The 49249-nt window shown below is 68.7% G+C and carries 52 protein-coding genes, 2 tRNA genes and 2 pseudogenes; 26 read left to right on the forward strand and 30 right to left on the reverse strand.

All coding sequences use genetic code 11. From position 1 onward, the window contains the following. From DT074_RS28715 to DT074_RS19650, 5 genes and pseudogenes are all read left to right on the forward strand, one after another. Positions 1-136, forward strand: a pseudogene (locus tag DT074_RS28715) (cobalamin biosynthesis protein); the annotation flags it as partial. After that, entirely contained in the window at positions 133-894 is a 762-nt protein-coding gene (gene cobM / locus DT074_RS19635; protein ID WP_119421566.1) for a precorrin-4 C(11)-methyltransferase, read from the forward strand. The pseudogene DT074_RS28715 and the gene cobM, both read left to right, overlap by 4 nt. Positions 895-907: 13 nt before the next feature. Continuing rightward, complete coding sequence (locus DT074_RS19640) at positions 908-2218, forward strand: cobyrinic acid a,c-diamide synthase CobB (protein WP_119421614.1); 1311 nt, start codon at positions 908-910, stop codon at positions 2216-2218. A 60-nt stretch (positions 2219-2278) separates the two neighbouring features. Further along, entirely contained in the window at positions 2279-3121 is an 843-nt protein-coding gene (locus tag DT074_RS19645; protein WP_119421567.1) for a methyltransferase, read from the forward strand. Next, a complete protein-coding gene (locus tag DT074_RS19650) occupies positions 3093-3938 on the forward strand; it encodes a hypothetical protein (RefSeq protein WP_119421568.1) in 846 nt (281 codons plus the stop codon). Before DT074_RS19645 ends, DT074_RS19650 begins: the two co-directional genes overlap by 29 nt. Before the next feature lie 116 nt (positions 3939-4054). On the opposite strand, the gene DT074_RS19655 is transcribed toward DT074_RS19650, so the two are convergent. Next, positions 4055-4144, reverse strand: a tRNA-Ser gene (locus tag DT074_RS19655). Between the two features lie 145 nt (positions 4145-4289). Between DT074_RS19655 and DT074_RS19660 the strand changes: the two genes are divergently transcribed. Further along, complete coding sequence (locus DT074_RS19660) at positions 4290-4790, forward strand: universal stress protein (RefSeq protein WP_119421569.1); 501 nt, start codon at positions 4290-4292, stop codon at positions 4788-4790. A gap of 58 nt (positions 4791-4848) precedes the next feature. On the opposite strand, the gene DT074_RS19665 is transcribed toward DT074_RS19660, so the two are convergent. Beyond that, positions 4849-5997, reverse strand: a complete 1149-nt coding sequence (locus DT074_RS19665) for a ferritin-like domain-containing protein (RefSeq protein ID WP_119421570.1) — start codon at positions 5995-5997, stop codon at positions 4849-4851. Positions 5998-6305: 308 nt separating this feature from the next. On the opposite strand from DT074_RS19665, the gene DT074_RS19670 reads away from it, so the two are divergent. The 6 genes from DT074_RS19670 (at position 6306) to DT074_RS19695 (ending at position 12231) form a co-directional block, all read left to right on the forward strand. Next, positions 6306-7829, forward strand: coding sequence for an acyl--CoA ligase (locus DT074_RS19670; RefSeq protein ID WP_119421571.1), 1524 nt, complete (start codon positions 6306-6308; stop codon positions 7827-7829). Beyond that, positions 7826-8806 carry a 2-dehydropantoate 2-reductase gene (locus tag DT074_RS19675; RefSeq protein ID WP_119421572.1) on the forward strand — a complete coding sequence of 327 codons (981 nt, stop codon included), beginning with the start codon at positions 7826-7828 and terminating at the stop codon, positions 8804-8806. The genes DT074_RS19670 and DT074_RS19675 overlap by 4 nt, the downstream gene beginning before the upstream one ends. Continuing rightward, positions 8803-10056: a Zn-dependent hydrolase gene (locus tag DT074_RS19680; protein WP_119421573.1), complete on the forward strand. Its 1254-nt coding sequence runs from the start codon at positions 8803-8805 to the stop codon at positions 10054-10056. The genes DT074_RS19675 and DT074_RS19680 overlap by 4 nt, the downstream gene beginning before the upstream one ends. Continuing rightward, complete coding sequence (locus DT074_RS19685) at positions 10053-11228, forward strand: M20 family metallopeptidase (RefSeq protein ID WP_119421574.1); 1176 nt, start codon at positions 10053-10055, stop codon at positions 11226-11228. The genes DT074_RS19680 and DT074_RS19685 overlap by 4 nt, the downstream gene beginning before the upstream one ends. Before the next feature lie 12 nt (positions 11229-11240). Continuing rightward, a complete protein-coding gene (locus DT074_RS19690) occupies positions 11241-12059 on the forward strand; it encodes a phosphodiesterase (protein WP_119421575.1) in 819 nt (272 codons plus the stop codon). Positions 12060-12155: 96 nt separating this feature from the next. Then, positions 12156-12231: transfer RNA gene (locus DT074_RS19695), tRNA-Ile, on the forward strand. Between the two features lie 11 nt (positions 12232-12242). Here DT074_RS19695 and DT074_RS19700 read toward each other — a convergent pair. From DT074_RS19700 to rpiB, 12 genes are all read right to left on the reverse strand, one after another. Further along, the gene (locus tag DT074_RS19700) at positions 12243-12935 is read right to left on the reverse strand and encodes a VOC family protein (RefSeq protein ID WP_119421576.1); all 693 of its coding nucleotides are present in this window, start codon (positions 12933-12935) and stop codon (positions 12243-12245) included. Between the two features lie 63 nt (positions 12936-12998). Next, entirely contained in the window at positions 12999-13442 is a 444-nt protein-coding gene (locus DT074_RS19705; protein WP_119421577.1) for a flagellar basal body-associated FliL family protein, read from the reverse strand. Between the two features lie 27 nt (positions 13443-13469). Next, positions 13470-14003 (reverse strand): DUF4865 family protein, encoded by a 534-nt coding sequence (locus DT074_RS19710; protein WP_119421578.1) that lies wholly within the window; start codon positions 14001-14003, stop codon positions 13470-13472. A 112-nt stretch (positions 14004-14115) separates the two neighbouring features. Continuing rightward, complete coding sequence (thiL, locus tag DT074_RS19715; RefSeq protein WP_119421579.1) at positions 14116-15105, reverse strand: thiamine-phosphate kinase; 990 nt, start codon at positions 15103-15105, stop codon at positions 14116-14118. After that, positions 15102-15593 carry a transcription antitermination factor NusB gene (gene nusB, locus DT074_RS19720; protein WP_162915028.1) on the reverse strand — a complete coding sequence of 164 codons (492 nt, stop codon included), beginning with the start codon at positions 15591-15593 and terminating at the stop codon, positions 15102-15104. Before nusB ends, thiL begins: the two co-directional genes overlap by 4 nt. Beyond that, positions 15590-16036 carry a 6,7-dimethyl-8-ribityllumazine synthase gene (ribH, locus tag DT074_RS19725; protein WP_119421580.1) on the reverse strand — a complete coding sequence of 149 codons (447 nt, stop codon included), beginning with the start codon at positions 16034-16036 and terminating at the stop codon, positions 15590-15592. The genes nusB and ribH overlap by 4 nt, the downstream gene beginning before the upstream one ends. A 3-nt stretch (positions 16037-16039) precedes the next feature. Further along, positions 16040-17173, reverse strand: coding sequence for a 3,4-dihydroxy-2-butanone-4-phosphate synthase (gene ribB / locus DT074_RS19730; protein WP_368744789.1), 1134 nt, complete (start codon positions 17171-17173; stop codon positions 16040-16042). A 35-nt stretch (positions 17174-17208) separates the two neighbouring features. Continuing rightward, positions 17209-17805 (reverse strand): riboflavin synthase, encoded by a 597-nt coding sequence (locus DT074_RS19735; protein WP_119421582.1) that lies wholly within the window; start codon positions 17803-17805, stop codon positions 17209-17211. Between the two features lie 71 nt (positions 17806-17876). Further along, on the reverse strand, positions 17877-18992 hold the full coding sequence (ribD, locus tag DT074_RS19740; RefSeq protein WP_368744786.1) for a bifunctional diaminohydroxyphosphoribosylaminopyrimidine deaminase/5-amino-6-(5-phosphoribosylamino)uracil reductase RibD: 1116 nt from the start codon (positions 18990-18992) through the stop codon (positions 17877-17879). Then, the gene (gene nrdR, locus DT074_RS19745; RefSeq protein ID WP_119421583.1) at positions 18979-19443 is read right to left on the reverse strand and encodes a transcriptional regulator NrdR; all 465 of its coding nucleotides are present in this window, start codon (positions 19441-19443) and stop codon (positions 18979-18981) included. Before nrdR ends, ribD begins: the two co-directional genes overlap by 14 nt. 34 nt (positions 19444-19477) lie before the next feature. Continuing rightward, on the reverse strand, positions 19478-20785 hold the full coding sequence (gene glyA / locus DT074_RS19750) for a serine hydroxymethyltransferase (RefSeq protein WP_119421584.1): 1308 nt from the start codon (positions 20783-20785) through the stop codon (positions 19478-19480). 11 nt (positions 20786-20796) lie between these two features. Beyond that, positions 20797-21276, reverse strand: coding sequence for a ribose 5-phosphate isomerase B (rpiB, locus tag DT074_RS19755; RefSeq protein WP_119421585.1), 480 nt, complete (start codon positions 21274-21276; stop codon positions 20797-20799). A 568-nt stretch (positions 21277-21844) separates the two neighbouring features. Here rpiB and DT074_RS19760 point away from each other — a divergent pair. Together DT074_RS19760 and DT074_RS19765 are read left to right on the forward strand one after the other, a co-directional pair. Further along, positions 21845-22153, forward strand: a complete 309-nt coding sequence (locus DT074_RS19760; protein WP_119421586.1) for a hypothetical protein — start codon at positions 21845-21847, stop codon at positions 22151-22153. 254 nt (positions 22154-22407) lie between these two features. Next, positions 22408-22854 carry a hypothetical protein gene (locus tag DT074_RS19765; protein WP_119421587.1) on the forward strand — a complete coding sequence of 149 codons (447 nt, stop codon included), beginning with the start codon at positions 22408-22410 and terminating at the stop codon, positions 22852-22854. Between the two features lie 64 nt (positions 22855-22918). Here DT074_RS19765 and DT074_RS19770 read toward each other — a convergent pair whose 3' ends face one another. Further along, a complete protein-coding gene (locus DT074_RS19770; RefSeq protein ID WP_119421588.1) occupies positions 22919-23989 on the reverse strand; it encodes an alkene reductase in 1071 nt (356 codons plus the stop codon). A gap of 89 nt (positions 23990-24078) precedes the next feature. Here DT074_RS19770 and DT074_RS19775 point away from each other — a divergent pair, with 89 nt between their 5' ends. Continuing rightward, the gene (locus tag DT074_RS19775; RefSeq protein WP_119421589.1) at positions 24079-24393 is read left to right on the forward strand and encodes an ArsR/SmtB family transcription factor; all 315 of its coding nucleotides are present in this window, start codon (positions 24079-24081) and stop codon (positions 24391-24393) included. A gap of 7 nt (positions 24394-24400) precedes the next feature. Here DT074_RS19775 and DT074_RS19780 read toward each other — a convergent pair whose 3' ends face one another. Both DT074_RS19780 and DT074_RS19785 read right to left on the reverse strand, forming a co-directional pair. After that, on the reverse strand, positions 24401-24769 hold the full coding sequence (locus DT074_RS19780; RefSeq protein WP_119421590.1) for a type II toxin-antitoxin system prevent-host-death family antitoxin: 369 nt from the start codon (positions 24767-24769) through the stop codon (positions 24401-24403). Continuing rightward, complete coding sequence (locus DT074_RS19785; RefSeq protein ID WP_119421591.1) at positions 24766-25023, reverse strand: type II toxin-antitoxin system RelE family toxin; 258 nt, start codon at positions 25021-25023, stop codon at positions 24766-24768. The genes DT074_RS19780 and DT074_RS19785 overlap by 4 nt, the downstream gene beginning before the upstream one ends. 166 nt (positions 25024-25189) lie before the next feature. Here DT074_RS19785 and DT074_RS19790 point away from each other — a divergent pair, with 166 nt between their 5' ends. After that, positions 25190-27250, forward strand: a complete 2061-nt coding sequence (locus DT074_RS19790; RefSeq protein WP_119421592.1) for a YgiQ family radical SAM protein — start codon at positions 25190-25192, stop codon at positions 27248-27250. Positions 27251-27257: 7 nt separating this feature from the next. Here DT074_RS19790 and DT074_RS19795 read toward each other — a convergent pair whose 3' ends face one another. Beyond that, on the reverse strand, positions 27258-27791 hold the full coding sequence (locus DT074_RS19795) for a methylated-DNA--[protein]-cysteine S-methyltransferase (protein ID WP_119421593.1): 534 nt from the start codon (positions 27789-27791) through the stop codon (positions 27258-27260). After that, a complete protein-coding gene (locus DT074_RS19800; RefSeq protein WP_162915029.1) occupies positions 27791-28393 on the reverse strand; it encodes a hypothetical protein in 603 nt (200 codons plus the stop codon). Before DT074_RS19800 ends, DT074_RS19795 begins: the two co-directional genes overlap by 1 nt. 129 nt (positions 28394-28522) lie before the next feature. Here DT074_RS19800 and DT074_RS19805 point away from each other — a divergent pair, with 129 nt between their 5' ends. From DT074_RS19805 to DT074_RS19820, 4 genes are all read left to right on the forward strand, one after another. After that, complete coding sequence (locus tag DT074_RS19805; RefSeq protein WP_119421595.1) at positions 28523-28768, forward strand: ParB N-terminal domain-containing protein; 246 nt, start codon at positions 28523-28525, stop codon at positions 28766-28768. A gap of 129 nt (positions 28769-28897) precedes the next feature. Beyond that, on the forward strand, positions 28898-29122 hold the full coding sequence (locus DT074_RS19810) for a hypothetical protein (protein ID WP_119421596.1): 225 nt from the start codon (positions 28898-28900) through the stop codon (positions 29120-29122). Positions 29123-29206: 84 nt separating this feature from the next. After that, a complete protein-coding gene (locus tag DT074_RS19815; protein WP_119421597.1) occupies positions 29207-30163 on the forward strand; it encodes a hypothetical protein in 957 nt (318 codons plus the stop codon). 89 nt (positions 30164-30252) lie between these two features. Then, the gene (locus DT074_RS19820) at positions 30253-31620 is read left to right on the forward strand and encodes a glutamine synthetase family protein (RefSeq protein WP_119421598.1); all 1368 of its coding nucleotides are present in this window, start codon (positions 30253-30255) and stop codon (positions 31618-31620) included. Positions 31621-31624: 4 nt separating this feature from the next. Here the strand turns inward: DT074_RS19820 and DT074_RS19825 are convergent, their stop codons facing one another. From DT074_RS19825 to DT074_RS19850, 6 genes are all read right to left on the reverse strand, one after another. Further along, complete coding sequence (locus DT074_RS19825) at positions 31625-32635, reverse strand: FAD:protein FMN transferase (protein WP_119421599.1); 1011 nt, start codon at positions 32633-32635, stop codon at positions 31625-31627. A 2-nt stretch (positions 32636-32637) separates the two neighbouring features. After that, positions 32638-33459, reverse strand: coding sequence for a DUF4198 domain-containing protein (locus DT074_RS19830; protein WP_119421600.1), 822 nt, complete (start codon positions 33457-33459; stop codon positions 32638-32640). Between the two features lie 23 nt (positions 33460-33482). Beyond that, positions 33483-33998, reverse strand: coding sequence for a DUF2271 domain-containing protein (locus tag DT074_RS19835; RefSeq protein ID WP_119421601.1), 516 nt, complete (start codon positions 33996-33998; stop codon positions 33483-33485). 10 nt (positions 33999-34008) lie between these two features. Next, positions 34009-34629 carry a PepSY-associated TM helix domain-containing protein gene (locus tag DT074_RS19840; protein WP_119421617.1) on the reverse strand — a complete coding sequence of 207 codons (621 nt, stop codon included), beginning with the start codon at positions 34627-34629 and terminating at the stop codon, positions 34009-34011. Beyond that, on the reverse strand, positions 34626-36911 hold the full coding sequence (locus DT074_RS19845; protein WP_119421602.1) for a TonB-dependent receptor: 2286 nt from the start codon (positions 36909-36911) through the stop codon (positions 34626-34628). Before DT074_RS19845 ends, DT074_RS19840 begins: the two co-directional genes overlap by 4 nt. A 268-nt stretch (positions 36912-37179) precedes the next feature. Further along, a complete protein-coding gene (locus tag DT074_RS19850) occupies positions 37180-37863 on the reverse strand; it encodes a Fe2+-dependent dioxygenase (RefSeq protein ID WP_119421603.1) in 684 nt (227 codons plus the stop codon). Positions 37864-38004: 141 nt separating this feature from the next. Between DT074_RS19850 and DT074_RS19855 the strand changes: the two genes are divergently transcribed. The 4 genes from DT074_RS19855 to DT074_RS19870 all read left to right on the forward strand — a co-directional run bounded on the left by DT074_RS19855 (position 38005) and on the right by DT074_RS19870 (position 41445). Next, a complete protein-coding gene (locus DT074_RS19855; RefSeq protein WP_119421604.1) occupies positions 38005-39171 on the forward strand; it encodes an iron-containing alcohol dehydrogenase in 1167 nt (388 codons plus the stop codon). Between the two features lie 171 nt (positions 39172-39342). Then, positions 39343-39708, forward strand: coding sequence for a response regulator (locus tag DT074_RS19860; RefSeq protein WP_162915030.1), 366 nt, complete (start codon positions 39343-39345; stop codon positions 39706-39708). Further along, the gene (locus DT074_RS19865) at positions 39705-41054 is read left to right on the forward strand and encodes a sensor histidine kinase (RefSeq protein ID WP_119421606.1); all 1350 of its coding nucleotides are present in this window, start codon (positions 39705-39707) and stop codon (positions 41052-41054) included. The genes DT074_RS19860 and DT074_RS19865 overlap by 4 nt, the downstream gene beginning before the upstream one ends. 10 nt (positions 41055-41064) lie before the next feature. Continuing rightward, positions 41065-41445: a response regulator gene (locus DT074_RS19870; protein ID WP_119421607.1), complete on the forward strand. Its 381-nt coding sequence runs from the start codon at positions 41065-41067 to the stop codon at positions 41443-41445. A gap of 52 nt (positions 41446-41497) precedes the next feature. Here the strand turns inward: DT074_RS19870 and DT074_RS19875 are convergent, their stop codons facing one another. Next, a complete protein-coding gene (locus DT074_RS19875) occupies positions 41498-41773 on the reverse strand; it encodes a metal-sensitive transcriptional regulator (RefSeq protein WP_119421608.1) in 276 nt (91 codons plus the stop codon). 91 nt (positions 41774-41864) lie between these two features. Here DT074_RS19875 and DT074_RS19880 point away from each other — a divergent pair, with 91 nt between their 5' ends. Continuing rightward, positions 41865-44228, forward strand: coding sequence for a heavy metal translocating P-type ATPase (locus tag DT074_RS19880; RefSeq protein ID WP_119421609.1), 2364 nt, complete (start codon positions 41865-41867; stop codon positions 44226-44228). Here DT074_RS19880 and DT074_RS19885 read toward each other — a convergent pair. Continuing rightward, complete coding sequence (locus tag DT074_RS19885) at positions 44225-45385, reverse strand: MFS transporter (protein WP_119421610.1); 1161 nt, start codon at positions 45383-45385, stop codon at positions 44225-44227. The two genes, DT074_RS19880 and DT074_RS19885, sit on opposite strands and share 4 nt — an antisense overlap. Then, entirely contained in the window at positions 45382-45966 is a 585-nt protein-coding gene (locus tag DT074_RS19890; protein WP_368744788.1) for a GNAT family N-acetyltransferase, read from the reverse strand. Before DT074_RS19890 ends, DT074_RS19885 begins: the two co-directional genes overlap by 4 nt. Positions 45967-46071: 105 nt before the next feature. Here DT074_RS19890 and DT074_RS19895 point away from each other — a divergent pair, with 105 nt between their 5' ends. Then, on the forward strand, positions 46072-46983 hold the full coding sequence (locus DT074_RS19895) for a LysR family transcriptional regulator (protein WP_119421612.1): 912 nt from the start codon (positions 46072-46074) through the stop codon (positions 46981-46983). A 17-nt stretch (positions 46984-47000) separates the two neighbouring features. Here the strand turns inward: DT074_RS19895 and DT074_RS19900 are convergent, their stop codons facing one another. Continuing rightward, entirely contained in the window at positions 47001-48767 is a 1767-nt protein-coding gene (locus DT074_RS19900) for a sensor histidine kinase (RefSeq protein WP_162915031.1), read from the reverse strand. A 120-nt stretch (positions 48768-48887) separates the two neighbouring features. Continuing rightward, positions 48888-49249: pseudogene (locus DT074_RS19905) on the reverse strand (methyl-accepting chemotaxis protein); the annotation flags it as partial.

Here is a 49249-nt window from a genome sequence, read left to right on the forward strand (position 1 = left end):
CGCGCGCGCCGTGGGCCATGCCAGTGTGGCCGAGGCGGCAGCACTTGCCGCCGCCGGCCGCAACGCGCGGCTCAGGCTCGCCCGCCTGGCCGGCGCCGGCGCGACCTGCGCGCTGGCGGAGGGCGACGGCGCATGACCGTGCATTTCATCGGCGCCGGCCCCGGTGCGCCGGACCTGATCACGCTGCGCGGCCGCGACCTGATCGCCCGCGCGCCCATCTGCCTCTATGCCGGATCGCTGGTGCATCCGGGCATCCTGTCGCATTGCCCGGCCGGGGCGCGCATCGTCGATACCGCGCCGATGAGCCTGGACGAGATCGTCGCCGAGATGCAGGCGGCGCATGCGGGGGGCCTGGATGTCGCCCGGCTGCATTCCGGCGACCTTTCCATCTGGAGCGCCATGGGTGAGCAGCTGCGCCGGCTCGACGCGCTCGGGATTCCCTATACGGTGACGCCGGGCGTGCCCGCCTTTGCCGCCGCGGCGGCGGCGTTGGGCCGCGAACTCACCCTGCCCGAGCTTGCGCAGACCGTGGTTCTGACCCGCACGCCCGGCCGCGCCTCCGCCATGCCCGCAGCCGAGCGGCTGGACAGCTATGCCGCGACCGGTGCCACGCTGGCGCTGCACCTCTCGGTGCACCGGCTGGCCGAGCTGGTCGAGCGGCTGGTGCCCCATTACGGCGCTGATTGCCCGGTCGCCGTGGTGTTCCGGGTGACCTGGCCGGAGCAGCGCATCGTGCAGGGCACGCTTGCCGACATTCTCGCCAAGGTCGGGCCGACGGAGAAGGAGCGCACCGGCCTGATCCTGGTCGGCCGCGTGCTGGCGGCGGAAGGGTTCCGCGACAGTGCGCTCTACGATCCGGCCTATCGGCGCCGGTATCGCGGCGGCGAGGGCTGACGCCGTGCCCGGCCTGCCGCCCGGTCTCGTCATCGCGGCGCCGCGCTCCAGCGGCGGCAAGACGACGGTGGCACTCGGCCTGATGCGGGCGTTTCAGCGCGGCGGCGTGGCGGTGCAGCCGTTCAAGAACGGGCCCGACTACATCGACCCGGCCTTCCACGCGCGCGCCTGCGGCCGCGCGAGCTTCAACCTCGACAGCTGGGCCATGCCGGCCGGTTTGATCTCGTCCCTGCTGGCGCACGCCAGCGATGCCGATCTCGCCTTGGTCGAAGGCTCGATGGGCCTATTCGATGGCGGTGCGCGGCGCGGCGAGGCCGGCATCGGCGCGACCGCCGATATCGCGGCCCTGACCGGCTGGCCCGTCCTGCTCGTTCTCGATGTCTCGGGCCAGGCGCAGTCCGCCGCGGCGATCGCGCTCGGCTGCACAACCCTGCGGGCGGATGTGGTCGTCGCCGGCGTCGTGCTCAACCGCGTGGCCAGTGACCGGCACCAGCAGCTCGCCGTCAGCGCCATCGAGGGTGCCGGCATTCCGGTCGTCGGCTGCATTCGCCGCAACGACGACCTGGCCTTGGCCGAGCGTCATCTCGGCCTGGTCCCGCCGGGCGAGGTGACGCAGCTCGATACGCAGATCGACTTGCTGGCCGATGTCGTAGCTTCGCAATGCGATTTGCCAAAAATTCGCGCGCTGGCGCAGGCCGGCCGGGCATCTGCGACGAACGAGCCCGCCATGCCGCCGCCGGCCCAGCGCATCGCGATTGCCCAGGACGCCGCCTTCGTCTTCACCTATCCGCACCTGATGTCGGCGTGGCGGGCGGCAGGCGCGGAGCTGACGATCTTCTCGCCGCTTGCCGACCAAGGCCCCGACCCGTCGACGGAGCTCGCCTGGCTGCCGGGTGGGTATCCCGAGCTGCATGGCGGCCGGCTCGCCGGCAATGCCGTCTTCCAGGAAGGATTGCGCCGCTTTGCCAGCACACGCCCGGTGCATGGCGAATGCGGCGGCTACATGGTGCTGGGCCAGGGCCTGGTTGATGCCGCCGGCATACGCCACGCGATGGTCGGCCTGCTCGGCCTGGAGACCGATTTTTCCAAGCGCAAGCTGCATCTCGGCTACCGTGCCGCGCGGCTGCTCGGGCCCTCCCCTTTGGGAAGCCCCGGCGCGCGCGTCACCGGCCACGAATTCCACTATGCGCGGGTGACGGCGATGGGCAACGACGAACCGCTGCTCGAAGCCGTGGATGCCTCCAGCCAGCCGGTCTCCGACCTGGCCAGCCGCCGCGGCCTGGTCAGCGGCACCTTCTTCCATCTGATCGCACGCACGGAGTAACGCCTTCGAACGGGACCGACTGTCATTAATTCGTCCCCATGATGCCGCATATCGGCATTCATGCTGCGGGAAGCTTGGCGCCGCCATGGTGTGACTGCGATCGGCGACCGCAAAGCGGGCGTCGAGCCATCGGCATCGACCATCGCCAGCGCCGTCTTCGTCCTCGCGATCGGCGGCCTGGCCTTCGCCGCCGATGAGCTGGCGCTTGCGGTCTATGCCCTGAGCTGGTGGCACTACCTGCTCTACTTCCTGGCCTATTGGTTCGGTGCGATCCGGCTTGCCGTGTTCCGGCGCGACGCCGTGCTGATGAAGGCCGCGGCGCTGGCGGTGCTGGCGGCGGCCTATCTCAGAGCGCCGGCGGAACCGGTCTCGCTTGCCGTCGTGCTGGCGGGCTTCGGGCTGAACATCGCCGCGGCGGCGGCCCTCGGCGTGGACCGCACGTATTACGGCCGTGAGCTGGATGGCCTGCCGGAGCGACGTGTCGCAGCCTTCCCCTACTCCGTCACCGCGCATCCGATGCTGTTCGGCAATATCGCCGCCTATGCCGGCCTGCTGATCAACAGCGAGTTCCGCGCGACATGGTGGCCGCTCGCCACCATGCATGTGGTGCTCAATCTCGGCCTGCTGGCGATGGAAACGCGTCTGGCACCCGGTCGCGGCCCGGCCGATCGTCAGCGGCGGCGGCGCGGCGCGGCTCTCGCCACTGCCGCCGCCGCCGGCTCGGCCATCGGAACGCTCGCGGCCGCCGGGGCCGCGCTCCCTATCGCGGCTGCGGCCGGTACCGCGATTTCGCTTTACGCATGGCTGTTGTTCGGATGCTACGCACCGCCGGCAGCGCCCACCCCAACCCGCAGGGCAGGAGAGGCCACACCCGATGAGCGAGGCACTGCGTCTCAGCGTTGAGGACCAGCATCCGGCGCGCGCCAGGTCCGTCCGTCGCTTTCCGGCCACCATCGGCCGCTTCGACGAACCGGAATCCCGCCGCATCATCGACGACCTGGTCAGGTGGATCGAGGATCGCTATCGCGCGGATCTCGCGCAGCGGCCGTCCAAACACGTCTACATTCGCGCGCTGCCGCCGGATGTGATTGCGGCGATCGACCGGCTGCGCGACAGCCCGGCGATCACCGGGGCGATCCTGCGCCGTTTCGCCGCCGGCCACGCGCTTACACCGATGAAGCGGACCGACGAGGTCTACATCTCGCACTACAACAAGGACAAGGGCGGCGACCAGGGCCTGTTCAGCAGGCATTACGACGGCAATCTGCGTTTCCTGCCCTATGGCGCTGTGGTGCGGGCCCTGATCTACCTGCAATCCGATGCCACCTATCGCGTCGTGTTCCATGACAGCGGCGTGACGCAGGCGTTTGCGTCCTACGAATTCGGCCTGCTCGACTTTCACCGCGAGCTGCACTGGGTCGAGGGCACGTACAATCCCGGCGACCGGCAGCGCATCCTGCTCAAATGCAACTACCTCGTGGCCCCGCGCTCTGGCGGGTGGCTGACGCGCGCCGTGCTGGCGGCAAATGGCGGCGTCTTCGCCGTCGTCAAGGCGGCGATGGAATATTCCAAGAGCCCGAAGACGTTGCCGCAGCATGCCGTGGGGCTGTTGTGCAATCTGTTCCGGCTGCTCAACAACCTGCACCCGCTGGTGCCGCTTGCCTTCGTCGCGGCCCTTGCCGTTTCGGTCGGCCGGGGCCTCTACCGATTGCTGAGCTGAATGATTGGATGCGCTTCGGCACCTGCGCGGACGACTGAGGCGGCAGAGGGCCGGAGTTTTGCTCCGGCTCCGGCCTCGTCGAATTCAACAATGCCTTCTACGTCAATAAGTTAGTTTGGCGGAGAGGGTGGGATTCGAACCCACGGTACCCGTGAGGGTACAACGGTTTTCGAGACCGCCCCGATCGACCACTCTGGCACCTCTCCGCAGGGGCTTGCGCCCGTGTTCCGGCCGGTCGGAAGGGCCGGATGACTAACCCAGGACGCTCGCCAGGGCAACTACAGAAGCGTCGGGCCCGGCGCCGACACCGCGCCGCTTGCCGGGCGCCGCGGCAACAGGCACCATGACCGCATGCCGTTCGACGAAAGCCGGCGCGGCCGGCGCAACAAATTCCTCGTTGTCGTCGATTCAACCCCCGAATGCCGGGTTGCGCTGCGCTTCGCCTCGCACCGCGCCAAGAAGATCGGCGGCGGCGTGATCATGCTGCACGTGATCCAGGAGCCCGAGGGCGCGACCGAGGCGGCGCACTGGATTTCCGTGGCCGAGCAGCTGAAGGCGGAGCAGCGCGAGGCCGCCGAGCAGCTGATGCAGGATCTCGCCGCCGAGGTGATGCAGGACAGCGGCACCATGCCGGAATTCGTCATCCGCGAAGGCCGCACCCAGGACGAGGTGCTGTCGCTGATCGGCGACGAGCCGCATATCCTGGCGCTGGTGCTGGGCGCCTCGCCCGGCAAGGAAGGCCCGGGCCCGCTGGTCAGCCAGCTTGCCGGCAAGCTTTCGGGCAGCTTCCGCACGCCGATCCTGCTGATCCCCGGCACGCTCTCCGACGAGATGATCGCCGAGCTCACCTGAACGCGAAGACGCCCCGGCATCGCTGCCGGGGCGCCTGTAATGGGCGGTGGCCGATCGGTCAGGCCGCGGCGAGCGGCTTCTGCCCGATCACCTTGCGATTGCGGTTGACGCCGCGCAGGAACTCGATGCCTTCAGCGGCGATGGCGTCACCCACCATCTCGTCGCTCTCGGCCGCCAGCCCTTTCATGTCGATCCAGACGCCGTAAACGTGGCTGGTGCGGTCGGTGATGATGCCGCATTTCAGCAGCGTCTTCACCAGCACGCGGAACACGCTGTTGTTCTCCTTCAGGTCCTTGCGGCGCTGCTCGTCGCTATAGACCTCGCGGATCGCATCGCGCACCCACTCCCAGTCGAGCCCGAACTGGGCGTAGATGTGCCGGCGCTGGCGAACGTTGGAAAGATTGAACAGCAACGTCTCGAAGGAATAGGCAGCCCAGTCCTCGACCCGGATGTGCTCTTCCGCGGTCAGCTTGGGCATGGTCCGGTCGGCCCAGATCTTGCCGAACTTGTGGTGGAAGGCCTCGTCGGTCATGACGAGCTGTACCAGCCGCTTCAGCAGCGGGTCGCGAGTATGCGCATGCAGGTTGGCGAAGGCGCCCATGGCGAGGCCTTCGAGTAGCATCTGCATGCCGACCAGCTTCTTGTAGACCACCGGCGACAGCACGATCTCGTTCAGGAACCGGCCCAGCTCCTCGCCGACCGGGAGAGGCTTGCCCCAGCGCACGGCGACGTACTTGCCGAAGCCGGCGACATGGCGCGCCTCTTCGCGCGCCTGGTTCGAGGCGTATTCCTGCGCGCCCGGATCATGCAGGATGTCGCAGAGCGAGGCGGAAAGCGATAAGGCCCCCTGCTCGCCATGCAGGATGTTGGAGAGGTTCCAGCGCATCAGCTCGTTAGCCAGGCGCGGATGGTGCCGCTTGTCGAGCTTGTCGGCCACGGCCGAGCGGAACTCGGCGAAGCGCTCCGGCGGCATCAGGAATTCGTTGTCGAGATCCCAGGGCTGGCCGTAATCGAGATAGGCGGGGTTGTTCGGGTCCCAGAAATGATCGTGGGTCTGGGAAATGATCTCGTCGAAGGCGTCGGAGCGCTGGGCATAGCGATCCACCTCGATCATCGCCGGGAAATCGTCCGGCTGGACCACCCGATAGGCGGGGTCATAGGTGATGTGGTCGTCGCGCCCGGAATTGTGGCTCGGCACGTCGTTCATAAGCTCCCTCCGCGTTGGCCCGCGCCCTGCTTTACGTTTACGTAAAGGTAAGCCTGTCGCCGCCCGCCTGTCAACCGCCGATACCGCCTGCCCTCAGGTCCGGCCGCGGGCGGCGCCACGCCGGTCGATCCTATCGCCCTACGACGACCATGGCATGCAGCGCGACGCCAAATCCGCCGCGCCTCGCCGCGGAAGCTTCCGCGGTTCCAGCGACGACGCAGTGTCGCGCGACAGCGGCGGCGCGGCCGGCGTGTGGCGACGCCGCAGGCCCATTGCTATGGTGCCGAGAGGCTCGGAAGCGAGGCACGATGTCGGTCGACGATACGGTTCACGGCTTGCTGGAACGCGGCGCAGCGGATGCCCCTGCCATCGGCGCACCGGAGCGCGCGCCGCTGACTTTCGCAGCCCTGCGCAAACAGGTGCGCGCGACGGTCGAGGCGATGAACGGCTTCGGCTTCGGCCGCGAGGATGCGATCGCCATCGTGCTGCCGAACGGCCCGGAAATGGCGTCGAGCTTCCTGTGCCTCGCCGCCGGCTTCACCACGGCGCCGCTCAACCCGGCCTATCGCGCCGAAGAATTCGACTTCTACCTCGGCGATCTCGAGGCCAAGGCGCTGGTGGTGGAAGCCGGCTCGACCTCGACGGCGATCGCCGTTGCCAGGGACCGCGGCATTCCGATCATCGAGCTGGCGATCGACCCGAAGGCGCCGGCCGGAGCCTTCACGCTGAACAGCGACCTTAAGGGGGAACCGGCACGGCCGGGACTGGCGGAGGCGGACGACGTCGCCCTGGTCCTGCACACGTCGGGCACCACGTCGCGGCCGAAGATCGTTCCGCTCAGCCATCGCAACGTCACCGCCTCGGCGCGGCATATCCGCGCGACCATCGCGCTGACCGCGGCCGATCGCTGCCTCAACATCATGCCGCTGTTCCACATCCACGGCCTGATCGCGGCGACGCTGTCCTCGGTCGGCGCCGGCGGCTCGGTCTGGTGCGCGCCGGGATTCAATGCGCTGCGCTTCTTCGCGCAGGTGCAGGAGGCGAGGCCCAGCTGGTACACGGCGGTGCCGACCATGCATCAGGCGATCCTCGCCCGCGCCGAACGCAACCAGGAGATCATCAAGGCCCATCCGCTGCGGCTGATCCGCTCTTCATCCGCCTCGCTGCCGCCGCAGGTGATGGCGGAGCTGGAGAAGGTGTTCGGCTGTCCGGTGATCGAAAGCTACGGCATGACCGAGGCGGCGCATCAGATGGCCTCGAACCCGCTGCCGCCGCGCGCCCGCAAGCCGGGCTCGGTCGGCATCGCCGCCGGGCCGGATGTCGGCATCATGGATGGCGACGGCAAGATTTTGCACGCCGGCTCGATCGGCGAGGTGGTGATCCGCGGTCCCAACGTCACCCGCGGCTACCGCAACAACGACAAAGCCAATGCCGAAGCCTTCACCGCCGGCTGGTTCCGCACTGGCGACCAGGGCGTGCTGGATCCAGAAGGGTATCTCACCATCACCGGCCGCCTGAAAGAGATCATCAACCGCGGCGGCGAGAAGGTCTCGCCGAAGGAGGTAGACGAGGTGCTGATGGACCATCCGGCCGTCGCCCAGGTCGTCACCTTCGCCATCCCGCACGACAAGCTGGGCGAGGAGGTCGGCGCCGCCGTGGTGCTGCGCGAAGGCTTCAGCGCGACGGAGCGCGAGATCCGCGACTTCGCGGCGACGCATCTCGCCGATTTCAAGGTGCCGCGCAAGGTGCTGTTCCTGCCCGAGATCCCGAAAGGCGCCACCGGCAAGCTGCAGCGCATCGGCCTCGCGAAGGTGCTCGGTATCGCGCCATGAAGATCTGCATCTACGGTGCCGGCGCCATGGGGGCGCATATCGGCGCGCTGCTGCACCGGAACGGCGTCGAGGTCACCCTGGTCGCGCGCGGCCCGCATCTCGCGGCCATGCAGCAGAACGGCCTGAAGGTGATCGAGGAGGGCGGCGAGGAATTCACCGTCCGTCCGCGCGTGACTGCCGATCCGCGCGAGGCCGGGCCGCAGGACTACGTCATCATCGCGCTGAAGGCGCATTCCGTGCCGGGGATCGTTCCGCAGCTCGCGCCCCTGCTCGGTCCCGAGACTGCGGTGATGACGGCGCAGAACGGCGTGCCCTGGTGGTATTTCCACAAGCTGCAGGGCCCCTGGGAGGGCACGCGCCTCGAATCGGTCGATCCCGGCGGCGTGCAATGGAGCGGCATCGGGCCTGACCGCGCCATCGGCACCGTGCTATGGGGCGCCTGCGAGCTGGTGGCGCCGGGCGTGGTCAAGCATCAGCATGGCGACCGCATGCCGGTCGGCGAACCGGACGGCAGCCGCAGCCCACGCGTCGAGGCGCTGAGCAAGGCGCTGATCGCCGCCGGATTCAAGTCGCCGGTCCGGCCGAAGATCCGCGACGAGATCTGGATGAAGCTGTGGGGCAACCTGTCGTTCAACCCGGTCAGCGCGCTGGTGCACGGCACGCTCGCCTGGATGGCGCGCGACCGGGATTGCCACGCGGTCTTACGGCCGATGATGGAGGAGGCCAAGGCGATCGCCGAGAAACTCGGTGTGCGCTTCGCCATGACCATCGACGCGCGCATCAAGACGGCGGAAGATGTCGGCGAGCACAAGACCTCGATGCTGCAGGATCTGGAAGCGAACCGTCCGATGGAGATCGACGCGCTGGTCACCGTGGTGAGCGAGCTCGGCCGCCTGGTCGGCGTGCCGACGCCGACCATCGACGTGGTGCAGCACCTGGTGGCCGCGCGGGCGCGCGTCGCGGGAGTCTTTGCATGAGCTCCGAGATTGCGCTGAAGGTTGCGCAAGCCGTCGACGAGAACCGGCTGTGGCAGCGGCTGATGACGATGGCGCGCCACGGGGCGACGCCGAAGGGCGGCGTCAACCGCCAGGCCCTGTCGGCCGAAGATCGGGCCGCCCGAGCCGAGCTGACGGCCTGGGCGACAAAGCTCGGCTTCGCCGTGGCGCAGGACGATGCGGCCAATCTCTATGTCCGACGCGCCGGCACCGAGGCGGAGGCACCGCCCGTGGTCACCGGCAGTCATCTCGACAGCCAGCCGACCGGCGGCAAGTTCGACGGCGCCTATGGCGTGCTGGCGGGCTTCGAGGTGCTGGAGGCGCTGGAGCGCGCCGGCATCAAGACGAAGCGCCCGATCGAGGTGGTGGCCTGGACCAACGAGGAGGGCAGCCGCTTCCAGCCCGGCGCCATGGGCTCCGCCATCTATGCCGGCAAGTACCGGCTGCCCGACCATCTGAATTCCGTCGACCGCGACGGCGTAGCGCTCGGGCCCGAGCTCGCCGCAACCTTGAAGGCGCTCGACGTGCCACGCCGGCCGATCGGCGGTGCGGTCACCGCCTATGTGGAGGCGCATATCGAGCAGGGCCCGATCCTGGAGAGCCAGCAGCTGCAGATCGGCGCCGTCACCCTGGTGCAGGGCTCGCGCCGCTACACAATCGAGGTGACCGGCGAGGAGGCGCATGCCGGCACCACGCCACTGAAGCTGCGCAAGGATGCCATGAAGGCCGCCGCCGCCATCGTGCTGGCTCTGGAGCAGGCCTTTGACGACCCGACCGACACCGTGCGCTACACGGTCGGCCGGTTCGACGTCTTCCCCGGCTCGGCCAACACCGTGCCCGGCCGTGTCTTCTTCACCATCGACTTCCGCCATCCCGACCGCGCGACGCTGACGACCTTGACCGACAAGATCGAAGGCATCGCCAAGGCCAACGCGCGCGGCTGCGAGGTGAAGGTTACGCGGATCAGCGACGTCTCGCCGACACCCTTCGATCCCGCCGTGATCGGCCTGGTGCGCGCCAGCGCCGCGGCGCTGAACATGCCGAGCATGGAGATGATCTCCGGCGCCGGTCACGACGCCATGCACATCGCCCATCTCTGTCCGACCGGCATGGTCTTCGTGCCCTGCGCCCGCGGCATCAGCCATAATGAGGTCGAGAGCGCGACGCCCGCCGATCTCGCCGCCGGCGCGCGCGTGCTCGCCGCAACCCTGGTCGAGCTCGCCAACCGATGACATCCCAAAAAGCCTCTACGACCACCGCCGACGGTCTGGTCGCGATCCTGTCCGAGCTGATCGCCCGGCCCTCGCACTATCCGCCCGGCGACACCCGCGAGATCTGCGCCTACGCGGCAGAGCGCTTGAACAAGGCCGGCTATGCCGTCGAAACCCTGAGCCGCACCGACACCTGGGACAATGTCGTCGCCAGGCTCGGCAAGGGCCAGCCCTCGCTCGTCTTCAACGCCCATGCCGACACGGTCGGGGTCGGCGAGCGCGAGAAGTGGAAGACGGATCCGTTCAAGGCACATGTCGAGGACGGCAAGGTGTTCGGCCTCGGCGCCGGCAATTGCAAGGGCTCGATGGCGGTGCAGATCTGGCTCGCCGAGGAGGTCGCCCGCCGCGGCGGCCCGGCCAAGGGCGAGGTGGTCTTCACCTTCGTCGCCGACGAGGAGCATCTCGGCCCGGACGGCATGTTCTATCTGCGCGAGACCGGGAAGGTGAAGCCGACCTGGCTGGTGCTGGGCGCGCAGACCGAGAACCAGATGATCACCGAGGAGCGTGGCATCCTGTGGGCCCGAATCACCACGCATGGCCGCGCCGCCCATGCCGGCAAGCCGGATGCAGGCGACAACGCCATCCTGCGCATGATGCGCGTGCTGGACGCGCTGCACCGCGACCTCTCCCCCAAGCTCGCAGGCCGCGTCGCCGGCGACAAGAAATCGACCATCAATCTCGGCCGCATCCAGGGCGGGCACAACACCAACGTGGTGCCGAGCCATTGCTTCGCCGAGATCGACCGGCGGCTGCTGCCGGAAGAGAAGGTCGGCGAGGCCTTCGCCGAGATGAAGGAAATCCTGCTCGCTCTGGACGAGCCGACCGGCACGGTCGAGATCGAATTCCTGACTGGCACCAACGGCTTCACCGCGCCGAAGGATGGCGAGGGCGTGAAGGCCTTCGCCGCCGCCATCGAATCCGTGACCGGGAAGCCGGCGCGATTTCTGAATGCAACCGGCGTGTCGGACGGACGCTATTTCGCCGATGACGGGATCGAGATTCTCAATCTCGGCCCCGGCTCCGGCGCCGAAGGCCATGCCGCCAACGAGAGCGTGCCGATCGCCGAGATGGTGGAATCGGCGCGCATCCAGCTGATGGCGGTGGAAAAGCTGCTGGGGCTCAAGCGCAGCTGAAAGGCAGAGCTGATGTTCGTCATCGCCCAGATCTCGGACACGCATATCAAGCCGGAAGGCAGGCTCGCTTACGACCGCGTGGATACCGCGGCGGCACTCGCGACCTGCGTCGCCGCCATCAACAGGCTCGACCCGAAGCCGGACCTGGTCCTCGCGACCGGCGACCTGGTCGATGCCGGCCGGCGCGACGAATACGATCGGCTGCGCAGCCTGCTCGCGCCGCTCGACATGCCGGTCTACCTGATCCCCGGCAACCACGACGACCGCGACGCCATGCGTGCCGTCTTCCCCGACCACCGCTATCTCGGCAGCGAGGGCTTCATCCAGTACGCGGTGGAGAACCTGCCGATCCGCCTCCTCGCCCTCGACACGCTGATCCCGGGCAAAGGCGGCGGCGAGCTGTGCGACGAGCGCCTCGCCTGGCTCGACCGCACGCTCTCGGCGGCACCGGAGCGCCCCACCATCGTGTTCCTGCACCATCCCCCGTTCCGCAGCCACATCCCCGGCATGGACCAGTTCGGCCTCGCCGGCACCGTAGGGCTCAACGCCGTGATCCGCCGGCATGCCCAGGTGGAGCGTCTGCTCTGCGGCCATCTGCACCGGCCGATCGAGGTGCGCTTCGCCGGCACCATCGCCTCGACCTGCCCGAGCCCGGCGCACCAGATCAACCTGGACCTGCGGCCCGAAGGCCTGTTCGGCTACATCCTGGAGCCGCCGGGCTTCCAGCTGCATGTCCATGTGGAGGGCCACCCGCTGGTGACCCACACCGTGCCGATCGGCGACTGGCCCGGCCCCTACCCCTTCAGCTTCAAGCGCCCGCAGGCGAGCTGATTAAGCGTCTTCGTCGTGGCCGGGACAAGCCCGGGCACGACGAGACAGATCTGGCAGAGTTGAGCAATATGGCCAGAACCGCTATGCGGTTCGCGGGGGCCTGTAGTTCAGCGGTTAGAACTCGCCGCTCATAACGGCGTTGTCGCAGGTTCGAATCCTGCCGGGCCCACCATCGCCCCCCGCTCAGCTCGCGAGCTTCACCGGTGGCTCGGTTTGGCTGCGCCGGGCAAGAATATCGGCATCGCTCGCCTGCATCATCGCCTTGTAGACGTGCGGCGGATAGACCATGTGCGGCTTGGTCGGATCATGGGCCGGCTGTGGTATCGGACGCGCCGGGCGGGCGAACTTCGCCGGCGACTTGAATCGCTTGAGCTCTTCCGCCGAGATGCCGGCAAGCGCCACGACTTCAGGATCGATCCACGCCTCCGCGTCGATGGCTTTGCCTTCCGAGGTCGACACTTCGAGGGTCAGGTTTTCCGGCCCGGCAAAGTAGATCGACTTGCAGAAGCCGTGGTCGATATGGCCCGCCACCTCCACGCCGCGCGAGCGGATGCGGTCGCGCATGGTGAGCAGCGCCGCTTCCGTGTCGACGTTGAAGGCGATGTGCTGCAGCGTCCCCGGTGCGCAGGGCGCGCCGGGATTGCCGGAATGCGTCTTGCCGATCTCGACAGGGATCTTGGCGATATCGGGCGTCTGCACGAAGGCGATCGAGCATTGGCCGTTCAGCTTGACGAAGCCGTGCCAGGCGCCCTGGACGCCGTGCATCCAGTAGAGCGCGACCAGCTCCATGCCCAGCACATCGGTGAAGAAGGCGATCTGCGCCTTGATGTCGGCGGTGCAGATGGCGAAGTGGTGAATGCCGTTCGGCTTCGTCATGACGACCCTCCCGTCTGGTCCCGTGCCGGGCCGGTTGTTCACGCCGGGTTTCGGCCTGCCAGTCTAGCCCGCCCCGCGCGCCGTACGCACGATCAGAACGTCGGTGGCAAGCGGTTCGCCCATCACCTTCTCGGTCATCTGCAGTATGCGCGTCTTGAGCAGGTCGAGGTCGAGCTCGCCCGACCCGTCGTTGCGGCCGACCGGATTGGCGTTGAGGTCGCGCAGCCAGGCATCGCGCAGGCGTGGCATCATCTCGACCAGCTTCGGCTTGTTCGCCTCGGTCGTCTGCAGGGTCAGCGTGACGAAGTGGTAGAGCGGCGGCTTGTCCGGGCGCGGCAGCGGCACGGAAAGCGGGTCCAGCGGAATGAAGACCGGTGGCGCCGGTACCTTCGCCACCTCCGCTTCGGGCTCATGCTTGCCGGCGAACAGGAAGAAATAGGCGGCACCACCGCCGCCGCCCAGCAACAGCACCACTGCCACGATGATGATCAGAAGCTTCTTCGACAAGGCGAGCCGCCCGGCCTTATGCCACGGTCAAGGCGCGTAGCCGATCACGTCGAAGCTCAAGGTGCAATCGGCATTGCTTTCGATCTCGCCCCGGCGGGACCAGAAGCTGAAATGGGTGATCTCCCATCGATCGGGATCCAGGCCGACCAGCCGGGCGAACAGCCCTGGCTTCTTTGCCATCTCCAGGTTCTCGGCCTCTTCCTTCTTGGCAAGGGCTCTGAGATCGTCCTTCGGCCCGACCTTGTCGATCTCGACACAGGCCCAGACCGGGTCCGCCTCCGCGGCGCCACGGACAAAGGACAGCACCATCCAGGAGCGCACCCGCGGCCGGCCAAGCGTGCCGATGACCTCGGCGAAAAGCGGGTCGAGCAGGAATTTCTGCGCCGCCTCGTGGTCCTGCCAGAGATAGATCGGCGCGTAGATGTTCTCGGCCGAGTCGTAGAGATAGAACTTGTGGTCGAGGCCGGGACGGCCGGTGAATTTCGGATTTCGCGCCTGTACCCGGGCCTTGGCGGCCTCAAGCCCGGCAGGAAAGCGCATTGCGTATTGCATCGCGATCATGGATGGACCGGCCGCTTCCTCGCCATTACATGGCCCCTTGTCTCGAAGAAGGCTGCAATAAAGGGGGCCGACCTGCCAGTGTCAACGCTGCATGCGTGCCATGCGCCCGCCGTCAGAAGTGACGGAACCCGGTGCGGGGGAGCGGTAGCGCATGGCCGTCGGCCGCGAGAACGCGCACGCCGCCGCCGGCGACGATGCGGCCGATGCGCGTGCAGGCGATCTCCGTGCTGGCGGTATCCGGCGCAGGGGCTCCGGCCGGCAAGGTGAAACAGAGCTCGTAGTCGTCGCCGCCGGTCAACAGATCGGCAAGCCCGGCCTTGCCCGAAGCGAGGGCCGCGCGAGCGGCGGCGGAGATCGGCACGAGCTCCCCCTCGACCTCGGCACCCGCGCCGGAGGCGTCGCAGATATGACCGAGATCCGCGATCAACCCGTCGGAGACGTCGATCGCCGCGCAGGCCGGCCCGCCCCAGCCCCGAGCTGCCAAGATCCGACCCAGCGCTAGGCGCGGCGTCGGCAATTGGTGCCGTGCCAGCAGGCCGGCCGAAGCGGCGGCATCGAGCTCCAGGGTCTCGCCGCGCCGCAACCGCAGGCCCAGGGCCGCGTCGCCGATGGTGCCGGAGACCCAGATCTCGTCGCCCGGGCGGGCGGCGTTGCGCCGCAGCGCCCGCCCCGCCTCGACCTCGCCGACGGCGGTCAGGGTGAGAGCGACCGGCCCGTCCGTCGCAGTGGTATCGCCGCCGAGCAGAAGCGCGCCGAACAGCTTCTGGTCCTCGGCCAGGCCCGATGCAAAACGGGCGATCCAGGCATCCTCCGTATCGCGTCGCCAGGCGCTGGCCAGCAGATAGCCGCGCGGGCGGGCGCCCATGGCCGCAAGGTCGGAAAGGTTCACGCGGAGCAGCTTGCGCGCGATCAGGTCGGGCGGATCATCGGGGAAAAAATGCACGCCGCCGATCATGGTGTCGGTGGTCAGCACGATCTCGCAGCCGGGCGTGGGCGCAAGAACCGCGGCGTCGTCGGTGAGGCCGAGCGCCTCCGGTGCGGCGAGCGGGGCGAAGAAGGTCGCGATCCGCTCGAATTCGCCGAGCGATCTGGCGCCGCTCACGTGTCCTTGCCGATATCGGCGCCGCGCACCTTGTGGGCTACGCGGTCGAGTACCGCGTTCACCAGATTCGGTTCGCCGCCGAAGAAGAAGGCGTGCGCCACGTCGATATATTCGCTGATCACCACGCGCGCCGGCACGTCGCGCCGCTCCGCCAGCTCGAAGACGCCGGCGCGCAGCACGGCACGTAGAACGGCTTCGAGCTTGTCGACCTCGCGCTCCTTTTGCAGTGCGTCCTGGATCAGCAGGTCGAGCTGCGCGCGGCACTTCTCCACGCCGCTCACCACGTCGCCGAACCACGACTTGTCGCTCGCCGGATCCTTCGGCGCGTCGGTATCGCGCGGAAAGCCGTCGCGCTCGTAGTCTTCGATCACCCGGCTGGCGCGCCGGCCGCCGACCTCCATCTCGTAGATCGCCTGCACGGCGGCGAGCCGCGCGGCCGAACGGCGCGCGCTGGAGAAGGGGCGTGGCCTAGCGGGAAGCGGCGTCACGATCGCGCGGTCTCCATGCTCCGCTTGATTTCCAGCATGCGCAGCGCGGCCTTGGCCGCGCCACCGCCCTTGTCGAGATCGTCGGGCTTGGCCCGCGCCCAGGCCTGGTCCTCGTCCTCGACGGTGATGATGCCGTTGCCGATCGGCACGGCGTGGTCGAGGGTCAGCTGCATCAGGCCGCGGGCGCTCTCGTTGGAAACGATGTCGTAATGCGTGGTCTCGCCGCGGATGACGCAGCCGAGCGCAACGAATGCATCGAAACGGCCGAGCGCCATGCGGATGGCGCCCGGGATCTCCAGTGCACCTGGCACCGTGAGCCGTTCGAACTGCGCGCCTGCCTGTTCCAGCGCCGCCATGGCACCGGTCGCCAACGCATCCGAGATATCCTCGTAGTAGCGCGCTTCGACGAGGAGGACTTTCGGCCCCGAGAGATTCTGGGCCATCGTTCAGCAATCCTCGGGCAGCGGGATTGCTCGTTGCTCGACGATATTGAGGCCGTAACCCTCGATGCCGACGACGGTGCGCTGATGGTTGGACAGCAGCACCATGTTCTGCACGCCGAGATCGAGCAGGATCTGCGCGCCGATGCCGTAATCGCGCAGCTCGCCGGACTGGTCCACCGGCTCGCCGAGGCGGCGGCGGACGCGGTTCGACAGCGCCTGCGGCCTGGGCTCGCGGATCAGCACGACGACACCCCGGCCCTGTTCCGCGATGAGCCGCATGGATGACTCGAGCGTGCCGCCGCGGCCATGCCGGTCGCCCAGCACGTCCTCCAGCACGTTCAGCGCGTGCACGCGCACCATGACCGGATCGGTACCGGCGACGTCGCCCTTCACCAGCGCGATATGCTCCGCATATTCCACCTTGTTGCGGTACACCATCATGCGGAAGGTGCCGCCATAGCGGCTCTCCAGCTCGGTCTCGACCATGCGCTCGATCAGGCTGTCGTTGCGCCGGCGATAGGCGATCAGGTCGGCGATGGTGCCGACCTTGAGCCCGTGCAGCTGGGCGAAGCTGATCAGGTCCGGCAGACGCGCCATGCTGCCGTCGTCGTTCATGATCTCGCAGATCACGCCCGAGGGATTGAGGCCGGCGAGCCGCGCGATGTCGACCGAGGCCTCGGTATGGCCGGCGCGCACCAGAGTGCCGCCGTCGCGGGCGAGCAGCGGGAAGACGTGGCCCGGCGTCACGATGTCGCTCGCGGCCTTGGCAGGATCGATCGCCACCTTGACGGTGTGCGCGCGGTCATAGGCCGAGATGCCGGTGGTGATCCCCTCGGCCGCTTCGATCGACACGGTGAAGGCGGTCTGGTGCCGGGTCCCGTTATTGGCCGCCATCAAGCGGAGGCCGAGCTGCTTCACCCGCTCGCCGGTCATGGCGAGGCAGATCAGGCCGCGGCCGTGCTTGGCCATGAAGTTGATGACCTCCGGCGTCGCCTTCTCGGCCGGGATGACGAGGTCGCCCTCGTTCTCCCGGTCCTCGTCGTCGACCAGGATCACCATCTTGCCCTGGCGGGCATCCTCGATGATCTCCTCGATCGAGGAGAGGGCGGGGTGCTGTTGCTGCTGACGCTCTTCCATCGCACGGCGCACTTCGGACAAGCTGACGGTCTTGCTCATCGGGCGTTCCTCGCATCGGTAAGCCGGGCGACATAGCGCGCGATCAGGTCGACCTCGATATTGACCGGATCGCCGGCGGACAGCCCACCGAGCGTCGTCACCTTCTGGGTATGGGGAATGATATTGACGCCGAAGCGATCGCCTGTGACCTCGTTCACGGTCAGCGAGACGCCGTCGACGGCAACCGAGCCCTTTTCGGCAATGTAGCCGGCGAGCGCGGCTGGTACCTTGAAGTCGATCCGCACGGACAGGCCGTCGGGCCTCGACCCGACGCATTCGCCGACGCCGTCGACATGGCCGGTGACGATGTGGCCGCCGAGCTCGTCGCCGACCTTAAGCGAGCGCTCCAGGTTCACCGGGCTGTCCATGCGCCAGCGGCCGAGCGTGGTGCGGGAGAAGGTCTCGGCCGAGGCTTGCACGGCGAACCAGTCGGCCTGCTTGTCGACCACGGTCAGGCAGCAGCCGGAACAGGCGATGGAGGCGCCGATCTCGATCCCGCCCACGTCATAGCGGGTGCGGATGCGGATCCGGGGGTCGGGCCCCTGGCCGATCGACAGGACGCGGCCGAGATCGGTGACGATGCCGGTGAACATGGCAGCAGATTTAGCGTTTGGCGGCCCGCCTGACCAGCGCAGAGCCGGCGGACCAGCCCGGCGCGGCGTGGTTACTCCGGCACGCGGCTGTACATCTCCAGGCTGTCGGCGCCGCAGGTCTCCGCCGAAACCCGCTGGAATCGATGCGCAGCCGCAAGATCGGCGAGGCCGAGGGCCGCAATACCGGCCGTGCCGTCGCCGCCGATCACCTGGGGCGCGCGGAACCAGGCCAGGCGGTCGACCAGATCGGCCTTGAGCAGGCTGGCCGCCACCTCGCCCCCACCCTCGACCAGCAGCCGGGTAATGCCCTGGGCGCCGAGCACGGTCAGCGCCGATTTCAGATCCGGCCGGCCGCGCGCATCGGCGGCGCAGGGCAGGATCTTGGCGCCGGCCTTTTCCGCCCATTCCCGCACATGCGCGAGCGGCTGTTCGGCGGTCATGATCCAGAGCGGCACCTGACGCGCGGAAGCGAGCATCCGGAGCTTGAGCAGCGGCTCGATCCGGCTGGCCAGCACCGCGCGGACCGGCGAGCGGCCTTCCAGCCCGGGCAGTCGGCAGGTCAGCTCCGGATCGTCGCGCCGGGCGGTCGCGGCGCCGACCGCGATGGCATCGTTTTGGCTCCGTAACAGATGGCCGCGCGACCGCGCCGCCGGGCCGGTTATCCACTTGCTCTCGCCGTTCGCGAGCGCGATGCGGCCGTCCAGGCTGGTGGCGAGCTTGAGCGTGACCAGCGGCCGGCCGGTGGCGAGCCGGTGCAGGAATCCGGCATTGACCTCGCGCGCCTCCGCCTCGCGGCAACCGACGCTGACCTGCACCCGCGCCGTTTCCAAGCGGCTGATGCCGCCGCCGGCGGTGCGCGGATCGGGGTCCACCATGGCGACGACCACGCGGTGGATCCGCGCCTCGATCAACCGGTCGACACAGCGCGGCCCGCGTTCGCTTAGATGCGCGCAGGGCTCGAGCGTGACATAGGCGGTGGCGCCGCGCGCGGCCGCACCGGCCTGGTCCAGGGCAACTGCCTCGGCATGCGGCCGGCCGCCCTTCCGGGTGACGCCGCGGCCGATCACGGCGCCGTTCTTCACCAGGACGCAACCGACGGCAGGATTGGGCCAGACATTGCCGAGCCCGCGGCGGGCCAGCGCGAGCGCGCCGCCCATCAGGGCATGATCGACCTCAGTCGTCGGCACCGGCCGCGCCGAGCCGCCCGACGAAATCCTCGAAATCCTTCGCCTCGCGGAAATTGCGGTAGACCGAGGCGAAGCGGACATAGGCGACCGGGTCGAGCGTCGCCAGCGCCTCCATTACCATCTCGCCGATCTGGTCGGACTTGATCTCAGGCTCGCCCATGCTTTCCAGGCGGCGGACGATGCCGTTGATCATGCGCTCGATCCGGTCTGCCTCGACCGGCCGCTTGCGGGTCGCGATCATGATCGAGCGGGCGAGCTTGTCGCGGTCGAACGGCGCGCGCTGGCCGTTCTTCTTGATCACCGTCAGCTCGCGCAGCTGCACCCGCTCGAAGGTGGTGAAGCGGGCGCCGCAACCGGGGCAGAAGCGCCGCCGGCGGATCGCGGTATTGTCTTCCGTCGGCCGCGAATCCTTGACCTGCGTCTCCTCGTGACCACAGAACGGACACCGCATCTAGATCCCCCTGCCCCTGTTGTCGCGGCGCCTATCAGCGCCCCCCCTGATAGATCGGAAACCGCCGGCACAGCGCGATCGCCTTCTCCCGCGCCGCCGCCTCGGCCTTGGCCGGATCGCCGTTCGAGCCCGCCGCATGCGCATCCAGCACGTCGGCGATCAGGTCGCCGACCTGGCGGAACTCGGCCGGGCCGAAGCCCCGCGTGGTGCCGGCCGGCGAGCCGAGCCGCACGCCCGAGGTCACCATCGGCTTCTCCGGATCGAACGGAATGCCGTTCTTGTTGGCCGTCATGTGGGCGCGCTCGAGCGCGTGCTCGGCGAGGTTGCCCTTCAGGCCCTTGGTCCGAAGATCCAGCAGCATGAGGTGCGTGTCGGTGCCGCCGGTGGTGATGGCGTAGCCGCGCTCGACCAGCGTCGCCGCCAGCACCTTGGCATTTTCCACCACCGCGCGGGCATAGTCGCGGAACGAGGGCTGCAACGCCTCCTTGAACGACACCGCCTTGGCGGCGATCACATGCATCAGCGGGCCGCCCTGCAGGCCGGGGAACACCGCCGAGTTGATCTTCTTGCCGAGCTCGGCATCGGCCGAGAGGATCATGCCGCCGCGGGGCCCGCGCAGGGTCTTGTGCGTCGTCGTGGTGACGACATGGGCGTGCGGGATCGGCGAGGGATGTGCGCCGCCGGCCACAAGGCCGGCGAAATGCGCCATGTCGACCATCAGGTAGGCCCCGACCTTGTCGGCGATGGCGCGGAAACGGGCGAAGTCGATGACACGGGGATAAGCCGAGCCGCCGGCCAGGATCAGCTTCGGCTTGTGCCCTTTCGCCAGCGCCTCGACCTCGTCCATGTCGATGCGCTGGTCGTCGCGGCGCACATTGTAGGCGACCGGCTTGAACCACTTGCCCGACATGTTGACCGGCGAGCCGTGGGTCAGATGCCCGCCGGCGGCGAGGTTGAGGCCGAGGAACGTGTCGCCCGGCTGCAGCAGGGCGAAGAACACGGCCTGGTTCGCCTGGGCGCCGGAATGCGGCTGCACATTGGCGAAGGCGCAGCCGAACAGCTGCTTGGCCCGCTCGATGGCGAGCGTCTCCGCCTCGTCCACCACCTCGCAGCCGCCGTAATAGCGTTTGCCCGGCAGGCCCTCGGCATACTTGTTGGTCAGCACCGAGCCCTGCGCCGCCAGCACGGCCGGGCTGACGATGTTCTCGGAGGCGATCAGCTCGATCTGGTCCTGCTGGCGCGCCAGTTCGCGGCGGATGGTGGAGAAGATCTCGGGGTCGTCGCGCTCCAGTTCGGCGGCGAAAAAGGAAGCCTGGTTCGCGTTGGCGGCAGCTTGGCTCATGGACAGGTCTTTCAGGCGATGGCTTTCAAATTGGGCTTGGTCTCGGACGGCGTGAGCTTGCCGACGCGCCCCGCATGGCGGCCGCCGGCGAAAGCCGTGGTCAGGAACGATCTCAGCGCATCGCGGGCCACTTCGGCGCCGATGACGCGGGCGCCGAAGGCGATCACGTTGGCGTCGTTGTGCTCGCGCGCGAGCTTCGCGGTGGTGACGTCATGGCAGAGCGCGCAGCGCACCTTCGGCTCGCGGTTGGCGGCGATGGAGATGCCGATGCCGGTGCCGCACACGACGACGCCGCGCGTCGCCTGTCCGCCGGCGATCGCCCGCGCCAGCGCGGCGCCGAAATCGGGATAATCGACCGAGGTGGTGCCGTCGGCGGTGCCGAGATCCATCACCTGATGGCCGGCGGCGAGCAGGTCTTCCTTCAGCACCTCTTTCAAGGCGAAGCCGGCATGATCCGCCGCAATGGCGATGATGTCCGCAGCCGGAGGCATGGCGCACGATCTGTTGGGAATCCGGAGGCAGCTTGATACCAGATGTGGCCGGGCTAGGCGAGTCTTGTGGCATCGCGCGACAGCAACACAAGTGAGCGGCGTGGGCCCAGGAGCGGTGGCCAATGGCTGCCTATGGACGCCTATGGCGGCCTATGGGAGCCAATGGAGGCCTATGATTGCCTATGGCGTCCTATGATCGCCAATGATTGCCAATGGCAGCCAAGTCGTTTCATGCAGTCTCGCGTCGCAACATATTGAGATAGTTGGTCTATTTTGAAGGGGCAGAAATCGGGGAGCGATCCCCGGCGCCGCGGGAGAGCGGTGGGTCGTTTCGGGTCCGACTTGTCAAAGAGCGAGGCCTCGGCTCATCGCCTGACCCTGCTGCCTATATAGTTGCGCACCATGCGAATTTCAAGGCCGGGGCGCGCCGCGGCGTGCCGCCGCCATGTGAATAGAAATGTCTCACAATTGACCGAATGGCCTAGTTCTCGTGCATCGCTGGGCGCGCTACGCTATACATTGTGAATAGAGTCGTTGTCACGGACAGGTCTGCGGAGAGGATCGCTCCATGACCTCGTACGTCGAGCTGAGGCCGCCCGCCGAATCCGGTCACCCGGGTCTGCGGGTCGATTTGCCGGTCGAGATCGTACGCGACCTTGCGACCATGCCGCGGCCGGATTGGCTGGAGCGCACCATCGAGGCGATCCATCGCCAGGCGCCGCAGCGCGAGGCCGCGATGCGCGCCGCGCTCAGTGCCGCGATGCCGCAATCGGTCATGCTGTTCGTCACCGATGCGGAAGAACCGGGGAAGACGCGCATTGATGCGTTGCGCTGGGTGGACCGTCGCGAGCCCGCAAGCGACCCGCCGCCGGCTTAAGCCGGCCGCATAGCGGCCCGGCAGGATATCTTTCGTCGACCGCCGCTGCGCGCAGCCCCTCGCTTGCGATCGATGCTTCCGGCGTCGCTCCGGCAGCGGTAATATGAAGGTGGCTGGCTGGATCCCGGCCGCTCCGAAATATTTTGCCCCTGCGGCCTCCATTCTGCCGGCTCGAGCGTTGCCTCGATGCCACGAGAGCGCTCGTGCTCCCGCGCACCTGCCAGGCAGGATCATTTCAAGCTGCGGAGGACGTCATGAAGTACCGCACATTCGAAGACATGTTGCGCGTCGCCGATCTCGCGCATGCCGGGCCGGCCAGGATGTCCCGGCGCGAACGGCTGGAACGCTGGGCCGATCTGCTGATGCAGGAGCCGGACCGCCGCTTGCGGCCGCTCTATCGGCTGGAATTCATGCCGCTGCGCGAGCGCGTCGGCATGCGCGACGACGACACGCCGCTGGCGGTTGCCTACCAGGATCCGATGCTGCGCCGCGACGGCCTGGCCGGCGACCGCGTCGGCGACGCGATGCAGTTCTTCGACCTGTCGTCGCGCGACGTGCATTTCCTGGTCTGCGATTGCTACTACCAGGGATCGATGACCGCTTCGATGGTGGCCGCGCAGGTGCGGATGATCGCGCGGCGGGCGACCATGCGCGAGATCTGGCAGCGGGCCTTCGGCTGGTTCGCCCCGGCACGTGCCTGAACTCGCCCGATATAGGTGAGAGCGGCGGCGCGGTGCGCGGACCGCCGCCGCTCCGCCGGAAAAGTCAGGCGATCTTTGCCGCCGGCGCCAGGAACGGATAGTCGGTGTATCCGGTCGTGCCCGGCGCATAGAAGGTCGCCGTGTTCGGCTCGTTGAGCGGCGCGCGCGCGGCGAAGCGCTCCACAAGGTCAGGGTTGGCAATGTAGAGCTTGCCGAAGGCGGCGGCATCCGCCTCGCCGCGCGCCAGCAGGCCCTCGGCGTCCTCGCGCGTCAGCCCCTCGTTGGCGATGAAGACGCCGCCGAAGGCGCGCCTGATCGCCGGCGCCAGGCGCGGCTCGGCCTGCGATTCCCGGCCGACGATGAAGGCGAGCCGGCGGCGGCCGAGTTCGCTCGCCACGTAGCCGAACAGCGAGGCCGGATCGGAATCGCTGACCGAGTGCGAGCTGGAGCGCAGATTCAGATGCATGCCGACGCGGTCGGCGCCCCAGACGGATATCGCTGCATCGGTGACCTCGAGCAGCAGCCGCGCGCGGTTCTCGATCGATCCGCCATAGCGGTCGGTCCGCTGGTTGGTGCCGTCGTGCAGGAACTGGTCGAGCAGGTAGCCATTGGCGCCGTGGATCTCGACGCCGTCGAAGCCGGCGGCCAGCGCATTGGCGGCGCCGCGATGGAACTCGGCGACGATTCCGGGGATCTCCTCCGTCTCGAGCGCGCGCGGCACCGGATAGGGCCGCTGGGGGCGCAGCAGGCTGACATGGCCGGACGCCGCGATAGCGCTCGGCGCCACCGGCAGCGCGCCGTCGAGATGCGAAGGATCGGAGATCCGGCCGACATGCCAGAGCTGCAGCATGATGCGCCCGCCGGCGGCATGCACCGCGCCGGTCACCTGCTTCCAGCCCTCCACCTGGTCCGGCGACCAGATGCCCGGCGTGTCCGGGTAGCCAACGCCCATCGGCGAGACCGAGGTCGCCTCCGACAAGATCAGCCCCGCCGAGGCGCGCTGGACGTAATAGTCGCGCATCAGCGCGTTCGGCACCCGGCCCGCGCTCGCCCGCGTGCGGGTGAGCGGCGCCATCACGATGCGGTTCGGCAAGGTGAGCGCGCCGAGCTTGAGGGGGTCGTGCAGGGTCGGCATTCGGAGCATCCTCGGCGGGTTGAATTCCACGGCTTGGCGCGGTACATCATTCGATGTTCGACGAAGATCGAATGTAGGGACGCGACGCCGTGAGGCAACACCCGCAACCACCGATTTCGACCATTGTCCTGACCGACGTGCTGGCCGCGCTGAGCGATCCCGTGCGGCTCGACATCGTCGCCGCGCTGAAGCAGGACGGCGAACGCGGCTCGACCGAGTTCGGCTGCAAGGTCTCGAGCTCCACGCTCAGCCACCACATCCGCCAGCTCTGCGAGGCCGGCTTGCTCCAGCACCGGAAGGAAGGCACCCGCTGCTTCGTGTCGCTCCGGCCGGAGCTGGAACAAAAATTCCCCGGCCTGATCGATTCCGTGCTGCGCTTCGCGCCGAAGGAGATAGCGGCGTAGGATCCCTTCAGGGCCGCAGCAGCTCGATATCGACTCGTAGCGCGGCGGCAAGCTTCCCGAGCAGCTTGCGGCCGGCAGCGCGGGCGCCGCGCTCGATCTGCGACAGATAGACGGGGCTGGTCCCGATCTGGCGGGCAAGCGCGGCCTGGGTCAGGCCGCGATACTCCCGCAGCACCTTCACCGGATTGGTGCGATCCACCGCCAGGGCGCGCACCACTTCCTCGGGCAGCGCCTCCTGCGATGGATTCGCCCAATATTCTCGCACCGCGGCAGCATCGGCGCGGTCTTCCAGGATGCGCTCGATGCGCTGCCATTCGTCGATCGGTACGACGACGAAGGCGGGCTTGCCGTTCTGGGTGATGATCTGCCGGCTCATTCGTAGATGCTCCCGCGGGGCCCGATGCGGACCACAGTGACCACCAGGACACCGTGGTCGAGTGTGTAGATGACGCGCCAGTCCCCGACGCGCAGGCGGTACCCGTTCACGCCTTGCAGCTTCGCCGCGTTGTTGTTCGGCGCATGCGGATCCCGGGCAAGCTCGGAAACCCTGGCCATGATCCGGCCTGCCGTTTTCGGGTCCAGGCGCCGCAAAGCCTTCGCCGCCTGCGGGAGGTAGACGACCTTCCACATCGCCGGTTAATGTAGCCGCTACATAGATTTCGATAAAGCAAAAAAGATAATCTCAACGGCGATCTGTCGGACCGGCACGCAGCGACCTTCCCGAGCGGGCCTGCCAGACCCGGACCCGGAAGCCACCCATTGACCCGCCGCCCCATCGCGCAGATATCTCCCGCCGATGGAAGCCGCTCGCCCTCTCTTCTCCTATCGCCAGCACTGGGCGCACCGGTTCGGCACGGCGCCGTTCCTGCCGATGTCGCGCGCCGAGATGGATGAGCTCGGCTGGGACCAGTGCGACGTCATCTTGGTGACCGGCGACGCCTATATCGACCACCCCTCCTTCGGCATGGCCATCATCGGCCGACTGCTGGAGGCGCAGGGCTTCCGCGTCGGCATCATCGCCCAGCCGGACTGGCAGAGCGCGGAGCCGTTCAAGGCGCTGGGCCGGCCGGCGCTCTATTTCGGCGTCACCGGCGGCAACATGGATTCGATGGTGAACCGCTACACCGCGGATCGCCGCCTGCGCCACAACGACAGCTACACGCCCGGCGGCGAGGGCGGCAAGCGGCCGGACCGCTCCGTCCTGGTCTATGCCGCGCGCTGCCGCGAGGCGTACCGCGACGTGCCGATCGTGCTGGGCGGCATCGAGGCCTCGCTGCGCCGCATCGCGCATTACGACTACTGGTCGGACAAGGTGCGCCGGTCGGTCCTGGTCGACGCCAAGGCGGACATCCTGCTCTACGGCAACGCCGAGCGCGCGGTGGTCGAGGTGACGCACCGCATCGCCAAGGGCGCCAAGCCATCCGAGCTCGACGACATCCGCGGCATCGCGGTGATGAAGAGCGCGGTGCCCGAGGGCTGGACCGAGGCGCATGCCGACGATATCGACAGCGCCGACGAGGGCGCGAAGCAGAGCCACGAGAAGATTGTGGTGCGCCTGCCCGCCTTCGAGCAGGTGGAGCAGGACCCGGAGACATATGCGCGTGCCTCGCGCGTGCTGCACCGGGAGAGCAATCCCGGCAATGCGCGGGCGCTGGTGCAGCGGCACGGCGACCGCGAGCTGTGGCTGACGCCGCCGCCGATCCCGCTGACCACGCCGGAGATGGATGCGGTCTACGACCTTCCTTACGCGCGCGGGCCGCATCCGTCCTACGGCGATGCCAAGATCCCGGCCTGGGACATGATCAAGTTCTCGGTCACCATCATGCGCGGCTGTTTCGGCGGCTGCTCGTTCTGCTCCATCACCGAGCATGAGGGCCGCATCATCCAGAACCGGTCGCACGAATCGGTGCTGCAGGAGATCGAGCGCATCCGCGACCGGACGCCGGGCTTCACCGGCATCATTTCGGACATAGGCGGGCCGACCGCCAACATGTACCGCATGGCCTGCAAGGACCCGCGCACGGAAGCGCTGTGCCGGCGCCCGTCCTGCGTGTTCCCCGGCATCTGTCCGAACCTGAACACCAGCCACGAGAGCCTGATCCAGCTCTATCGCAAAGTGCGCGAGGTGCCCGGCGTCAAGAAGGTGATGGTGGCGTCCGGCGTGCGCTACGACCTCGCCGTCGAGAGCCCCGCCTATATCAAGGAGCTGGTCACCCACCATGTCGGCGGCTACCTGAAGATCGCGCCGGAGCACACCGAGGCGGGCCCGCTCTCCAAGATGATGAAGCCCGGCATCGGCACCTATGATCGCTTCAAGCAGCTATTCGACGCGGCGGCGCAGAAGGCCGGCAAGCAGTATTTCCTGATCCCCTATTTCATCGCGGCGCATCCCGGCACCACCGACGAGGACATGATGAACCTCGCCCTGTGGCTGAAGCGGAACAAGTACCGCGCCGACCAGGTCCAGACCTTCCTGCCCTCGCCGATGGCGCTGGCGACGGCGATGTACCATTCCGGCAAGAACCCGCTGCGCGCGGTGCGGCGTGGCGCCTCGGAGCCGGTCGAGACGGTGAAGAAGCTGACCCAGCGCCGGCTGCACAAGGCGTTCCTGCGCTATCACGATGTGGAAAACTGGCCACTGATCCGCGAAGCCCTGAAGCGGATGGGCCGGGCCGACCTGATCGGACCGGGCAAGCATCACCTGGTGCCGGCCTGGCAGCCTGCCGGCACGGGGCTCCGCGGCGAGGGCCGGCGGCCGGTCGCAGGCAAGCCCGTCGCGGGCAAAGCGGCCGCGGGGCGGCCCCCGCGTGCTCAGCGATTCGGCCGTTTCACCACCAAGGGCGTGCCGCTCGGCTGACCGCGGGTCAGATCCGCACGCCTTCGATTTCGAGCAATCGTCGCTTCGTCACCAGCCCGCCATGCGCGGTGTAGCCGCCCACCTTGCCGCCGGCGGCGACGACACGATGGCAAGGGATGACGATGGCGACGGGGCTGTGCCTCAACGCGGTGCCGACGGCGCGCGCGGCGCCCGGCGCGCCGGCGAGGCCGGCCAGCGTGCCGTAACTGACCGTCTCGCCCCAGCCGATGCCGCGCAAGGTCTTGTAGACCTTGCGGTGGAACGGAATGCTGTCCGCAAGGTCGAGGACGACATCGGCGAGATCGACGCGCCGGCCCTCGAGATGCCGGCACACCTGGGCGATCGCCGTCGCGATGGCGCGCGGCGGCTTGTCGGCCCCGTGCGTGACGCCGGTGCCGCGCAGCCGCCGCTCCGTCGTCGCCGCATCGGCTTCCGGCAGCAGCAGCCGCGCCACGCCGCGGAGCGTCCAGGCGATGCCGCAAGTGCCGATCGGACTGTCGAACAGGTGATAGCTGGAGTCGACCGGCCCGGTGTCGCGCATCAGCCCGTGCGGCGGGCGAGACGCAGCGCGACGAGCCCCGTGAGCAGCAAGGCGAGACTTGCCGGCACCGGAACCTGCGCGACCAGATCGCCGGTCGGACGCACATCGGCATAGCAGACCTCGGGCGGCGTCTCGCCGATGATGATCGTATTGCTCGTTCCGTCGGTGATGCTCCGCTGGACGCTGCGGAAACAGACGTCGAACTCGGAAGTCTCGCCGATGATGATGGTGTTCGACGTGCCGTCGGTGATATCGGGCACGAAGGCGTCGCGGATCTCGCTGTCGTTCAGGCAGAACGAGCCGCCGTTATCCACGAAGTCGCCGACCAGCAAGTTCAGCCCGGCATTCTCGCCGAACAGGATGGTGTTGCTGGTGCCGTCGGCGATGCCGCCGGACGGGGCCGGCCCGTCCACGCAGATATCGGCCCGCGAGCTCTCCCCCAGAAGAATCGTATTGCTGGTGCCGTCGGCGATGCGGGTCAGGCCGAGCGAGCCTTGGCCGAGCTGCGACAGGTTCCAGAGTGCGGCGTGGGCCGTCGGTATCGCCAGTGCGAGCGCAAGAGCGCCGGCGACGGCAAGAGACAAGGCGCGGAAGCGATGCATGACATCCCCCATGCTGCGACGCTTTCGTTCACGCATACAACCGGGTCACATTAGCCCAACCGGTGCCGTCGGGCGAGCGGGTGCGCGCACGACGGGTGGAGCCTGATCCCGTATGGTAAGCTCGGCCGCATGAAGCCCGTGGTCATCAAGCTCGACGCAATCTACGTGCCGGTGGCGCTGCGCAAGCCCACCGACCCGGCGAAGGTGGAAGCGCTGGCGCTCAGCATCGCCGCCGAAGGCCAGCAGACGCCGATCCTGATACGGCTCGACAAGAACCGCTACGTGCTGGTGAGCGGCCTGCATCGCCTCGAGGCGTGCAAGGCGCTCGGCGAGGCCACCATCATCGCCAACCTGGTCCAGGCGCGGAAATTCTGATCGCGGTAGCGGCTGGCCGGGCCGCAGCGCACCGCCGGCGTCGATCGATCCTGGCTCATCCCCCGCTGCGTTGCGTCAGATCAATGCCGGACGCCGGAGCCCCATGCATTTTGCAGGCGAGGCTTTGGGATGACGGCGATGGACCGCGTGACGCACGAACAGGTCGAAGCGATCTTCGGCAAGCTCCGGGCCGAGTTGGAGACGCTGGCGGCCAATGGCTCCGCCGTGGCGCGGGGCGTCCTCGACCGGCTCTGCACCAACGCCGACAATTGCCGCGAAAGCGGGCGCTGGTGCGATCCAGGGGCGCGATTAACCACTGTGACAGCGGACGCGAACAGAAAAGCGCACGGTTAACCACCTTTGCGCTGAACCGCCGGCAATGATCTGTGCTCTGCTTCATGCCGTTGCGCATTCCGGCGCGCGTGCATCGGTGGAGTCATGCCGATCTGCGAAGCCAAGCCGTGGCGTCGGCAGTATTTCGACGCCCATCCCTGTCCGGCGGACATCAACATTCCGACCGGCGATGCCGATGCCTGGGCCTGGAACCCGGCGCATCGCGGCGTCTATGACCGCCTGCAGCTGGCGCTGGGCCAGGGCGTGGCGGCGGCGCCGCACGGCGTGGCGCCGCCCTATTTCCCCGTCTTCTCCAAGCCGATCTACAAGCTGACCGATGCCGGCGGCGGCGCGCGCCGCCTGCGCTCGGCAGCGGATTACGCGGCGCGGCTGACGGACGGTCACATGTGGATGGCCTTGCTGCGCGGCGCGCGGGTATCGACCGACGCGGCGCTGGTCGATGGCGAGGCGCGGTGGTGGCGGCATGCGACCGGCATTCCCGGGACTGCCGGCGGCGTCGACCACTGGCGCATCCAGGCAGCGCCCTTGCCGGGCCTGGAGCAGCACCTGGCCGAATGGGCCGCCCGGCATCTCGCCGGCTATACCGGCATGGTCAATTTCGAGACCGTGGGCAACACGATCACCGGCGCGCATCTGCGCTTCGCCGATCAATGGCCGGATCTCTATGGCGCGGGCTGGGTCGAAGCGCTGGTCGGCCTCTATCAGCGCGGCCGCTGGCTGTTCGACGATGCCGCGCGGCGCGACGGCTACAGCGTCGAGCTCGCCGTGCCGGCCGGTACCCTGTGGTCGCCGGCACCGCCGGCCGCGGTGCAGGCGGCATGCGACATGCCGGACATCGCCAGCGTCCAGATGGTGGTGCCGCCGGAAGACGCGCCGGGCGCGATATGCCTCGCCGTGATCAATTGCTGGGATCTCGCCGCCGGCCTGGCCGCGCGCGAGCGGTTGCAGCGGCATCTGCGGCTGCAGGCGCCGCCCGGTCCTCCTTCGAGCCGGCCGGCTTCCCCCTCGGCGCCAGTGCCGGCGACGACCAGTTCGGCCTAGGCAGCGCCCGGGCTTTGCACAACCTGCCTCGGCGGGGCGAGGTTCCGCGGCTAGACTGCGGCGCCGATCGCGAACGCAGAGGAAATCGCATGACGCCGAGCGAGGTCAGGACGCCGGACGACGCCCGCGCCATCGTGCGTGAGCGCGGGCTCACCCACGTCAAGGTCGGCGTGCACGATATCGACGGCATCCTGCGCGGCAAGTATCTGGCGGCGGAGAAGTTTCTCGGCGCGCTGGAGAGCGGCTTCGGCTTCTGCGACGTGGTGCTGGGCTGGGACGCGAACGACCAGCTCTACGACAACACGCGCTATACCGGCTGGCACACCGCCTATCCGGATGCCCGCGTCCGGCTGCTGCCCGAGACCTGCCGCGAGGTGCCGAGCGAGCCCGGCATGCTGTTCTTCCTCGGCGAGTTCGCCGACGCCGCCGAGGCGGTCTGCCCGCGCGCCGTGCTGCGCCGCGTGCTGGCCCGCGCCGATGCGCTGGGCTTCGAAGTCATGTGCGGATTCGAATACGAGTTCTTCGTCTTCGAGGAGACGCCGCATTCGCTGCGCGGGAAGCATTTCCGCGACCTGAAGCCGCTCTCGCCCGGCTTCTTCGGCTATTCCATGCTGCGCACCTCCGTCCATGCCGAGTTCCATCGCGGCCTGCTCGATTTCTGCGAGGCGATGGAGATGGGCCTGGAAGGCCTGCATACCGAGACCGGGGCCGGGGTGCTGGAAGCGGCGCTGCGCGTCGACGAGGGCTTGCGCGCCGCCGACAAGGCCGCGCTGTTCAAGACCTTCGCCAAGGTCTATGCGCAGCGGCGCGGCCTGATGGCGAGCTTCATGGCGAAGTGGTCGAAGGACTGGCCCGGCTGCGGTGGACACATCCACATCTCGCTGCGGCACAAGGACGGCGGCGCCGCCTTCCACGAGCCGGGCAATCCGCACGGCCTGTCCAACACGATCCGGCATTTCGTCGGCGGCCAGCAGGTGCTGATGCCGGAATTCCTGGTCATGGCGGCGCCGACGATCAATTCCTACCGCCGCCTGATCCCCGGCTTCTGGGCGCCGACCGCGGCGACCTGGGGCATCGAGAACCGCACCACCGCCTTGCGCGTCATACCCGGCGGCGCCAAATCGACCCGGGTCGAGTTCCGCGTCGCCGCGGCGGATGCCAATCCCTATCTCGCGCTCGCCGCCGCGCTGGGCGCCGGCCTGATCGGAATCGAGCGCAAGATGGTGCCGATGGACCCGATCGCCGGCAATGCCTATGAGCGCCGCCTGTCGGCCAAGCTGCAGCTGCCGCGCAGCCTGGAAGAGGCCGGCGCCCGCTTCGCCGCCTCGAAAGCGGCGCGCGAGCTCTACGGCGATCCGTTCGTCGAGCACTATGCGGCGACGCGCGACTGGGAGGTGCGCGAGTTCCGCAAAGCGATCACCGATTGGGAGCTGGAGCGCTATTTCGAGGTCATCTGACGCGTCAGTCCAGCAGGGCGGCGAGCGCTGGCGACAGCCGCTCCGAGAAGCCGCCGTCCAACTCCCGGATCACGAGCAGCGCCGCGATATCGTTGCGCGTCGCGTAGGCCAAGCCGGGCTCGGGCCCGAGCACGGTGAGCAGCGTGCTCAACGCATCCGCCTGCATGCAGGACGGATGCAGCACGGTGACCGAGGCGAGCGCGTTCTCGACCGGCCGGCCGCTGCGCGGATCGAGCGTATGGGCATAGCGGCGGCCGCCATGCACGAAGCAGCGGCGATAATCGCCCGAGGTCGCGACCGCCAGGCCATGCAGGGCGGCGACGGTCGGCACGTGGCCGGCGGCCTCCGGCGGCGCTTCGATCGCGACCCACCAGGGCAGCCCGTCCGGCTTCACGCCCTGCCCGCGCAGCTCGCCGCCGATCTCGACCAGCGATGCGGCGACGCCGGCCGAGCTCAGCCAGTCCGACACGCGATCGACCGCATAGCCCTTCGCCACCGACGAGAGATCGAGCCGCACGCCGCCCGGCTGGAAGGCGCGGCGCTGCGCCCGGCACAGCACGATGCGATGCCAGCCGGCGGCCGCCAATGCCGGAGCGATATCGGCATCGGCCGGCGGCACGCCCGGCGCCGCCGCGGCGCCCGGCCCGAAGCCCCAGAGATCGACCAGCCGGCCGATGGTGGGGTCATAGGCGCCGCCGCTCCGCTCCGCCATCGCCAGCGCATAGTCGAGCACGGTGTAGAAGCCGTCCGGCAATGGATGCCACGTGCCGGCGGGCGCGCGGTTGAAGCGGCCGAGAGCGGAATCCGCGCGCCAGTGACTCATCTCCGCGACGACGCGGTCGAGCTCGCCCTCGATGCCGCGACGCAGCTCGGAGAGCGCCGCGCCCGGTGGGCGGCGCAGAGCGACCGACCATGTGGTGCCCATGGTCTCGCCCCGCAGTCGCTCGACCGCGGCCATGCCGGGCACGGCGAGGGCGCGCGCGTCGATCGCCGCCGGGACCAGCACCCGCTGCATCGCTATTCCGGCAGCACTTCCAGGGTCACGATATAGGTGGCGCGCCGCTCCTTGGCCTGGGGCAGGGCCGCCTTGCCGCCGCGCATGGTCGCCTCCATCCAGTACATGCCGGGCTCGGGCCAGGTGATGCTGATCCAGCCATCCGAATCGGTGGTGAGCTCGACATCGCCGAGCCTGTCGCGATAGCGGATGCCGCCGCGCACCAGCTCGACCTTGGCGCCCGCGGCCGGCTTGCCGTCGAACAGCAGGCGGAAGCGCGCCTCGGATTTCGCGATCAGATCGTTCGGATGCGTGTCCGGCGCCAGTTCGAGCCCCACCCCGGTCGGCGCGAACACGCCCGTCGTCGGCTTGCCGGCGGTGACGAAAGCTTCGACCCGGCGGATCGATTCGACCACGTTCAGCTCCTGCGCGTCGGCCGGGACTTCGGTGGCGAAGCGCTGGGCGGTGCCGCGCCACCGCTTTGTCTGGCCGTTCACCTTGTAGCTGGCGAACACGCCCTGGTTGACGATGGCGAGCTTGTAGGTGCCGGGCTGTGCGAGATGCAGGTCGAAGGTGCTGCGGAAGCGGCCGGTGCTCTGGTTCTGCGCGGACACCGCCTTGCCGTCCGGCCCGGTGACCCCGAGCCCGTCGAGCCGGAGCGGATTGTGCTCGAAGAAAAAGAGATCGTTGGAGACGGCGGCATCCACCGTCACCCAAGGATCCTTGCCCGACAGCACGGTTGCCGACGGCAGCAGCCAGGAGCGATGCGCCTCTGCCGCGATCGGCAGGGCGAGGATTGCCGCCGCCAGCAGAGCGCCGGCGGCGCGGGAAGCAAACGGGATCATGCGGTCACTCCTTGATGCGGATGTCATGGCTTGAGCTGAAGCTGGATGCGGCCGAGCTCGTGGTCGCCCTGCGCATCGGCGGACACGGGCGCCTTGGGCGGCCATTGCAGGGGCAGGCGCAGCAATTCCCGGCCGCCCACTTCGCGCGCCGCTTCGACCACGAGCTCGTAATTGCCGGCCGGGAGCGCGCCGAGCGGCGCGGTGCCCTCGGCGAACTGGAGCGTGTGCGCGCCGGGCGCCCGCGTGGCGCCGGTGATGCCGTCCATCGGCATCTGCAGCTCGCGGCCGGTGCGGCGCCACCATTGGCGCATGTCCTTCAGCCACTTGGTGCCTTCGCCGTCCTTCACCTTCACGTCGTACCAGACGGCCAGGTTGGTGACGCCGCTCTGGCCTTTGCGCTCGAGCCAGATGGCGACATAGGGCCGGTGATATTCCGCGACGGTGAGACGGGGAATCTCCACCGTCACCGACAGCTCGGCCGCCAAGACGGTCGGGGCAACCAGGCCGGTGGCGACGAAACTCAGGACCGGGAAGCGCATCAGTTCCTCGTCAATGCACGAACAGCAGCGCCAGCACGGCCGGCACCGCGAAGCCGATGCCGACCATCGGCCAGGTTGCCGGCCGATGCCCGGCATGCATCTTCAGCAGAAGCAGGCCGGTGGCGCAGAACACCAGGCAGGCGACCGCGAAGGCGTCGATGAACCAGATCCAGGCCGCGCCGGTATGACGGCCCTTGTGCAGATCGTTCAGATACGAGACCCAGCCGCGATCGGTCACCTCGTGCACGATGGCGCCGGATTGCAGATCGATGCTGAGCCAGGCATCGCCGCCGGGGCGCGGCAATGCCACATAGATCTCGTCGCCCGACCACTCGGCGGCCCGCTGGTCGAGCGCGAGATCGAGCTCCTTCGCAAGCCAGTCGCGGGTCTCGGGCGGCAGCGGCGCCTTGCCGCCGGCAGGGCGCGATGCCGGCGCAGGCAGCAGCGCGGGCGGCAGGACTGCCTGCCGCTCCGTCACCTTGGGCCGCGCCTCGATCTCCGCCGCGTGGTTCAAGGTGATGCCGGTGACGGCGAACAGCAGCATGCCGATCAGGCAGATCGCCGAGCTGATCCAGTGCCACTGGTGCAGCTGCCTGAGCCAGAAGGCCCGGCGGTTTCGACCCTTGCTCAGAAATCGACCCCCGCTGTCAGGATCAGGGTGCGCCCCGCCGAGATCACGGCGCGGTTCGACCACAGATTCGTGTAGTTGCGCCGGTTGAAGAGGTTGTAGCCGTTCAGGGACAGCCTCACATTCTCCGTCACCTGATAGGTGATCACGCCGTCGACCGAGATGTCGGCCGGCACTTCGTTGGAGTTGTTGGCGTTGACGAAGCGCTGGCTCTGATAGGTGACGCCGCCGCCGACCAGCCAGTCGGCGGTCAGCTGATAGGTGGTCCACAGCGTTGCCGCGTGCTTCGGCACATAGGCAACGCGGCGGCCGTCATTGGCGCCCGACACGATTTCGGCATCGGTATAGGCATAGCCCGCGGTGATGAACCAATCGCGCGTGATACGACCGGAGACGCCGAGCTCGATGCCCTGCGTCCGCTCCTTGTCGCCGGACGAGATCACCGTGCCGGTGCCGGAATCGAAGTCGGTCGCATTGTCGGTGTTGATGCGATAGATCGTCGCCGAGGTGCCGAGGCGGCCTTCGATGAGGGCGATCTTCGCGCCGGCCTCGAAGATCTCGTGCTTCTCGGGATCCAGGTTGGTGTTGTTCTGGCCGCCCTGGAACGGATTGCCGAGCGGCGCCGTGGAGATCAGCGAGCCCGGCGGACGCGAGGACTGGGCGTACGACACGTAATAGGTCTGATTGTCGTCCGGCTCCCAGACCAGGCTGCCTTTCGGGTTGATCAGGTCGTGGCTGGCCTTGTCGTCGGCATCGAGCGCGCCGCTGCCACCGGTATAGCTCTTGCGCCGCACCGAGTAGTGGTCGAAGCGGATGCCGGCGATGACCGAGACCTGCTCGGTGATGTAGAACCGCTCGCTGGCGAACACGCCGATCTGGTGGCTGTGCGCGTCGCGCCGCGCGCCGGCCGCGGTCGACGGAGCGATGGTGTAACCGTTGGTGTTGCTGCCGTCGGGATCCAGCAGGCTGGTTCCCGGTTTACCCGGCGTGAAGGCAAACGAGTTGTTGGTGTTGTCCTCGTAGACGTAGTCGACGCCGGCGACGAAGACGTGGCGGAACATACCGGTCATGAAATCGGTCACCGCGCTGGCGACGTTCTGCAAGCCCCAGCCGCTCTGGTCGTAGGGGCCCGGTCCACCACGGTTTATCTGCGGATCGGTCGCCGGATTGTCGTCGAAGAAAGCCGCCTGGCAGGCCGCGTTGCAGCCCGGTGGCATCGGCGTGAAGTAACGGTCGTAGAAGCCGACGCGGAAATCGTTGTAGAGCTTGACCCACTCGAAGCCGGTATGGGCGAGCCGCGCGGTGAGCTGATCCACATTGCCGTCGTCGGCATCCGTAGCCAGGCCGTAGAAATTCGAACGGTCGACGCCGAATTCCGTCGCCGGCTTGCCGGTATTGTTGCCGTTCGGCCGCGTCAGGAACGGAATGCCGTAATCGGGCACCCGATTGTAGTCGAGATGCATGAAGCCGAGCGTGAAGGTGGTGTCGGTGTTCAGGCCGAAGGCGATCGACGGCGCGATCGCCCAGCGCTTCTGCTCCACCTTGTCGCGGTCGACGAATTCCTGATCGTGCAGCATGAGGTTGAGCCGCACCGCAATGGTGTCGGTGACCTTGTAGTTGCCGTCCGCCGTGCCGCGGTACATCGGCCCCATGCCGCCGCTGGCCGTGAAGGAGGCGAAGTTCTCCGCCCGCGGCACCTTGGTCTCGCTGTTGATCACGCCGCCGGTCGTGCCGCGGCCGAAGGCCATGGCCGAAGGGCCCTTCAGCACCTCCACCTGCTCGTAGTTGAAGGCGTCGCGGATATAGGCGCCGAATTCGCGCAGGCCGTCGGAATAGACGTCGCCCATCGCCTCGATGCCGCGGATGCGGAACTGGTCGCCGTTCGGCCCGCCGCCGCCCTCGCCGATCTGCACCGTGATTCCCGGAACGTTGCGCAGTGCCTCTTCCAGTGTGGTGACGCCCTGGGCGCGCAGCACTTCCTGCGGCACCACGTTGATTGCCTGTGGCGTGTCCTGCACGGAACCGGGCAGGCGCGTGACTCCGGTATCGCGCTTCTGCGGATTGGCCTGCTCGACCGGCGTCTGGGCCTCGACCTGGACCGGCGGCAGCTGGGTCGGCTGCGCCTGCGTGCCGGAGCCCTGGGCGGTAGCCGGCGACGGTCCGACGGCACACAGGAAGCCCAGCGCGGCACCCGCGGCGAGCCTTGCCGACGGCCGACCGGACGTGGAGACCGGGGCGGTGAATGCCGTGCCGGATCGGAGTGAGGACGGAATCTTGCTGTGCATGTGCTTCCCCGCAGCTGGTTGTCCGGCGCCGGGACGCATGGCGTCCGCAGGGCGCGGCCCCTGGCTTGCGAGGCGGAACATGGTGGCGGCTGCTCAGCCGATCGGCCTGGCCCTGAACGATGCGGGCGCGGCCCCTCTTCCCCGTTAGCTGGCTAGTGAGCTGATCAGACGATAATGCGAGGCATTATCATTGCAAGCTGCAACATGACTGACATGCCGATTGCGCGGGGCGGCTGTTGCCTTCGCGTCACAGTGGGAATTGGCGACTTCAAGTATCGGCCCAGCGTCGCAGCAGATTGTGGTACACGCCGGCCAGCCGCACCGTGACCGGATGGTCGATGCCGCTCTCGCGCGTCAGATCCTGGATCGCGCTGTCGAGGTCGAACAGCAAGGTGCGCTGCCCGTCGTCCCGCACCATGCTCTGCATCCAGAAGAACGAGCATACGCGCGCGCCGGCGGTGACCGGCCGCACATGGTGCAGGCTGGTGGCCGGGTAGAGCACCATGTCGCCGGCCGGCAGCTTCACCTCCTGCACGCCATAGGCATCTTCGACCACGAGCTCGCCGCCTTCATATTCCTCGGGCTCGCAGAGGAACAGCGTCGCCGAGAGATCCGTGCGCACCCGGTGCGGCGAGCCGCCGACGTTGCGGATCGCGTTGTCGACATGGGTGCCGAAATGCTCCCCGCCCTGATAGCGGTTGAACAGCGGCGGAAAGATCTTGAGCGGCAGCGCCGCCGAGAGGAACAGTGGCGCCCGCGCCAGCGCATCGAGAACCAGGTTGCCCATCTCGACCGCCGCCTTGGAGCCTTCCGGCAGCTGCATGTTGTGCTTCACGGTGGCCGATTGTCGGCCGGCGGTGACCGCGCCATCGACCCATTCGCCGGCGTCGATCACCTGGCGGCAATGGGCAACCTGCTGCTTGGTCAGCACCTCGGGCACGCGGAGCATCATGGCAGGCAGGCCTTCATGGCGACATATTATTGCGAGTGACACGCAGTTGCAATGCGGCCGCCGCCTTGCACAGCAGCGGCAAACCGCCCCAGTCTGCGCCGCCGCGGCCCAACCGCCGCGGCCACAACCCACGGCAACGGCATGACCTCGCCCCTGCGCGGCAACTGGAGCTACCCAACGGCAATCCGCTTCGGCGAAGGCCGCGTCGGCGAACTGGCCGAGGCCTGCCGCGAGGCCGGCATCGGCCGCCCTCTGGTCGTCACCGATCCGGGCGTGGCGCAGCTGCCGATGGCGGCGGCGGCGATCGAGACCCTGCGCCGCGGCGGATTGGAGCCGTCGCTCTACGCCGACGTCAAGCCGAACCCGACCGAAAGCAACATCGCCGCCGGGCTCGACGCCCTGCGCGCGGGACGCCATGACGGCGTCGTCGCCCTCGGCGGCGGCAGCGCACTGGATGCCGGCAAGGCGATCGCCTTCATGGGCGGACAGACGCGGCCGATGTGGGATTTCGAGGATATTGGCGACAATTGGCGACGGGCGAATGCGGCGGGGATCCTGCCGGTCGTCGCCGTGCCGACCACTGCCGGCACCGGATCCGAGACCGGCCGCGCGGCGGTGATTCTGAACGAGGCGACGCGGACCAAGGTCGTGGTGTTCCATCCCGGCATGATGCCGCGCGTCGTGATCGCCGATCCGGCGCTGACCCTGGGCCTGCCGGCGAACCTGACGGCCTGGACCGGCATGGATGCCTTCGCCCATTGCCTGGAGGCGTATTTCGCGCTGGGATTCCACCCCTATGCCGACGGCATCGCGCTGGAAGGCCTGCGCCTGGTCAAGCGGTGCCTGCCGGCGGCCCATGCCGATGGCCGCGACCTGGCGGCGCGGGCGGGGATGCTGGCCGCCGCGCAGATGGGATCGACCGCGTTCCAGAAGGGCCTTGGCGCCATCCATTCGCTGTCGCACCCGATCGGCGCCGCCTATGACACCCATCACGGCCTGACCAACGCCGTGGTCATGCCCTATGTGCTGGTCTTCAACCGCGCCGCCATCGCCGACAAGGCCGCCCATATCGCCCGCGTGCTGGATCTGGCGCGTCCGGGCTTCGACGGCCTGCTCGACTTCGTGCTGGACCTGCGCGGCCGGCTCGGCATCGCCGAGACCATCGCGGCGCTCGGCGTGCCGGCGCGGGATCTCGACCGCCTGGCCGAACGGGCCGCCATCGACCCGACCGCCGGCGGCAACCCGGTCCCGGCCGGCGTGCCGGAGATGCGCCGCATGCTGCAGGCGGCGTTCGACGGCCGGATCTGAGGCGGCAATCGGCGCCTGGCGCGGCCGTTCGTCGTTAATTTGTCCATACGGCCTATGCCGAGAGGCATAGGCCGGTCCTCCTAATCAAGCACGCCGACTAGTCGCGGCTCTTGCAAAGGATCAAATTCGCCGTCGAGTTTCTGGGCATGGGCCTGAGCGATGGCGCGGATCTTGATCGTTGAAGATAACGAGCTGGTGCGTCGGGCCGTCCGCCTGATCCTCGAGCTTGCCGAGCACGAGGTGCTGGAGGCGAGCGATGGAGAAGGCGGTCTTGCGGTGCTGCGTGGCGCAACGGTCGACGCGGTTCTCGCCGATCTGTCGATGCCCGGCATGGGCGGGCTCGCCTTCGCCGCCGCGCTAAAGGCCGAGGCGCCTGGCCTGCCGCTGATCGTCATGAGCGGCGGCGGCATCGCGCCGGATGGCGGCGACCTGCTGGACGCCGCGCGCGATGCCGGCGCCGACCTGGTGCTGCGCAAGCCGTTCGACGATCGCGCGCTGCTCGACGCTCTGGCCTCGCTGCCGCCGAGGACTTCGTGACGCGATGGCAGGCCCGCATCTGGCTGCCGCTCGTCATCGCCCTGACCGGCCTTGGCGCCGGGGCGCTCTATGCCGTGCATTTCGCGGCGGCGCCTGACGATCTGTCGCGGCTGATCGCGGGCGAGGCGATTCTCATCGTCGCGTTCGGCCTGCTGCTGGCGCTGGCGATGCGCCATGATCGGCTGCGCCGGCGCCTCGCGGCGAGCGAGCAGCGCCTGCATGACGTCGCCGCAGCCAGCGGAAACTGGCTGTGGGAGACCGGGCCCGATCTTCGCTTCACCTATCTCTCCGCCAATTTCGGGGAGGCGACCGGCCAGGATCCGGCACGGGTACTCGGTCGCAACGGCGCGGAGCTCCATTTCGGGCGGGACATGCCCGAGCACTGGCAGCGTCAGCTCACCGACCCGGCCAATCCGCGCCCGTTCCGCGACCACATCTTCACGGTGCCGCTGCCCAGCCGCGAGCCGTTCGTCTTCAGGGCCTGCGGCGTGCCGCTCTTCGATGCCGAGCGGCGCTTCCTCGGCTATCGCGGCATTGCCAAGGACATCACGGCGCTGGTGCTCGCCGAGCGCGACACGCGCCGGCTGGAGGCCGATCTCTATCGCGCCCAGCGGATGGAAGCGCTCGGCGTGTTCGCGGGCGGCGTGGCGCATGACGTGAACAACGCGCTGTCGCCGATCCTGACCGTGATCCGTTCGATGATGCGCCGCCTGGAGGACCGGCCGCGCGAGCATGAAAGCCTGGCGCTGGCCTTCGAGGCGGCGCAGCGCTGTCGCGACCTGGTCTCCGGCCTGCTGGCGCTGATCCGCCGGGAGCAGGCGGCCGACCGGGCGATCGACCTGAAGGGCCCGGTGGCCGACGCGATCTCCGTGCTGCGCAAATCGCTGCCGCGCGGCATCCGCCTGATCACCGAGATCGAGCCGGTGCCGATGCCGGTGATCTCCGCACCCATCAAGATCCTGCAGATCGTCGCCAACCTGGTCGACAACGCGATCCAGGCCATCGGCGAGACGGCGGCCACCGGCGAGATCACGCTCAGGCTCGCCGCCGCCGCGGATCTCGACGGCTACCTGATCGAGGTGATCGACGACGGCCCCGGCATTCCAGCCGGGCTACATGGCAAGATCTTCGAGCCGTTCTTCACTACCAGATCCGCCGAGGTGGGCCGTGGCCTCGGGCTCACCACCGTCCACTCGCTCGCGCGCGGCCTGGGCGGCCGGGTCTCGGTCGTGAGCCGGCCCGAACACGGCGCGAAGTTCATCGTCTTCCTGCCACGCGCCACCGCCGATGCCATGGAGGCCAATCTGGCGGACGCATCGAATTCAGAACAACAACAACAATCGTGAGGCTTCGAACATGGCTCGCATTCTTCTGATCGACGACGACCGACTGGTACGGCAATCCATCCGGCTCGCGCTGGCCGATAGCGGGCACCAGCTGGACGAAGCGGAAAACGGCGCCGACGGCCTGGACCGCGCCGCCGCCGCGCCGCCCGACCTGGTGATCACCGATCTGATCATGCCCGAGCGCGAGGGCATCGAGACCATTCTGGCGCTGCGGCGCATGGCGCCGGACCTGCCCATCATCGCCATTTCCGGCGGCGGGCGGATCGGGCCGGGCGATCTGCTGGCCGCCGCCAAGCGGCTCGGCGCCACCACGACGCTGCGCAAGCCGTTCGACGATGTCGAGCTGCTCGACCAGATCGAGCGGGCGCTCGACGTGAAGGTGGCCTGCTAGCCGCAAACGCCCGCAAAATTCTCCGCCGAGCCCGGCGGCGACCCAGCTCCGCTCAGCCCGCCGTCCTGTCGATCACGTCGAGCAGTTCGGCCACGTGGCGGCGCTGCTCCGACGCGTTGCCGCTCCGGATCGCGTGCTCCACGCAGGTCGCGACGTGGCCCTTCAGCACTTCCTGCTCGATCCGGCCGAGCGCGGCGCGCACCGCCTGCACCTGGGTGATCACGTCGATGCAGTAGCGGTCGTCTTCCACCATGCGGGCAATGCCGCGCACCTGGCCCTCGATGCGGCGCAGGCGGTTGAGTGCGGATTTCTTGGTCTCTGGCGTCATGGCTTGAAAATACCCCTGGGGGGTATATATAGAGATCGATTGGCCTGCATCAAGGCCTTTCCCGGCTGAGCCAGCTATCGGAATCTCTGTCATGTCCGACCACAGCGGCAAATCCTGTTGCCACGGCGCGCACGCGCATCACGACCATGGCGCCGCGACCAAGGAGAAGGATCCGGTCTGCGGCATGATGGTCGATCCGCATACGGCCAAGCATCGGGCCGAGCATGCGGGCCGCACCTATTACTTCTGCAATCCGCGCTGTCGGGAGAAGTTCGTCGCCGAGCCGGCGCGCTATCTGCAGCCCGCCGCGGCAAAGCCCGCCGCACCGGTGCCGGCAGGGGCCATCTACACCTGCCCGATGCACCCGGAGATCCGGCAGGTCGGCCCCGGCGATTGCCCGATCTGCGGCATGGCGCTGGAGCCGGCGGAGTTCGATCCCACGGCCCCGGAAGGCCCGAGCGAAGAGCTGCGAGACATGCAGCGGCGGTTCTGGATCTCGCTCGCGCTGTCGCTGCCGGTCTTCCTGCTGGAGATGGGCGGGCACCTGACCGGGCTGATGCACCTGGTGGGCGCGCGCAATTCGATCTGGGTACAGCTCGTGCTGGCGACGCCGGTGGTGCTGTGGGGCGGCTGGCCGTTCTTCGTCCGCGGCGCGGCGTCGGTGCGGAGCGGAAATCTCAACATGTTCACGCTGATCGCGCTCGGCACCGGGGTCGCCTGGATCTACAGCATGGTGGCGGCCTTGGCGCCCGGCCTGTTCCCGCCGGCCTTCCGCGGGCCGGAAGGCACGGTCGCGGTCTATTTCGAGGCGGCGGCGGTGATCACCGCGCTGGTGCTGCTCGGCCAGGTGCTGGAGCTGCGCGCCCGCGAGCAGACCGGCGGCGCCATCCGCGCCCTGCTCGACCTGGCACCGCGCGACGCGACGCGGTTGCGCGCCGATGGCAGCGACGAGACGGTGCCGCTCGACCAGGTCGCCGCCGGCGACCGCCTGCGCGTGCGGCCGGGCGACAAGGTGCCGGTCGACGGCGTTCTGCTCGAAGGCCGCAGCGCCATCGACGAATCCATGGTGACCGGCGAATCGATGCCGGTGACCAAGGGTGCCGGCGACAGGCTGATCGGCGGCACGATCAATCAGTCCGGCGGCTTCGTCATGCGGGCGGAGCGCGTCGGGCGCGACACCATGCTGGCGCAGATCGTGAAGCTGGTGGCGGAGGCGCAGCGCAGCCGCGCGCCGATCCAGCGCCTCGCCGATGTCGTGTCGGGCCGGTTCGTGCCGACGGTCATGGCGGTGGCGGCCATCGCCTTCATCGCCTGGTCGGTGTTCGGGCCGGAGCCGCGCTTCACCTTCGGATTGATCGCCGCCGTCGCCGTGCTGATCATCGCCTGTCCGTGCGCGCTGGGCCTCGCCACACCGATGTCGATCATGGTCGGCGTCGGCCGCGGCGCGCAGATGGGCATCCTGATCCGCAATGCCGAGGCGCTCGAGCGGATGGAGAAGGTCGACACCCTGGTGGTCGACAAGACCGGCACCCTCACCGAAGGCAGGCCCAAGGTCACCGCGATCCGGACCCTCGCCACGTTCGACGAGAAGGAGCTGCTGTTCGCCGCCGCGAGCCTGGAGCGCGCGAGCGAGCATCCGCTGGCCCGCGCCATCGTGGCGGCGGCGGCCGAACGCGGCATCGAGCTGGAGGAGCCGGCCGAGTTCGATTCGCCGGTCGGCAAGGGCGTGATCGGCCGCCTGGGCGGGCGCCGCATCGCGCTCGGCAACGTCAAGCTTCTGGCCGAACTCGGCATCGATGCCGCCGCCGCGGAGGCGGAGGCCGATGCCCTCCGCAGCGACGGCGCCACCGTGATCCACGTCGCCGTCGACGGTCGGCTGGCCGGCCTGATCGCCATCGCCGATCCGGTGAAGGAGACGACGCCGGAGGCGCTGCGCGACCTGCGCGCGGCGGGCGTGCACGTGGTGATGCTGACCGGCGACAATCGTCGCACCGCGGCGGCGGTCGCCAAGCGGCTGGGCATCGACGAGGTCGAAGCCGAGGTGCTGCCCGAGCAGAAGAGCGCCGTCGTCGCGCGGCTCAAGCGCCAGGGCCGGGTGGTCGCGATGGCGGGCGACGGCGTCAACGATGCGCCGGCGCTGGCCGCGGCCGATATCGGCATCGCCATGGGCACCGGCACCGATGTCGCCATGGCGAGCGCCGGCATCACCTTGGTGAAGGGCGATCTGCGCGGCATCGCGCGGGCCCGCGCGCTGTCGGCGGCGACCATGCGGAACATCCGCCAGAACCTGGTCTTCGCCTTCGTCTACAACGCCGCCGGCGTGCCCATTGCGGCCGGCGTGCTGTACCCGGTTTTCGGCCTGTTGCTGAGCCCGGTGATCGCCGCGGCGGCGATGTCGCTCTCCTCGGTCAGCGTGATCGGCAACGCGCTGCGGCTCCGGCGCGCATCGCTCTAGCGCAACCGTCGCAGCAGGACGGCGCTGGCCAGGATCACCACGCCGATCGATGCCGAAAGCCAGAGCGCCGCGGCGTTGCCGAGATGCTCGATCACCAGGGCATAGGCGAGCGGCGCCAGCGCCGAGAGATAGAAGCTGGGCGCCAGCAGGCGCCCGACCAGGCTGCCATAGACCTGCGGGTCGAACAGCGCGAGCGGCAAGGTGCCGCGCACGATGGTGAGCAACCCGTTGCCGGCGCCGTAGACGATGGCAAAGAACATCGCCGCGACCACGAGCTGCCCGCTCAGCAGCCCGACGATGAAGCAGACCGGCAATGCCGCCGATGCGCCGATGTTGAGCGCGAAGGGGCTGACCCGGGTGCCGAACAGCACCTCGCCGAGCCGCGAGGCCGATTGACCGATGCCGCGCAACGCACCGATCCAGACCGCGACCGAGGCGGCGACGCCGAGCCCGCCCAGGACCGCGATCATATGCGCCGACATGCCGGAATTGAGGAAGGTCGCCAGCGCCACGGCGAGCGCGTAGAGGCCGGCGGCGAGACGCCGGTCGCGCGCCTTCCGCGGCGACGGCGCCGCGGCGTCTGCCGGCTTCGCTTCGGCCTGGTAGCGGCCGCGCGGAACGGCGAGATGCAGCGGCACGGTGAGCGCCGCGAAGCCGGCATAGCAGAGCACCGCGCCGCGCCAGCCGAACAGCTCGGCGAGGCCATGGCCGACCGGCCAGAGCACGGTGGAAGCGAGCCCGCCGAGCAGCGTGATCTGCGCGATCGGCCGGCGCGCCTCCGGCCCGCCGATGCGCGCCAGGGCTGCGAAGGCGGCGTCGTAGAGCGTCATCCGCATGGCGAGCCCGAGCACCGCCCAGGCCGCGTAGTAGAGCCAGAGGTCGCGCGCGAGCGCCAGGCCGACACAGCCCAGCATGGTGAGCAGCGAGCCCGCGACCATGACATTGCGCCCGCCATGCGTTTCGATCAGGCGGCCGACCCGGGCCGAGACCACGCCCATCACGGCAAGGCCAGCCGAGAAGCCGCCATGCACCACCGCCATGCTCCAGCCGAGATCGGCCGCGATCAGATGACCGAAGGCGCCGATCAGATAGTAGGTGATGCCCCAGCAGACGAGCTGCGACAGGCCGAGGATCAGGACAGTCCGAGGGCGGATCAAGCGCGTGGGGGCGAATCGAGGGGCGGGCTCCCATCATGCGGCAGAGCGGTGGCGCCTGCACCGAGTTCGCGCTGCATCAGCACGGTGTCGACCCAGCGGCCGAGCTTGAAGCCGACCGCGGTCAAGGTACCGACGGGCCGGAATCCGAGCGCGCGATGGAGGGCGATCGATGCCTCGTTCCCGCTATCGCCGATCACCGCGATCATCTGGCGCCAGGGACCGGCCTCGCAGCGCAGGACAAGGCCGGTCAGCAACGCGCGGCCGATGCCCTGCCCCGCCAGACCATCGCGCACATAGACCGAATCCTCGACCGTGTGGCGGTAGGCCGGCCGCGGCCGGTAGCCGGTCGCATAGGCATAGCCGACCACCTCCCCCGCCTTCTCCGCCACCAGATAGGGCAGGCCCGCGCCGATCACGGCCGCGTGGCGCGCCGCCAGCGCGGCCGATGTCGGTACCTCCTCCTCGAAGGTCGCGAGGCCGGATCGCACGAAGGGCCCATAGATCTCACGCACCGCCTCGAAATCCGCAGCCGCCGCATCGCGGACGACGATCGCGTCCGCCCTGTCCTTCCCGTTCGTCACCGCGCGCTCCCGTTCCGGCGATTGCCGTCGAGGACGCAGCTTGCTTGCACGGACAATATGAGAGAAATTTTTGTTGTTGATGCATGGCATAAGAGAAAATTTGAAATGCGGAGCCTCAATCTCGACCATCTGCGCGCCTTCGGCGAAGTGGTGGCGACCGGCGGCTTTTCCGCCGCCGCCGCGCGCCTCAACCTGACCCAGCCCGCGGTCAGCCTGCAGGTGCGGCAGCTCGAGCGGCGGCTGGGCGTCGAACTGGTCGAGCGCACCGGACGGCGCGCGACGCCGACCGCCGCGGGACGCGAGCTCCTCGCGCATATCCGGTCGATCGACGGCGCCGTCGCCGGCGCGATGGAGGCGATGGCCGCCCACGCGACCGGTGTCGCCGGCCGGGTCCGGCTCGGCACCGGCGCCACCGCCTGCATCTATCTGCTGCCGACGGTGCTGCGCCGCCTGCGCAAGCGCTATCCGGGCCTGGAGATCGTGGTCGGCACCGGCAACACGCCGGACATGCTGCGGGCGATCGAGGAGAATACGCTCGATCTCGGCCTGGTCACGCTGCCGGCCGCCGGTCGCGCGCTGCAGGTGACGCCGCTGCTGCGGGACGAGATGGTGGCGATCGCAGCGCCCGGCGACCGCCGCCTGCCGGCCAAGGTGACCGCGGCGGCGCTGGCGACGCAGCCCGTCGTGCTCTATGAGCCGGGCGCCCATACCCGCCGCGTGGTCGACGACTGGTTCCTGGCGGCCGGACAATCGCTGAAGCCGGCGATGCAGCTCGGCAGCGTCGAGGCGATCAAGCAGCTGGTCGGCGCCGGCCTCGGGCTGGGCCTGCTGCCGCGCATGGCCGTGGCGCAAATGGCGAGCCGCGGCCCGCTTGCGGTGCGCCCGCTCGCGCCCCGGCTGTACCGGGAGCTGGGCCTGGTGGTGCGCCGCGACAAGCCGTCGAGCCGAGGCCTTGCCGAGGTGATCCGCGCGCTCGGCCGCATGGCGAAGACCGGCGGCCGGCCTTCCGGCGATTGACGTCCTGCCCGGCCGGCTCAGGCGGTGACTTGCTGCGGCTGCTCGGCGAGGATGCCGCGCGGCAGGACCACGGACGCCATGGTGCCTTCGCCCTTCACGCTCTGCAGGGTCAGCGTCCCGCCATGCGCCTCGGCCATGGCGCGCGCCAGCGGCAGGCCAAGCCCGGTTCCCTCGTGCTTGCGCGCCAGTGAGCTGTCGACCTGCATGAAGGGCTTGAGCACCCGCCCGAGATCGCCGCGCGATATGCCAATGCCGTTGTCAACGACTTCGAAGCAGGCTTCCGTCTCGCTGCACCGGGCACTGACCTCGATGCGGCCGCCGGAGGGCGTGAACTTGACGGCGTTGGAGAGCAGGTTGACGGCGATCTGCCGGATCTTCTGAGGATCGCCGTTCATAACCATGCCCGGCTCGATGCCGGTTTCGACCAACGTCAGCCCGCCGCGCTCGGCCAATCCCCTGACGTGCTTGCAGGCCTGATGCAGCAGGGTCGACAGGTCGACCATTGCGGGACGCAGCGTGAGCCGGCCGGCTTCGGCCTTGGTGAGGTCGAGGATGTCGTTGATCACGCCGAGCAGATGGCGGCCGCTATCGCCGATATCCTGCACGTATTCCCGGTAGCGCCGGTCGCCGAGCGGCCCGTACGGCTCCATCGCCATCACCTCCGAGAAGCCGATCACCGCGTTGAGCGGCGTGCGCAGCTCGTGGCTCACCATGGCGAGGAAATCCGACTTCGCGCGGCTCGCCTCTTCCGCGGCCTCCTTGGCGATGCGCAGCGCCTCGAAGGCGGTCAGCTTTTGCCGCTGACCTTCCAGCAGCGCGTCCGCCTCGGCCTTGGCGGCGCGCGCCTCGGTCAGCTCCGCCGCATGCGCCCATTGCCGGCCGAGCATGCGCGCGCCGAAAACGATGGCGGCGATCAGGACCACCGACCCGATACCGAAGGTCAGCACCTGCTGCCGCCAGGACCACAGCACGTCCTCCATCGGCATGGTGACGCGGACCATCAGCGGATAGTTCGGCGTCCGGCGATAGGCCTTGAGGCGCCGCTTGCCGTCGATCGGGCTCGGCGCGCGCTCCACGCCATCGTCCGGCAGGTCGTCGCCGAATTCCGGGAAGGTCCGGCCGATCGCATCGGTACCGGGATGGCGGCTGAGCAGCACGTTGTCGCGCCGCACGAGCGAGACGGTCATGCCGTCATCTTCGACCACCTCGCGAAAGCTGCGCTCGAAATAGTCGACCGTCATGGCGCCGAGGACGAGGCCGCGAAAGCTGTCGTCCGGGCCCGAGATGCGGCGTGCGAGATAGACCGTCCAGGTGCCGGTGCCGCGGTTCTGCACGGGTACGCTGACAAAGCTCTGGTCGGTTTCGGTCGCCTGCAGAAACTTGAAGTAGTCCCGATCGGACACGTTGACCGTGGGTATGGGCCAATAGCGGCTGAAATTGATCAGCTGGCCGTTGCGGTTGATGATCGTGATGGCGTCGAGTTGCGGCAGGCCGGAGATCTTTTCCTTCAGCAACTGCTGAATCTCGATCGTACCGAGCTCCCGGTCGAACGATCCGGGCCCGGTGGCGACGACACGCTCCAGCACGCTGCCCAGAACCAGATCCACCGACTGGAAGGTCCGGGCGGCCTCCTGCGCCAGCGCCCGGGTCAGCGTGCGCAATTCGTGCGAGGCATTGTCGAGCGCCGCATCGTAGCGGCGGCCCAGGACGGTGACGCCGATCGCCAGGATGAGAACGATCAGCGCCGCCGTCGCGGCGTAGAGACGGCATACCGGCCCGAGCACAATCGTGCGTGCGGTATCGCCGTCAGCCGGACGTCCCCGCGCCCATCGACAGACCAATCGATGCAAGCCTTCCCCCAAACGAAGTGGCCGCCGGCGCGATTGACGCCGGCGGCCGATCACTCATGCCGCGCGTACCTTGGCGATGAACTTGTCGACCTCGCCGCGCAGCACCTCGGATTGCCGGGCGAGCTCGCTCGAGGCCGCGTTCATCTGCGTCGCCGCCGCGCCGACCTCGCCGGAGGCCTGCGTCACGCTGCCGATGTTCTTCGACACTTCCTGCGTGCCGCTGGCGGCTTCCTGCACGTTGCGGCTGATCTCCTTGGTCGCCGCGCCTTGCTCCTCCACCGCCGAGGCGATCGTCGTCGCGATCTCGCTCACCCGCTCGATCGACTTGCCGATCGCCTGGATGGCGCCGACCGCGTCGCCGGTCGCCGTCTGCACGGCCTGGATCTGCCGCGAGATCTCCTCGGTCGCCCGCGCCG

This window comes from Desertibaculum subflavum (genome assembly GCA_003576705.1).
Lineage (GTDB): Bacteria > Pseudomonadota > Alphaproteobacteria > Ferrovibrionales > Ferrovibrionaceae > Desertibaculum > Desertibaculum subflavum.

What these genes read in the sequence shown, in the direction of transcription:
- DT074_RS19810 (WP_119421596.1), top strand. Translation starts at nt 28,898, where the DNA reads ATGACGGCGATGGACCGCGTGACGCACGAACAGGTCGAAGCGATCTTC.
- DT074_RS19870 (WP_119421607.1), top strand. Translation starts at nt 41,065, where the DNA reads ATGGCTCGCATTCTTCTGATCGACGACGACCGACTGGTACGGCAATCC.
- DT074_RS19855 (WP_119421604.1), top strand. Translation starts at nt 38,005, where the DNA reads ATGACCTCGCCCCTGCGCGGCAACTGGAGCTACCCAACGGCAATCCGC.
- rpiB (WP_119421585.1), bottom strand. Translation starts at nt 21,276, where the DNA reads ATGCCTCCGGCTGCGGACATCATCGCCATTGCGGCGGATCATGCCGGC.
- glyA (WP_119421584.1), bottom strand. Translation starts at nt 20,785, where the DNA reads ATGAGCCAAGCTGCCGCCAACGCGAACCAGGCTTCCTTTTTCGCCGCC.
- DT074_RS19710 (WP_119421578.1), bottom strand. Translation starts at nt 14,003, where the DNA reads ATGATCGCGATGCAATACGCAATGCGCTTTCCTGCCGGGCTTGAGGCC.
- nrdR (WP_119421583.1), bottom strand. Translation starts at nt 19,443, where the DNA reads ATGCGGTGTCCGTTCTGTGGTCACGAGGAGACGCAGGTCAAGGATTCG.
- DT074_RS19665 (WP_119421570.1), bottom strand. Translation starts at nt 5,997, where the DNA reads ATGAACGACGTGCCGAGCCACAATTCCGGGCGCGACGACCACATCACC.
- ribH (WP_119421580.1), bottom strand. Translation starts at nt 16,036, where the DNA reads ATGGCCCAGAATCTCTCGGGGCCGAAAGTCCTCCTCGTCGAAGCGCGC.
- DT074_RS19790 (WP_119421592.1), top strand. Translation starts at nt 25,190, where the DNA reads ATGGAAGCCGCTCGCCCTCTCTTCTCCTATCGCCAGCACTGGGCGCAC.
- DT074_RS19880 (WP_119421609.1), top strand. Translation starts at nt 41,865, where the DNA reads ATGTCCGACCACAGCGGCAAATCCTGTTGCCACGGCGCGCACGCGCAT.
- DT074_RS19765 (WP_119421587.1), top strand. Translation starts at nt 22,408, where the DNA reads ATGAAGTACCGCACATTCGAAGACATGTTGCGCGTCGCCGATCTCGCG.
- DT074_RS19785 (WP_119421591.1), bottom strand. Translation starts at nt 25,023, where the DNA reads ATGTGGAAGGTCGTCTACCTCCCGCAGGCGGCGAAGGCTTTGCGGCGC.
- DT074_RS19875 (WP_119421608.1), bottom strand. Translation starts at nt 41,773, where the DNA reads ATGACGCCAGAGACCAAGAAATCCGCACTCAACCGCCTGCGCCGCATC.
- DT074_RS19670 (WP_119421571.1), top strand. Translation starts at nt 6,306, where the DNA reads ATGTCGGTCGACGATACGGTTCACGGCTTGCTGGAACGCGGCGCAGCG.
- DT074_RS19685 (WP_119421574.1), top strand. Translation starts at nt 10,053, where the DNA reads ATGACATCCCAAAAAGCCTCTACGACCACCGCCGACGGTCTGGTCGCG.
- DT074_RS19735 (WP_119421582.1), bottom strand. Translation starts at nt 17,805, where the DNA reads ATGTTCACCGGCATCGTCACCGATCTCGGCCGCGTCCTGTCGATCGGC.
- DT074_RS19700 (WP_119421576.1), bottom strand. Translation starts at nt 12,935, where the DNA reads ATGACGAAGCCGAACGGCATTCACCACTTCGCCATCTGCACCGCCGAC.
- cobM (WP_119421566.1), top strand. Translation starts at nt 133, where the DNA reads ATGACCGTGCATTTCATCGGCGCCGGCCCCGGTGCGCCGGACCTGATC.
- DT074_RS19830 (WP_119421600.1), bottom strand. Translation starts at nt 33,459, where the DNA reads ATGATCCCGTTTGCTTCCCGCGCCGCCGGCGCTCTGCTGGCGGCGGCA.
- DT074_RS19650 (WP_119421568.1), top strand. Translation starts at nt 3,093, where the DNA reads ATGAGCGAGGCACTGCGTCTCAGCGTTGAGGACCAGCATCCGGCGCGC.
- DT074_RS19645 (WP_119421567.1), top strand. Translation starts at nt 2,279, where the DNA reads ATGCTGCGGGAAGCTTGGCGCCGCCATGGTGTGACTGCGATCGGCGAC.
- DT074_RS19680 (WP_119421573.1), top strand. Translation starts at nt 8,803, where the DNA reads ATGAGCTCCGAGATTGCGCTGAAGGTTGCGCAAGCCGTCGACGAGAAC.
- DT074_RS19780 (WP_119421590.1), bottom strand. Translation starts at nt 24,769, where the DNA reads ATGAGCCGGCAGATCATCACCCAGAACGGCAAGCCCGCCTTCGTCGTC.
- DT074_RS19835 (WP_119421601.1), bottom strand. Translation starts at nt 33,998, where the DNA reads ATGCGCTTCCCGGTCCTGAGTTTCGTCGCCACCGGCCTGGTTGCCCCG.
- DT074_RS19770 (WP_119421588.1), bottom strand. Translation starts at nt 23,989, where the DNA reads ATGCCGACCCTGCACGACCCCCTCAAGCTCGGCGCGCTCACCTTGCCG.
- ribB (WP_368744789.1), bottom strand. Translation starts at nt 17,173, where the DNA reads ATGGAAGAGCGTCAGCAGCAACAGCACCCCGCCCTCTCCTCGATCGAG.
- DT074_RS19895 (WP_119421612.1), top strand. Translation starts at nt 46,072, where the DNA reads ATGCGGAGCCTCAATCTCGACCATCTGCGCGCCTTCGGCGAAGTGGTG.
- DT074_RS19675 (WP_119421572.1), top strand. Translation starts at nt 7,826, where the DNA reads ATGAAGATCTGCATCTACGGTGCCGGCGCCATGGGGGCGCATATCGGC.
- DT074_RS19690 (WP_119421575.1), top strand. Translation starts at nt 11,241, where the DNA reads ATGTTCGTCATCGCCCAGATCTCGGACACGCATATCAAGCCGGAAGGC.
- DT074_RS19845 (WP_119421602.1), bottom strand. Translation starts at nt 36,911, where the DNA reads ATGCACAGCAAGATTCCGTCCTCACTCCGATCCGGCACGGCATTCACC.
- DT074_RS19800 (WP_162915029.1), bottom strand. Translation starts at nt 28,393, where the DNA reads ATGCATCGCTTCCGCGCCTTGTCTCTTGCCGTCGCCGGCGCTCTTGCG.
- DT074_RS19805 (WP_119421595.1), top strand. Translation starts at nt 28,523, where the DNA reads ATGAAGCCCGTGGTCATCAAGCTCGACGCAATCTACGTGCCGGTGGCG.
- DT074_RS19825 (WP_119421599.1), bottom strand. Translation starts at nt 32,635, where the DNA reads ATGCAGCGGGTGCTGGTCCCGGCGGCGATCGACGCGCGCGCCCTCGCC.
- DT074_RS19660 (WP_119421569.1), top strand. Translation starts at nt 4,290, where the DNA reads ATGCCGTTCGACGAAAGCCGGCGCGGCCGGCGCAACAAATTCCTCGTT.
- DT074_RS19815 (WP_119421597.1), top strand. Translation starts at nt 29,207, where the DNA reads ATGCCGATCTGCGAAGCCAAGCCGTGGCGTCGGCAGTATTTCGACGCC.
- DT074_RS19850 (WP_119421603.1), bottom strand. Translation starts at nt 37,863, where the DNA reads ATGATGCTCCGCGTGCCCGAGGTGCTGACCAAGCAGCAGGTTGCCCAT.
- DT074_RS19795 (WP_119421593.1), bottom strand. Translation starts at nt 27,791, where the DNA reads ATGCGCGACACCGGGCCGGTCGACTCCAGCTATCACCTGTTCGACAGT.
- DT074_RS19820 (WP_119421598.1), top strand. Translation starts at nt 30,253, where the DNA reads ATGACGCCGAGCGAGGTCAGGACGCCGGACGACGCCCGCGCCATCGTG.
- DT074_RS19760 (WP_119421586.1), top strand. Translation starts at nt 21,845, where the DNA reads ATGACCTCGTACGTCGAGCTGAGGCCGCCCGCCGAATCCGGTCACCCG.